Source organism: Cellulomonas sp. NS3 (assembly GCF_024757985.1).
Classification (GTDB): Bacteria; Actinomycetota; Actinomycetes; order Actinomycetales; family Cellulomonadaceae; genus Cellulomonas_A.
Genome location: NZ_CP103289.1, coordinates 2,733,993 through 2,790,397 on the forward strand (window position 1 = coordinate 2,733,993; position 56,405 = coordinate 2,790,397).

The window sequence follows — 56,405 nt, forward strand, 5'->3', positions numbered from 1 at the left end:
GGTGCGGGCCGGGCCGGGCGCTGCGTGGTGCCCGCTGCGTGCGGGCGACGGTCTCAGCTCGCGGAGCTGGTGACCTCGGCCGGGTCCTCGTCGCCGCTCTCCGCAGCGGGACGGCCGCCCTCGCTGCGTGCGTCGTTGCGGGTCTTGAGGAGGCTCGCGATGGTCGCGACCGCGAGCGTCGCGAGGATGACCGAGAGCGAGAGCCACGTCGGGATCTCCGGCGCCCAGTGGAACGGCTCGCCGCCGTTGACGAACCCGAGCTCGTTCGTGTGCATCGCGTGGAGCACGAGCTTCACGCCGATGAAGCCGAGGATGACCGAGAGCCCCTGCGACAGGTACACGAGGCGCTCGAGCAAGCCGCCGAGCAGGAAGTAGAGCTGGCGCAGGCCGAGGAGGGCGAACGCGTTCGTCGTGAAGACCAGGTACGGCTCCTGCGTGAGGCCGTAGATCGCGGGGATCGAGTCGAGCGCGAAGAGGATGTCGGTGCTGCCGATCGCCGCCATCACGAGGAGCATCGGCGTGACGAGCCGCTTCCCGTCCACCACGACCGTCAGGCGGTCGCCGTGGTACTTCTCCGTCGTCGGCAGGACGCGCTTGAGCATGCGGACCGCGAGGCCGTCCTTCTCGTCGGCGGCCTCGTGCTCGACGTCGCCGTCGTGCTTCTCACGGGCGAGCTTGATCGCCGTGTAGATCAGGAAGCCGCCGAAGACGTAGAAGACCCACGACCACTCCTCGATCGCCGCGGCGCCGAGCAGGATGAACACCGTCCGGAGCACGAGCGCGATCACGACGCCCACGAGCAGGACCTTCTGCTGGTACGCCCGCGGCACCGCGAACTTGGTCATGATGATGAGGAAGACGAAGAGGTTGTCGACCGACAGGCTCTTCTCGGTCACGTACCCGGCGAAGTACTCGCCGCCGAACGTCCAGCCGGACACCACGCCGACGCCGACCCCGAACACGATGGCGATCGCGACGTAGAAGATCGACCACGTCGCGGACTCGCGGAAGGTCGGCTCGTGCGGCTTGCGCACGTGGGCGAAGAAGTCGAAGAGGATCATGCCGACGACGAGGGCGGTCGTCGCGCCCCAGACCCACAGGGGAACAGACACAGGTACACCTCCGGTACACAGCGAGTACCGGAGGTCTCTCCCTGCCCTGACGCTCGGCGTCCGGACCGACGCGACCGGGCCGACTACGGAGTCGACCGTGATGACGAGCGCGTCGTGGCGGGATACTCCCCTCCAACGCGACCGAGCATAGGTCATGAACCGCGGGCGGCGCGCGCCCAGGACAAGGGGCCTACGTCACAGGCGCGGTGCGCCCGCTCCGTCGTCACCCCTCCGGAACCCTCGCGACAGAGGTCGGGTGCACGGCGACGACGGCGCCCGGAACCCGCTGGTGTCGCGCACCGCCCGGGGTCAGGCGGTCGCGGCCTGCATCTGCCGGAGCTCGCGCTTCAGCCCCGAGATCTCGTCGCGCAGCCGTCCGGCGAGCTCGAACTGCAGCTCCCCCGCCGCGGCGTGCATCTGGTCCGTCAGCTCCTGGATCAGGTCCGCGAGCTCGCTCGCCGCGGCGCCCGTGAGCTTCGTGCGCTCGGTGCGGGTCCCGGCCTTGGAGCCGAGCCCCGGGACGGGGGCCTTGCCGCGGCTCGACTGCCGGCCCGCGCCGCCGAGGAGCTCGGCGGTGTCCGCGTCCTCGCGCGCGAGCAGGTCGGTGATGTCGCCGATCTTCTTGCGCAGCGGGGTCGGGTCGATGCCGTGCTCGAGGTTGTAGGCGACCTGCTTGGCACGGCGGCGCGTCGTCTCGTCGATCGCGAGCGCCATGCCGTCGGTGATCCGGTCGGCGTACATGTGCACCTGGCCGGAGACGTTACGGGCCGCACGGCCGATCGTCTGGATCAACGAGGTCCCCGACCGCAGGAAGCCCTCCTTGTCGGCGTCGAGGATCGCGACGAGCGACACCTCGGGCAGGTCGAGGCCCTCGCGCAGCAGGTTGATGCCGACGAGCACGTCGAACTCGCCCATGCGCAGCTCGCGGAGCAGCTCGACGCGGCGCAGCGTGTCGACCTCCGAGTGCAGGTAGCGCACCCGGACGCCCTTCTCCAGGAGGTAGTCGGTCAGGTCCTCCGACATCTTCTTGGTCAGGGTCGTGACGAGCACGCGCTCGTTGCGGTCGGCGCGCTCGCGGATCTCGTGGAGCAGGTCGTCGATCTGGCCCTGGGTCGGCTTGACGACGATCTCCGGGTCGACGAGCCCCGTCGGGCGGATGATCTGCTCGACGACGCCGTCGGACATCGACAGCTCGTAGTTCCCCGGCGTCGCGGACAGGTAGACCGTCTGCCCGATGCGGTCGACGAACTCCTCCCAGCGCAGCGGCCGGTTGTCCATCGCGGACGGCAGGCGGAACCCGTGGTCGACGAGGTTCCGCTTGCGCGACATGTCGCCCTCGTACATCGCACCGATCTGCGGGACGGTCACGTGGGACTCGTCGATGACGAGCAGGAAGTCCTCGGGGAAGTAGTCGATGAGCGTGTGCGGCGCGGTGCCGGCCTCGCGGCCGTCGATGTGCCGGGAGTAGTTCTCGATGCCCGAGCACGAGCCGATCTGCCGCATCATCTCGATGTCGTAGGTCGTGCGCATGCGCAGCCGCTGCGCCTCGAGGAGCTTGTTCTGCCGCTCGAGGTCCGCGAGCCGCCACTCGAGCTCGGCCTCGATGCCGGCGATCGCGCGCTCCATGCGCTCGGGTCCCGCGACGTAGTGCGTCGCGGGGAAGAGGTGCACCTGCTGCTCCTCGCGGACGACGTCACCCGTGAGCGGGTGCAGCGTCTGGATCGCCTCGATCTCGTCGCCGAAGAACTCGATGCGGATCGCGAGCTCCTCGTACACCGGGATGATCTCGACCGTGTCCCCGCGGACGCGGAACGTGCCGCGCGTGAACGCCATGTCGTTGCGCGTGTACTGCATCCCGACGAACCGGCGCAGCATCTGGTCGCGGTCCACCTGGTCGCCCACGGAGAGCTGGACCATCCGGTCGACGTACTCCTGCGGCGTGCCCAGGCCGTAGATGCACGACACCGAGGCGACCACGACGACGTCGCGCCGCGTGAGCAGCGAGCTCGTGGCCGAGTGCCGCAGCCGCTCGACCTCGTCGTTGATCGACGAGTCCTTCTCGATGTACGTGTCCGTCTGCGCGATGTACGCCTCGGGCTGGTAGTAGTCGTAGTACGAGACGAAGTACTCGACCGCGTTGTTGGGCAGCAGCTCGCGGAACTCGGTCGCGAGCTGCGCCGCGAGCGTCTTGTTGGGCGCCATGACGAGCGTGGGGCGCTGGAGCTCCTCGATGAGCCACGCGGTCGTCGCGGACTTGCCGGTCCCCGTGGCGCCCAGCAGCGTCACGTCCTTCTCCCCCGCGCGCACCCGCTTGGCGAGGTCGGCGATGGCGGTGGGCTGGTCGCCCGACGGCGTGTACTCCGACACCACCTGGAACGGGGCGACGGTCCGCTGCAGATCGGTCACGGGGCGCATGTCTCTACGCTACGTGCCGCCACCCACACGCACCCTCGCCGGGGCCGCTCGTTCGCCGAGGGCGCGACGCGACGGCGGGCACCACCCGTCGGCGGCCGGCGCACCTCCGGCCCGGTGGTCCGGTCGCGCCGTGCAGCGTCCCCGCCGTCGGCCACCGTCCGCGCGCCGGCCCGGCCCCGCCGCACGCGTCAGCCGAGCGACCCTGCCGTCACCCGCACGTCGGTCGTCGTCACGAGCGCGGCCCGCAGCACCGCGAGCAGCCCGCGCGTGGCCACGTCGACCCCGAGGGCGGGCTCCCCCGCGCCGACCTGCTCCGGCAGCCGCGGCACGTGCACGAACCCGCTGCGCACGCCGTCCCGACCGTGCAGCAGGTGCTGCAGCGCGTAGAACGTCGCGTTGCACACGTACGTCCCCGCCGTCCCCGACACCTCGGCGGGCGCGCCGGCCTCGCGTGCGGCCGCCCAGCACGCCTTGACGGGCAGCGTCGAGAAGAACGCGGCAGGCGCCCCGGCGATCACGGGCGCGTCGACGGGTGCCGAGCCGTCGGCGTCGGGGATCCGCGCGTCGATCACGTTGACCGCGACGCGCTCCATCCCCACGGCCGCCCGCCCGCCGGCCTCCCCGGTGCACACCACGACGTCCGGGGCGAGCTCCGCGACCGCTGTGCGCAGCTCCTGGCGCGCCCGTCGGAACGACACCGGCAGCACCCGGACCGCGAGCGTCGCCGGGCCGTCCCACGCCGCCTCGACCCGCCGCCCGGCTTCCAGCGACGCGTTGACGGCCTGCCCGTCGAACGGCTCGAACGCCGTGAGGAGGACCGTGGTCACCGCACCTCCGCGGCGAGCTCCTCGGCCCGCTCGGCGGCGAGCCGGCCCCAGAGCGCGTCGACCTGGGCGCGCAGGTCTGCGTCCGTCCCGGTGCCGTCCAGGACGACGTCGGCGGCGGCGGCGCGTGTCTCGTCGGTCGTCTGCGCGGCGATGCGGCGCTCGGCCTCGTCGCGGTCCAGCCCCCGGCCCTCGACGAGCCGCTCGAGGCGCTGCTCCACCGGCGCGTGCACCACGACGAGCACGTGGAACTCGTCGCCGCGTCCGGTCTCGACGAGCAGCGGGATGTCGTGCACCACGACCGCGCCGGCGTCCGCGGTCGCGGCCGCCGCCTCGCGCTCGGCGGCGAGCCGGCGCACGACGGGGTGGATGATCGCGTTGAGCCGCTCGAGCGCGGCGGGGTCCGTGAACACGAGCCCGGCAAGCGCAGCACGGTCGAGCGCACCGTCCGCGTCGATCACGCCGGGGCCGAACGCGTCCGCGACCTCCTCGAGGCCCACCGAGCCGGGCTCGACCGCCTCGCGCGCGAGCTGGTCGTAGTCGATGACGACCGCCCCGAGCTCGGCGAGGCGACCCGCCGCCACCGACTTTCCTGCTGCGATCCCGCCGGTCAGTCCGATGCGTTGCATCCGACCATCCTGCCCGACGCGGAGGCGGACGCACGACGGGCCGGCCACCCGAAGGTGACCGGCCCGTCGTGGTGAGCCCCCGGAAGGGCTCGGTGGATCAGTTGCCCGTGAGCTTCTCGCGCAGAGCGGCGAGCGCCTCGTCGGACGCGAGCGTGCCGCCGATCTCCTCGACCGGGGCCGACGAGTAGGTGGACGCCGTCGCGCCGCCGGTGCTGCCACCGTCGCCGTTCGCTGCCTCCGCGTCGGCCTTGCTGGCCTCGGCGACCTGCTTGCGGTGCGCCTCCCAGCGCTCGTGGGCCTGCGCGTACTGCGCCTCCCACACCTCGCGCTGCGCCTCGAAGCCCTCGAGCCACTCGTTCGTGGTCGGGTCGAAGCCCTCGGGGTACTTGTAGTTGCCCTGCTCGTCGTACTCCGCCGCCATGCCGTACAGCGCGGGGTCGAAGTCGTCGCTGTTCGGGTCGACGCCCTCGTTCGCCTGCTTGAGCGACAGCGAGATACGGCGACGCTCGAGGTCGATGTCGATGACCTTGACGAAGACGTCGTCGCCGACCTGGACGACCTGCTCCGGGATCTCGACGTGGCGCACGGCCAGCTCCGAGATGTGCACGAGGCCCTCGATGCCGTCCTCGACGCGCACGAACGCACCGAACGGGACGAGCTTCGTGACCTTGCCGGGGACGACCTGACCGATGGCGTGCGTGCGGGCGAAGGCCTGCCACGGGTCCTCCTGCGTCGCCTTCAGCGACAGGGAGACGCGCTCGCGGTCGAAGTCGACGTCGAGAACCTCGACGGTGACCTCCTGGCCCACCTCGACGACCTCGGAGGGGTGGTCGATGTGCTTCCACGACAGCTCGGAGACGTGCACGAGCCCGTCGACGCCGCCGAGGTCCACGAACGCACCGAAGTTGACGATCGAGGAGACGACACCGGGGCGGACCTGGCCCTTCTGCAGCGTCTGCAGGAAGGTCGAGCGCACCTCGGACTGCGTCTGCTCGAGCCAGGCGCGGCGCGAGAGGACGACGTTGTTGCGGTTCTTGTCGAGCTCGATGATCTTGGCCTCGATCTCCTTGCCGACGTACGGCTGGAGGTCACGGACCCGACGCATCTCCACGAGCGAGGCGGGGAGGAACCCGCGCAGGCCGATGTCGAGGATGAGGCCACCCTTGACGACCTCGATGACGGTGCCGGTGACGACGCCGTCCTCCTCCTTGATCTTCTCGATCGTGCCCCACGCGCGCTCGTACTGCGCACGCTTCTTGGACAGGATCAGCCGACCTTCCTTGTCCTCCTTCTGGAGGACCAGGGCCTCGACCTCGTCGCCGACCTTGACGACCTCACCGGGGTCCACGTCGTGCTTGATGGACAGCTCACGGGAGGGGATGACGCCCTCGGTCTTGTAGCCGATGTCCAGGAGCACCTCGTCGCGGTCGACCTTGACGATGGTGCCCTCGACGATGTCGCCATCGTTGAAGTACTTGATGGTGGCGTCGATCGCGGCGAGGAAGTCCTCGGCCGAGCCGATGTCGTTGATCGCGACCTGCGGCGTGGCGGGCTTCGCGGGGGTGGAAATGCTCATGTAGGGATGGGCTCCGTTGCGGACAGGATGTAGGACGGACAGGGATGCTGCATGGTGTGCGGTGCCGACCGTCCCGAAAGGGGTTCACGGGCGGGATCCCTCCGGGACCCTCACGAGCAGACCGTCGCCAAGGCGCGCGGCACCGCCGTCTACCTTATCGGTCCCGCGTGGAGCGGGTCAAAGGCAGACGTGCCGATCTCAGGCCAGGGCGCGCGCCACCTGCAACAGCTCCGCGGGCACCTGCTTGACCTTGCCGGCGATCTCCGCGAGCGGCACGAGCACGACGTCCTCGCCTCGCAGCGCCGTCATCATGCCCGTCTCGCCCCGGCTGATCGCGTCGATGGCCGCGGTGCCGAACCGGCTGCCGAGGATGCGGTCGTTGTGCGTCGGGATGCCACCCCGCTGGACGTGCCCGAGCACCGTCACGCGCGTGTCGAACCCGGTGCGCTCCTCGATCTCGACCTTGATGCGCTCGCTGATCGCGCCCGCGACGATCTCACCGAACTTCCCGACCGGCGCCTCGTAGGACATCGCGCTGCCCTGGAGCGGAACGGCGCCCTCGGCGACCACGATGATCGAGAAGCTCGCGTGTGCGCGGTGGCGGTGCTTGAGGAACTTCACGATCTTCTCGATGTCGAACGGCTCCTCGGGAGCGAGGACGAGCTCCGCCCCCGACGCGATCCCGGCGGTCGCGGCGATCCAGCCGGCGTGGCGGCCCATGACCTCGACGAGCATCACGCGGTTGTGGCTCTCCGCGGTCGTGTGCACGCGGTCGAGTGCCTCGGTCGCGATGCCGACCGCGGTGTCGAACCCGATCGAGCGGTCGGTCCCCCACACGTCGTTGTCGATCGTCTTGGGGATCGCGACGATCCGGACGCCGGCCTCGGCGACCTTGCTCGCCGCGTGCAGCGTCCCGTCGCCGCCGATGCAGATCAGCGCCTCGATCCGCTCCGCCTCGAGGGTCGCGAGGACGCCGTCCATCCCGCCGTCCTTGGCGTGGGGGTGGTAGCGCGCGGTGCCGAGCAGTGTCCCGCCCTGCGTCAGCAGGTTGCGGATGTGCTGGCGGCCGAGGGGGAAGACGTCGCCGTCGACCACGCCGCGCCAGCCGTTGCGGAAGCCGATTATCGAGTGGCCGTACTCGCCCTCGCCCTGCTTGACGACGGCGCGGATCGCCGCGTTCAGTCCGGGGACGTCGCCGCCGCCCGTGAGCAGTCCGACTCGCACTGGGAACTCCTTGATCGCAGGGGGTGGGGGCGAGGGCGCGTCCTCGAGCTCCTCGTCCGCCAGCGTAGCCAGTGCGCCCGCCCCGGGACCGAGCCTTCCGTCCCAGGTGAGGCGGCGGTTCGGGCGGGCGTCAGCCGACGAGGCCGAGCTCGAGGTCCCGGCCCGGGATCGCCTCGAGGAGCGTGCGCGTGTACTCGGTCTGCGGGTCGTCGAACACGTCGTCCGCCGATCCTTGCTCGACGATGCGCCCGCGCTCCATGACGCACACGTGGTCCGCGACCTGCCGCACGACCGCGAGGTCGTGGCTGATGAACAGGTAGCTCAGCCCGAGGCGCTGCTGCAGCTCCGCGAGCAGGCGCAGGATCTGCGACTGCACGATGACGTCGAGCGCCGAGACCGCCTCGTCGCACACCACCAGGTCCGGGTTGAGCGCGAGGGCCCGCGCGATCGCGACCCGCTGGCGCTGGCCGCCCGAGAGCTCGGCCGGGTAGCGCCGCAGGACGTCGGAGGGCAGCGCGACGTCGTCGAGCAGCTCCCGCACGCGCTGGCGCCGCTCGGTCGTCGAGCCGATGCCGTGCGCGCGCAGCGGCTCCTCGATGGTCCGGCCGATGGTGAACAGCGGGTCGAGCGAGGAGTACGGGTCCTGGAAGATCGGCTGCACCCGGCGGCGGAACGCGACCTCGGCCGTGCGGTCGGCGCCGCCGACGGCCTCGCCGTCGAAGCGGATCACGCCGGACGTCGGCTTCACGAGGTCGAGCATCATCTTCGCGACGGTCGACTTGCCCGAGCCCGACTCCCCCACGACGGCGACCGTGCGCCCGCGCGGGATCACGAAGCTCACGTCGTCGACCGCCGTGAAGCTCTCCGAGCGCGAGAACAGCCGGCGCCCGCGCAGCCCGTAGACCTTGGTGACGTGGTCGACCTCGATGATGTGGTCGGCCTTCCCCGGAGCGGCGGCGGCTGCCACCGGTCCCGCGTCCTCGTCGCCGCGCGACACCGCGAGCAGGTCCGAGGTGTCGTCGACGCCCGCCGCCTTGGCGAGCTGGATGCGGCGCGACGCGAGCGACGGCGCGGCCGCGAGCAGCCGGCGCGTGTACTCGTGCTGCGGGTCGCGCAGCAGCTCCGCCGCGGGCCCGGTCTCGACGACCTTGCCCCGGTACATCACGACGATGCGGTGCGCGCGCTCCGCGGCGAGCCCCAGGTCGTGCGTGATGAGCAGCACCGACGTGCCGAGCTGGTCCGTGAGCTGGGTCAGGCGGTCGAGGATCGTGCGCTGCACCGTGACGTCGAGGGCCGACGTCGGCTCGTCGGCGATGAGCAGGCGCGGACGGCACGCGAGGCCCATCGCGATGAGCGCGCGCTGGCGCATGCCGCCCGAGAACTCGTGCGGGTACTGCTCGGCGCGGCGTGCGGCGTCGGGCAGCCCGGCCTCCTCGAGCAGCTCGACGGTGCGCGCCCGGGCCGCGCGGCCCTTCGCGACCCCGTTGTCCTCGAGCGCCTCCGCGATCTGCGACCCGACGCGGCGCACCGGGTTCAGGTTCGACATCGGGTCCTGCGGCACCATGCCGATCTCGCTGCCGCGCAGCCGGGCGATCTCGCCGGGTCCCATGGCTGCGACGTCGCGCCCGTCGAACAGGATGCGGCCGCCGGTCACGGCGCCGTTCTGCGCGAGCAGCCCGATCACCGCCGCGGCGGTGGTCGACTTGCCCGAGCCGGACTCGCCGACGATCGCGACGGTCTCGCCCGCGCGCACGTCGAAGTTCACGCCCGAGACGGCGACCGAGCGACCCGAGTCGGTCGTGAAGGTGACCTCGAGGTCCTGGATGCTGAGCAGCGGCGCGGCCGCGGCCGCACCTGCGGGGGTGGGAACGGTCATGGTCGTCACCTCTTCCTCGAGCGGGGGTCGAGCGCCTCGCGCAGCGCCTCGCCGAACAGCGTGAAGCCGAGCGCGGTCACCGCGATGCAGGCGCCGGGCCACAGGGCCAGCCGTGGGGCGACCTCGAGCTCGTTCTGCGCGGCGGTGAGCATGCGGCCCCACTCGGCGGTCGTCGGCGCGCCGCCGCCGAGGCCGAGGAACGACAGCGCCGCCGCCTCGATGACCGCGGTCGCGAGCATGAGCGTCGCCTGCACGATCACGGGCGAGACGCTGTTGGGCAGCACGTGGTTCATGGTCACGGTGCGCCGGCTCAGCCCGAGCGAGCTCGCGGCGAGCACGTAGTCCTGCCCGCGCTGCGCGAGCATCGACCCGCGCAGGAGCCGGGCGAAGATCGGCACCTGCACGACGCCGATCGCGATGATGACGCTCGTCGACGTCTGCCCGATCACCGCGGCGATCGACACCGCGAGCAGCAGGCTCGGCACCGAGAGCATGAGGTCGACCGCGCGCATCGTGAACGCGTCGACCCAGCCACCGAACGCGCCGGCGACGAGGCCGAGCAGCATGCCGCCGAGCAGCCCGACGAGCGTCGAGAGCACGCCGACCAGCAGGGACGCGCGTGCGCCCCACACGAGCTGCGAGAACAGGTCGGCGCCGTACCGGTCGAGCCCGAGCGGGAACTCGTCGGACGGTCCGGGGATGAACGTCGGGCGCACCTCGGCGCGGCCGGGCAGCTCCCCCGCGCCGTAGTTCGCGATGAGCGGCGCGAACGCCGCGACGAGCACGAACGCCAGCACGATCGCCGCTCCGGCGATGGCCCCGGGGTTGCGCCGCAGCCGCCGGAACGCGACGCGCCACAGCGACGCGCCGACGTCGTCGGCGTCCGCACCGGCGCGCGGGTCGCCCGCCGACGGGGCCGTGGTCAGGTCCGCCTCGGTCATCGGGTCCTCATCCTCGGGTCGATCAGGCCGTAGGACACGTCCACGGCGAGGTTCGCGAGCGCGTACACCACCGCGATGATGAGCACGAAGCCCTGGAGCACCGCGTAGTCGAGGTTGAAGATCGCCTCGGCGAGGAAGCTGCCGATGCCCGGGTAGGCGAACACCGTCTCGGTGAGCACCGCCCCGGAGAGCAGCAGGCCGACCTGGAGGCCGATCGTCGTCGACACCGGGAGCATCGCGTTGCGCAGGATCACGCGGCTGCGCAGCCGCGTGCGCCGCAGGCCCTTGGCCCGCGCGGTGCGCACGTAGTCGGCGTTCTGCACCTCGATCACCGAGGCGCGCGTGATGCGGGCGATGATCGCGAGCGGGATCGACCCGAGCGCGACCGCCGGGAGCACGAGGTGCACGAAGGCGTCCCAGCTCGCGTCCCACTCGCGCGTGAGGAGCCCGTCGAGCACGTAGAAGCCGGTGGGGTGCGTGGCGACCATCGACGGGTCCTGCCGGCCCGCGGACGGGAACCAGCCGAGCTGGACGGCGAAGAGCCACTTGAGCAGGAACGCCAGGAAGAACACCGGGATCGTCACGCCGACGAGCGAGGCCACGACCGTCGCGTGGTCGGTGAGCCAGCCCTGGCGCCGCGCCGCGACGTACCCCAGCGGGATGCCGATGCCGATCGCGATGACGAGCGCCAGGACCGTCAGCTCGACGGTCGCCGGGAACCGGTTGAGGAACTCCTCGAGCACGGGCCGGTTGGTGCGCGTCGACGTGCCGAAGTTGCCCGTCGCGAGCTGGCCGACGTACTTGAGGTACTGCTGCAGGAGCGGTTGGTCGAAGCCGTAGAGGCGGTTGATGCGCTCGACGGCCTCGGGGGTGGCGCGCTCCCCCAGGAGGGCCGTTGCCGGGCCTCCTGGGAGAGCGCGGACCCACAGGAACAGCAGGACCGACAGTCCGAGCAGGGTGGGGACGAGGAGTGCGATCCTCTGCAGGACAAGTCGGATCATCGAGCCTGCACGCCCTCAGTCCTCGATGGTGATGACGTTGTAGACCTCGTCCTGGACCGGCGACGCCGGGTACCCCTGGATCTCGGGCTTGAACGCCAGCGACGGGACGGGGTGCGCGAGCGGGACGCCCGGCAGGAGGTCCATGATCTGGGCGTTGACCTCCTCGTAGGCGGCCTTCTGCTCCTCGGCGCTCGGCTGGTACCGCGCGTCGCCCAGGGCCTGGAACAGCTCCGGGTTGTCGAAGCCCCACTCGTTCGACTTCGCGCCGAAGAAGACGCCGACGAAGTTGTAGGTGTCGTTGTAGTCACCCGTCCAGCCGAGCAGGTGGATGCCGTGGTCGGGCGTGCCCTGCATGCGGTCGAGGTAGTCGGGGCTCCACGGCTCCGGGACCGGGTTCACGGTGATCCCGACGGCCTCGAGGTCGGCCGAGATCGCGGTGAAGACCTGCTCCGGCGTCGGCATGTACGGCCGCGACACGTTCGTCGGGTAGTTGAAGTCGATCGTGAGGTTCGACTTGCCGGCCTCGGCGAGCAGCGACTTGGCCTTCTCGGGGTCGTAGTCGTACGTCGCGACGTCCGGGTTCCAGCCCGCGACGCTCGGCGGCACGAAGTTGGTCGCGACCTCGGTGCCCTCGGGCAGCGTCTGCGCGACCAGCGACTCCTTGTTGATCGCGTGCGCGATCGCCTGGCGGACCTTGAGGTCCGCGAGGTCCGGGTTCGCCTGGTTCATCGCGAGGTACAGGATGTTGAACGGGTCGCGGTTGACGATCTGGAAGCCGGCCTCCTCCAGCGCGTCCACGTCGGCCGGGCCGACGAGGTCGTAGCCGTCGATGTCGCCGGCCTGCAGCGCCTGCCGGCGCGCGGTCGCGTCGGAGATCACGCTGAAGACGATGCGCTTGATCTGGCCCTGCTCGCCCCAGTAGTCCTCGTTGGCCGTGAGGACGACCTGCTCGCCCGGGCTCCACGAGTCGAAGACGTACGGGCCGGTGCCGGTCGGGTGCGCGGTCGCGTACTCGGGCAGCACGGGGGCGTCGCCCTCACCCGTCACGGCGTCGGCGTCGTACTCCTGCAGCGCCGTCGGCGACTGCATCGAGAACGACGGCAGCGACAGCGCCGAGACCAGCTCGGGCAGCGGGCTCCGGAGGTTGATGACGGCGGTCGTCTCGTCGGGAGCCTCGCAGCTCTCGTACTTCCCGGTGCCGTTGAGGCTCGGCGTGTCGCTCGTCGCGAACCCGCCGTTCACCTTCTGCCAGTAGTACGACAGGCTCTCGGACTGCAGGACGCCCGTGAAGTTGTTCCACCGCTCGAAGTTGAAGCAGACCGCCTCGGCGTTGAAGTCGGTGCCGTCGTGGAACTTCACACCCTCCTTGAGCTGGAAGGTGTACTGCAGGCCGTCCTCGCTCGTCTCCCAGGACTCCGCGAGCAGCGGGGCCGGGTCGGGCGTGCCCGGCTCGGTGCCCACGAGACCCTCGAAGATCTGGCGCCCGACGCGGAACGACTCGCCGTCGTTGGCGAAGGCCGGGTCGAGCGACGCGGGGTCGGCCGACGCTGCGAAGATGAAGGTGTCCCGCGCGCCGTCCGACGTCTCCTCGGCGGTGCCCCCGCCGTCGCGGTCACTCGCCGCACATCCGGTCAGAACGAGGCCCACGGCCACGCTCGACGCTGCGAACCTCAGGAAGGTCCTCACACGATCACCTCTCGTCGACGGTCCGCCGGGGCACACGTGCGCCCCGGCGGGAAGGCCCCGACCGTAGGTGCAGGTGGTCACGCGGATGTTACGCACCGGTATCCAACTAGGACCCACAGAAAGTACCTCAGCGAAGCATGAACTCCACACAGCCGGAGGATCCCCTCGCCGACGCCGGGTACCGGCACGTTCCCGACGAGGCCGGTGGGCGGGCCGGGCGCACGTGGTGGGACGCCAACGCCCCCGAGTACCTCGCCGAGCACGGGGACTTCCTCGGCACCGCCGATTTCTGCTGGTGCCCGGAGGGCGTCCGCGAGGCCGACGCCGGCCTGCTGGGCGACCTGACCGGCGCGCGCGTGCTCGAGGTCGGCGCCGGCGCGGCGCAGTGCTCCCGGTGGCTCGCCGCCCGCGGGGTCGAGGTCGTCGCGACCGACGTCGCGCACGGCATGCTCGCCGCGGGAGCGGCGTACGACCGACCGGGGCACCCCGCGGCGCCGCTCGTGCAGGCCGACGCGCGCGCGCTGCCGTTCGCCGACGGGAGCTTCGACGTGGCGTTCACGGCGTTCGGCGCGATCCCGTTCGTGCCCGACGCGGTGAGTGTGCACCGGGAGGCGGCGCGCGTGCTGCGCCCCGGCGGGCGCTGGGTGTTCTCGGTCACCCACCCGCTGCGCTGGGCGTTCCCCGACGACCCCTCCGAGCACGGCCTGACCGCCTCGCGCTCGTACTTCGACCGGCGGCCCTACGTCGAGACCGGCGCGTCGGGCTCGGTGCTCTACGCGGAGTACCACCGCACGCTCGGGGACCACGTCGCCGACCTCGTGGCTGCCGGGTTCGTGCTCGAGCGCCTCGTCGAGCCCGAGTGGCCCGAGGGGCACGACCGCACGTGGGGCGGCTGGGGTCCGGTGCGCGGGGCGCTGCTGCCCGGGACGGCGATCTTCGTGACGCACCGCTGACCCGGCCGCCGGCCCGGCCCCCTGATCCGGCGCCGGCACGGCGAGGTCGCGGCACGGGGTGTCCCCGCACCGCGACCTCGGAACCGTGCTGCGCCGGCGGACCGGCGCGGTGCCGCTAGTGCACCGTCGCCTTCTCGGCGCCCGCCCCGGTGAGCGAGCGGACCTCCATCTCGGCGAACTTCTCCCGGTCCGGACGCTCCTTGCTCACCAGCGTCCCCACGATGCCGAGCAGGAACCCGAGCGGGATCGAGACGATTCCCGGGTTGTCCAGCGGGAAGAGGTGGAAGTCGACGGACGTGTCCCGGATCATCGACAGGCTCGCCCCGGTCGCGGGGTCCACCTTCCCGGACACGACCGGGGAGAACGCGATGAGCACGATGCAGGAGATGAGTCCGCCGTACATGCTCCACAGCGCCCCGGTGGTGTTGAACCGCTTCCAGAACAGCGAGTAGATGATCGTCGGCAGGTTCGCGCTGGCCGCGACCGCGAACGCAAGCGCGACGAGGAACGCCACGTTCTGCCCGTTGGCGAAGATGCCGCCGACGATCGCCAGGATGCCGATCACGACGACGGTGATCCGGGCGACCTTGACCTCGCCGTCGGGGTTGACCTCGCCGTGCTTGATCACCGACGCGTAGATGTCGTGCGCGAACGACGCCGCCGCCGTGATCGTCAGGCCCGCGACGACCGCGAGGATCGTCGCGAAGGCGACCGCCGAGATGATGCCGAGCAGCACCACGCCGCCGAGCTCGAACGCGAGCATCGGCGCCGCCGAGTTCACGCCGCCCGGAGCCGCCTTGATGGCCTCGGGCCCGACGAGGGCACCCGCGCCGTACCCGAGCACGAGGGTGAACAGGTAGAAGACGCCGATGAGCCAGATCGCCCAGACGACCGAGCGACGCGCCTCCTTGGCGGTCGGGACCGTGTAGAAGCGCATGAGCACGTGCGGGAGGCCCGCGGTGCCGAGCACGAGCGCGAGCGCGAGCGAGAGGAAGTTGAGCTTGCTCATGCCCGAGGCGCCGTACTGCTTGCCCGGCTCGATGAGCGCCTCGCCGCCCTCGCCCGCGGTGTCGACCGCGCCCTGGAGCAGCGCCGAGAGGTCGAAGCCGAACTTCGCGAGCACCCAGATCGTCATGATCCCGGCGCCCGCGATGAGCAGGATCGCCTTGATGATCTGCACCCAGGTGGTGCCCTTCATGCCGCCCACCAGGACGTACAGGATCATCAGCGCACCGACCACGGCGATCACGAGCCCCTGGCCCGCGACACCCTCGATCCCGAGCAGGAGCGCCACCAGGCCGCCCGCGCCCGCCATCTGCGCGAGCAGGTAGAAGAAGACGACCGCGAGGGTCGCGAGCGCCGCCGCCATCCGGACCGGGCGCTGGCGCAGCCGGAACGACAGGACGTCGGCCATCGTGAACCGGCCGGTGTTGCGCAGCAGCTCGGCGACGAGCAGGAGCGCGACGAGCCACGCGACCAGGAAGCCGATCGAGTACAGGAACCCGTCGTAGCCGTTGATCGCGATCGCGCCGCAGATGCCGAGGAAGCTCGCGGCCGACAGGTAGTCGCCCGCGATCGCGGTGCCGTTCTGCGGGCCGGTGAACGACCGCCCCGCGGCGTAGTAGTCGGCGGCGGTGCTGTTGTTCTTCGACGCCCGGAACACGATCACGAGCGTCACGACGACGAACGCCCCGAAGATCGCGATGTTGAGGACGGGGTCCCCGATCTGCTCGGTCTCGGCGGCGAGCACCGCGGAGCCCAGGACCGCGCTCATACGATCTCCCCGTCCTCGATGTGGCGGCGGAGCCGCTCGGCGACGGCGTCCTGCCGCTTGTTGGCCCAGCTCGCGTAGATCATCGTGATCGCGAAGGTCGAGACGAACTGGCCGAGGCCGAACAGCAGGCCGACCGTGATGTTGCCCGCGACGCGGATGCTCATGAAGTCGTGCGCGTAGGCGGCGAGGAGCACGTACAGCAGGTACCAGGCGAGGAAGAACGCCGTCATCGGGAACACGAAGTTCCGGAAGCGCCGGCGCAGCTGCTGGAACTCCTGGGAGTTCTGCACGCGTTCGTAGTCGGTCTCGGGATGCTCTACCACGTCGGCCATACGTCCTCCGAGGGGGTTCGGGAGTGGCCTCGTCGCCACCCGGCGACTACTGTGGCGTAGTTCACACCGGATTGCCAGCGATGTGGATACCGTTTTCGACGGCTCCGACCAGGCCAACGGCGCGCCGCTCCCCGGGCCCGGGAGGCGACGCGCCGTGTGGTCAGCGGTCGTGCGAGGGCGTCAGTGACCCGCCTCGTGCCAGCTCGTCCCGATGCCGACCGAGACGTCGAGCGGCACCGAGAGCTCGGCCGCCGAGCCCATCTGCGCGCGCACGAGGGCCTCGACCTCCTCGCGCTCCCCGGGCGCCACCTCGAGCACGAGCTCGTCGTGCACCTGCAGGAGCAGCCGCGACCCGAGCCCGCGCGCCGTGAGCTCGCGCTCCACCCCGAGCATCGCGACCTTGATGAGGTCCGCGGCGCTGCCCTGGATCGGGGCGTTGAGCGCCATGCGCTCGGCCATCTCGCGTCGCTGGCGGTTGTCGCTGGTGAGGTCCGGCAGGTAGCGGCGCCGGCCCATGATCGTCGCGGTGTACCCCGTCGCGCGGGCCACGTCCACGACCCCGGTCAGGTACTCGCGCACGCCGCCGAACCGCGAGAAGTAGTCCTCCATGAGCTTCGCGGCCTCGCCGACCTCGATGTTCAGCTGCTTCGACAGGCCGAAGGACGACAGCCCGTACGCGAGCCCGTAGCTCATCGCCTTGATCTTCGAGCGCATCGCGGGCGTGACCTCGTCGGTCGGCACGGAGAAGACCCGTGAGCCCACGTAGGAGTGCAGGTCCTCGCCCGAGCGGAACGCCTCGATGAGGCCCTCGTCGCCCGACAGGTGCGCCATGATGCGCATCTCGATCTGCGAGTAGTCGGCCGTGAGCAGCGTGTCGTACCCGGGCCCGACGACGAACGCGCGCCGGATCTGGCGGCCCGCCTCCGTGCGGATGGGGATGTTCTGCAGGTTCGGGTCGGTCGAGGACAGCCGGCCGGTCGCGGCGATCGTCTGCTGGAACGTCGTGTGGATGCGCCCGTCGTCGGCCACCGAGCGCAGCAGCCCCTCGACGGTCTGGCGCAGGCGGATCGCGTCGCGGTGCGCGAGCAGGTGCTCGAGGAACGGGTGCTGCGTGCGCTCGAACAGGTCCTGGAGCGCCGCAGCGTCCGTGGTGTAGCCGGTCTTGTTCTTCTTGGTCTTCGGCATCTGCAGCTGGTCGAAGAGCACCTCCTGGAGCTGCTTCGGGGAGCCCAGGTTCACCTCGCGGTCGATGACCGCGTACGCCTCGGCCGCCGCGTCCTTGACCGCGGCGTCGAACTCCGCCTCGAGCCCGGACAGGTAGCCGGTGTCGGCGGCGATGCCGCGGCGCTCCATGCGCACGAGCACGTCCTCGAGCGGGAGCTCGAGCTCGGCGAGCAGCGCGGCCGCACCCCGGTCGGCCAGCTCCCCGTGCAGCACCTCGGCGAGCTCGACGACCGCGGCCGCCTGCCCGGCCGACCTCTGGTTCTCGTCGGAGCCGTCGAGCTCGAGGTCGAACGCGCCCTGCGTGCCGGAGTCCGGGGACTCGGCGGCCGACAGCTCGCGCTTCAGGTAGCGCACGACGAGCGACGCGAGGTCGTACGCACGCTGGTCGGGGTGGCACAGGTACGCGGCGAGCTCCGTGTCGAACACGACCCCCGCGAGGTCGAAGCCGCGGCCGACGAGCGCGTGCCACGCGTTCTTCGCGGCGTGCACGGCCTTCTCGGCGTTCGGCTCCGCGAGCCACGCCGCGAGCGTCGCCTCGTCCGCCGGGTCCAGGGACGCCAGGTCGAGCGCGACGGCCGACGAGCCGGCGTCGGCGATCGCGACGCCCCACGCGTCCCCGCCCGACGGCCGCGCGCTCCCCCGGACGTCGAGGCCGAGCGTCCGGCCCGCGCGCTCGGCGAGCCACGCGGCGAGGCCCCCGGGCTCCAGCCGGTCGAGCGGCACCGCGTCGCCGGGCTCGACCGCCGGCGCAGCCTCGGGCAGGGACGCGAACAGCCGCTCGCGCAGCGCCGTGAACTGCAGCGAGTCGAACACCCGGTGCATCGCCTCGCGGTCCCACGGCTGCACCGCGAGGTCCTCGGGCCGCAGCGGGAGCTCGAGGTCCGTGAGCAGGTGGTTGAGCCGGCGGTTGACGATCACCTGGTCGAGGTGCGCGCGCAGGCTCTCCCCCGCCTTGCCGCCGATCTGGTCGACCGACGCGATGATCCCGTCCAGACCGCCGTACGCCGTGATCCACTTCGCGGCCGTCTTGGGGCCGACGCCGGGCACGCCCGGGAGGTTGTCGCTCGTCTCCCCCACGAGCGCGGCCAGGTCGGAGTACCGCTCCGGCCCGACGCCGTACTTCGCGAGGACCGCCTCGGGCGTCATGCGCGTGAGCTCGGACACACCGCGGATCGGGTAGAGCACCGTGACGGAGTCGTTGACGAGCTGGAACGAATCGCGGTCGCCCGAGCAGAGCAGGACTTCGATGCCGGCGGCGCGGGCCTGCGTGGCGAGCGTCGCCAGCACGTCGTCGGCCTCGTAGTTCTCCTTCTCGATCACGGGGACCCGCATCGTCGCGAGGATCTCCTTGATCAGCGGCACCTGACCCTGGAAGGGCTGCGGCGTCTCGTCGCGCGTGCCCTTGTACGCCGGGTACTGCTCGGTGCGGAACGTCGTGCGGCCCACGTCGAACGCGACGGCGAGGTGCGTCGGCGCCTCGTCCGCCAGGATCTTGGCGAGCATCGACGTGAAGCCGTAGACCGCGTTGGTCGTCTGGCCGCTCGTGGTCGAGAAGTTCTCGGCCGGCAGGGCGAAGAACGCGCGGAACGCCATCGAGTGCCCGTCGATGAGCAGCAGGCGCGGGGCGCCCGGCGCGGGGGCGAACGGGGGCGTGGAGGCGGCGAGGGCGCCGGCTGGCGATGCGTCGGTCACGGGTGCCAACCTATCGGGCATGACTGACGCCGGCCGCGAGCCGCAGCACCCCCCGACCTACCCGGGCACCCTGATCGAGCGCATGGGCATCGTGATCCAAGAGGTCGGACCGGACCGCGTCGTCGGCACGATGCCGGTCGAGGGCAACACCCAGCCGCAGGGGCTGCTGCACGGCGGGGCCTCGGCCGTGCTCGCCGAGACGCTCGGGTCGGTCGCGGCGAACGCGCACGCGGGCGAGGGCCGGATCGCGGTCGGGATCGAGCTCAGCGCGACGCACCACCGCTCCGCGCGCAGCGGGCTCGTGACGGGCACCGCGACCGCGGTGCACCTCGGGTCGACCCTCGCGACCTACGAGGTCGTCGTCGAGGACCCCGAGTCGCGCCGCGTCTGCACCGCGCGGCTGACCTGCATGCTCATCGCGGACCGCCGCGGCTGATCGGCGCCGGCCGCCGGGGGCACGAAGCGCACCTCGGCCGTCTCGGACCGGGCGGCGGCCCGGACCTGGCGGCGCCGCGCGATGAGGTCCTCCAGCCCGCGCGCCGCCCCGCGACGCACGACGGGCGCCCCCGCGGAGTCCCCCGCGAGCCGGCGCTGCAACGAGCTCGTGCTCACCACCCGGTACGCCGCCGCGGGCGCGAAGCCCAGCCGGGCGAAGAACCGGAGCATCCCGCGCGCACCCGGCAGCGGGGCCGCGTACACCTCGCTCGCGCCCGCCTCGGCGGCGAGCTCGAGCGCGCCCGACAGCAGCGCGTGGCCCAGGCCACGGCGGCGCGCCTCGGGCGCCACGTAGAGGGCCTCGAGCGTCAGGCTCGCCTCGTCGGTGAACGGGCTCGGGCCGACGAGGCGCCCGAGCAGCAGGCCGCTCGTGCGGCCGTCGAGCGCGCCCACCAGGACCTGCCCGCCCGGCGTCGCGAGCAGCGTGCCGATCTGCTGGCGGAGCCGCTCGCGGTCGTTGCTGCACAGCTGCGCGCCCACGGTCGACTCCGCGCGCGCGACGAGGCACAGGTCCACGATCTCGGGGAGGTCGCCCGGCTCTGCGGGGCGGACCTGGACACCAGGGCGCACGGGCGTCGGCCTCCTCACGGTGCTGGCGGGGTCGCGGGTGGGGGTTCCGGCGACCAGGGCGACGATGCCCCTCGATCATGGCAAAGCCTGCCGCGTCTGCCTAGTCCGGTTGGACGCCCGACCGGATGACGTCTGCGCGAACGTCCGAAAGGTCACACCGGATGGGGAAAGATGGTCGAATGGCGCTCGCACCACCGCGCGTCGTGTCACATGGCGGACACAAACCCCACCTAAGGTCCTGCCCACTTGGAGGACCGCGCCACCCGGCAACGTCGCCGGGAGAGATGCTCGCCCGACCCCTGATGCCAGAACACCACGGATGGAGGTCCCAGGTGCGCCGAGTCGCGACCACGGGCCGTTCCCAGCTCCGCGTGCGCCGCAGTCTCGCGCTCGCCATGCTCACCCTGCTCCTCACCTCGTTCGCCGTCCTGACGTCGTCAGGTCCCGCGACGGCCGCCGCCGCGCAGTGCGTCGCGGACCCGGCGACCGCGTGCGTCGGCGGCACGATCCGCACCGCGGCCGGCGAGCCCGCTGTCGGCGTGCAGCTCAGCGTCGACGGCCCCGGCGGCACCGTGGAGGCCGAGACCGGCGCCGACGGCCGCTGGTCCGCCGCCGTCACCACAGCCGGCGACTACACCGTCACCCTCGACGAGTCGACCCTCCCCACGGGCGAGCAGCTGCGCGACCCCGCGGGCAACCCCCGCACGGTCGTCGTCCGGCTGGGCTCGTCCGCGGGAGCCCTCTTCCCGCTCGGCGGAGCCGCCGCCGGCGGGACGGGCGGCGGGGACGAGGAGCCCGACCCCGGCGCGAGCGCCGCCCCCGGCACGAACGCCCCGTCCGGCGGCACCGCGGGCGGGATCACGGGCCAGCGCGTGCTCCAGCAGGCGGTCAGCGGGCTCGTCTTCGGGTTGCTGCTGGCGCTCGCGTCCGTCGGCCTGTCGCTGATCTACGGCACGACCGGGCTCAGCAACTTCGCCCACGGCGAGCAGGTGACGCTGGGGGCGCTCCTCGCCTACTTCGGCGTCCAGGTGCTCGGCCAGCCGCTCGTCGTCGCGGGCCTGTTCGCGGTCGCGGTCGGCGCGGCGTCCGGGTGGGCCCAGGACGCGGGGATCTGGCACAAGCTGCGGCAGCGCCGGCTCGGCGCGACGCAGCAGATGATCGTCACGATCGGCCTGTCGATGGTGCTGCAGTACGCCTTCCAGTACTTCGTGGGAGGTGGCCCGCTGCGCATCGTCCGGGAGAACCCGGTGCCGGTGCGGATCGGCCCGCTGCTGCTCAACCAGCAGTCGATCTTCTCGGCGCTCATCGCGATCGTGGCGATCGCGGCTGTCGGGTACTTCCTGCTCGGGACCCGCACGGGTCGGGCGACGCGCGCCGTCTCCGACAACCCCGCGCTCGCCGCGGCGTCGGGCATCTCGGTCGAGCGCATCGTGCGCATCGTCTGGACGCTCGGGGCCGGCCTGGCCGCGCTCGGCGGCGTGCTCCTGGGTCTCTACTTCAACGCGACCGCGTGGAACATGGGCGGGGCGATCCTGCTCCTCATGTTCGCCGCCGTGACGCTCGGCGGGCTCGGCACCGCGTTCGGCGCCCTCGTCGGCTCGGTCGTCATCGGGCTCGTCGTCGAGATGTCGACGCTCGTGATCCCGTCGGACATGCGCTACGCCGGGGCGCTCGTGATCCTCATCCTCGTCCTTCTCGTCCGACCCCAGGGCATCCTGGGCCGGGCTGAGCGCATCGGCTGACGGAGGCCTCCCCCATGGACTGGACCAGAATCCTGACCAACGTCGCGGGCGAGATCATCGCCCCGACCACGGCCGCCTACGCGCTCGCCGCGATCGGCCTCAACGTGCACTTCGGCATGACCGGGCTGCTGAACTTCGGCCAGGCCGGCTTCATGCTCATCGGCGCCTACGGCTTCGCGATCGCCTCGATGGCCGGCTGGCCGGTGTGGGCCTCCGTGCTCGTCGCCATGGCGTGCGCGGTCGTCTTCGCCCTCATCCTCGGCATCCCGACGCTCAAGCTCCGCGGCGACTACCTGTCGATCGTCACGATCGCCGCCGCGGAGATCGTCCGCCTCGTCGGGCGCTCGACGTCCCTCACGTGGCTCACGGGCGGCAACGCCGGCCTCGCCGGCGACAGCTTCAAGGGCTCGTTCCAGGAGCTGTCACCGCTGCCCGACGGCAACTTCGGCATCGGGCCGTGGGAGTACTCCAACAACCTGTCCAACAGCTGGTGGATCCGCATCGTGGGGTGGGCGCTCGTGGCGCTCGCGTGCCTGGCGATCTGGCTCTGGATGCGCAGCCCGTGGGGCCGCGTGCTCAAGGGCATCCGCGAGGACGAGGACGCCGTGCGCTCGCTCGGCAAGAACGTGTACTCGTACAAGATGCAGGCGCTCATCCTCGGCGGCACGTTCGGGGCCGTCGCCGGGATCGTCTACGCGCTGCCACGAGCGGTCCAACCGGACTCGATGGGACGCCCCATGACGTTCTACGTCTGGACGATCCTGCTGCTGGGCGGCGCCGCGACGGTCTTCGGACCCGTCCTCGGGTCGATCCTCCTCTGGACCACCCTCATGCTCATCAAGACGGTGCTGCGCGACGTCGTCCCCACGACCGTCATGCGCTCGGAGCAGATCGAGATGCTCGGCTGGGTCCTCGTCGGGCTCACGCTCATGCTGCTCGTGATCTTCCGACCACAAGGCATCCTCGGAGACCGCAAGGAGCTGGCGATCGATGTCCGCTGAGACCCCCACCCCCACCGTGCCCGCGGCGCCCGCCGCGAGCCGCAAGGCGCAGGTCGCGCGCGACCTCGCCGACGTCCCGCACACTCCGGGCGCACCGAAGCCCGACGCGATCCTGGTCGCGGAGAACGTGACCCGGACCTTCGGCGGCATGGCCGCCGTCGACGTCGACCACCTGCAGGTCCAGCGCGGCGCGATCACGGCGCTCATCGGACCCAACGGCGCCGGCAAGACGACCCTGTTCAACCTGCTCACGGGCTTCGACCGGCCGAACACCGGCACGTGGAGCTTCGAGGGCCGCTCGCTCGGGCGGGTGCCCGCGGGCAAGGTCGCGCGGGCCGGCATGGTGCGCACGTTCCAGCTCACCAAGGCGCTCTCGCGGATGACGGTCATCGAGAACATGCGCCTCGGGGCGACGCACCAGCCCGGGGAGAACCTCCTCACGGCGCTCGTCCCCCCGCTGTGGCGCAGCCGCGAGGCCGAGATCACCGCGCAGGCGGAGGAGCTGCTCGCGCGCTTCAAGCTGCTCGAGAAGAAGGACGACTTCGCCGGCTCGCTCTCGGGCGGCCAGCGCAAGCTCCTCGAGATGGCCCGGGCGCTCATGACGAAGCCGACGATGGTCATGCTCGACGAGCCCATGGCCGGCGTGAACCCGGCGCTCACGCAGTCGCTGCTCGGGCACATCCAGGCGCTGCGCGACGAGGGCACCACGGTGCTGTTCGTCGAGCACGACATGCACATGGTCCGCCACATCTCCGACTGGGTCGTGGTCATGGCCGAGGGGCGGATCGTCGCCGAGGGGCCGCCCGAGACCGTCATGCAGAACCAGGCCGTCGTCGACGCGTACCTGGGAGCCCACCACGACACCGACCTCGGGGACGACAGCCTGCTCACCGACGACGTCGCCGAGCAGCTCGAGGCCGAGGCCCTCGTCGAGAAGGAGCAGCGATGACCGCCCAGCCGAGCGCGACGAGCGCCGACCTGCACCGCGGGGCTCCCGCGGGCGAGCCGCTGCTGGCCGCCACCGACCTGATCGCCGGGTACCTGCCGGGCGTCGACATCCTCAACGGGTGCAACCTCGTGTGCCACCCCGGGGAGCTCGTCGGCATCATCGGCCCGAACGGCGCCGGGAAGTCCACGCTCCTCAAGGCCCTGTTCGGCCTCGTCACGATCCGCTCCGGCAGCGTGACGCTGAAGGGCGAGGACATCACCAACCACCGCGCCGACTCGCTCGTGCGACGCGGCGTCGGGTTCGTGCCGCAGAACAACAACGTGTTCCCCTCGCTGTCCATCGAGGAGAACCTCCAGATGGGCGTGTTCCAGGCGCCCAAGACCTTCAACGAGCGGTTCGACTTCATCGTCGACCTCTTCCCGACGCTCGGGGAGCGGCGCAAGCAGAGCGCCGGCTCGCTGTCCGGCGGCGAGCGGCAGATGGTCGCGATGGCACGCGCGCTCATGATGAACCCGTCGGTGCTGCTGCTCGACGAGCCGTCCGCGGGCCTGTCGCCCGTGCGCCAGGACGAGACGTTCCTGCGCACGCGGCGCATCAACAAGGCCGGCGTCTCCGTCGTCATCGTCGAGCAGAACGCTCGCCGCGCGCTGCAGATCTGCGACCGCGCGTACGTGCTCGACCAGGGCCGCAACGCCTACTCGGGCCCGGGCCGCCAGCTCATGAACGACCCCAAGGTCATCGAGCTGTACCTCGGGACGCTCGCGACGGACGTCGAGAGCGCCGCGAGCCACGCCGCGGACAGCCCCGCGGCGGTGTCGACGACGAAGCCGCTCGGCGGTGACCCGGCGCTCTGACGCCGGCGCGGGACGCGACGAAGGGCCGGGGTCGACGACCCCGGCCCTTCGTGCTGCCCAGCGGCCGTGGGCTCCCGAGGGTCAGAAGCCGTGGCGATGTGGGGGCACGACCCTCGCCGCGGTCCCCGTCGGCCCGGGCTCCGGGCCCTGCGGCCACGCCCCGGGGTGCGCCTCGCGGAGGCTCCTGGTGAGCGTGCCCAGCCCGCCCCGCGCGCTGTCCGGGGGGCGGTCCCCCGGGCCGACCGTCGCAGGCACGACCCGACCGACCGGCGCACCCCGGGCACAGCAACGGCCCGGTGGGTGTGTCACCCACCGGGCCGTTGCCCGTGCGTCGCGCCCGGTGACGCCCTCAGGACGCCACGAGGGTGGTCAGGTCAGAGCTCGCCGAACTCCGCCTTGATCCACGTGTACTTGTTGTCCTCGCCGTACTTGTAGATGCCGATGAAGGCCGAGGACGGGTCGTTGTCGTCGTTGAACGGCCCCGCACCCGAGACCGCCTTGTACGTGATCTCGTCGCCCGCCTCGAGCGCCTCGACGCCCTCCTCGAACGTGGCGACCTCGGTGCCACCGTTCGCGCCGGAGACCGCCGCGAGGTTGGCCTGGATGGTCTTGCCGTCCGTGCCACCGCCCTTGACGGCGGCGAGCGCCGCCAGGATGGTCGCGTCGTAGGACTCGGCCGCGTAGGAGAAGTCCTTCAGCTCGGGGTCGATCTCCTTGAGCCGGCCCTGGAACTCGTCGTCCGGGAACGCGCCGGGCAGCGTGCCCTGCACCCCGGTCAGCGTGCCGGGCTCGAGGTCGGCGCTGTAGTCCGACAGGTTGCCGTCGACGAAGTACACCTTCGACATGTCGAAGCCCTGGGCCTTGAGCTCGGGGACGATGAGCTGCGTCTGCGCGAACGCGATGATCGCGAGCGCGTCCGGCTTCGCGGCGAGCGCGTTGCTGACGATCGTCGAGTAGTTCTGCTCGGTGGGGTCGAACTCCTCGCCCGCGTTCCCGTAGACGAACGTGCCGCCCGCCTCCTCGACCGTGGCCTTGAGCACGTCACGCAGCGACGTGCCGTAGTCCTCGTTGAAGACGAGGGCGCCGACGTTCGTGTGCCCGTCGCCGAGGACGAGGTTGCCGAGCGCCGCACCCTGCATGAGGTCCGACGGCGCCGTGCGGAAGTAGAACGGGTCGCGGCCCGAGAGGTCGGTCGCCGTGTTCGCCGGCGAGATCATGACGACCTCGGCGTTCGTGACGTCGTCGACGACGTTGCGGGTGACCGCCGACGACGCGGCGCCGATGATGACCTGCGTGCCCTTGCCGAGGAGGTCCGTCACGGACTGCGTGGCGACCTCGGCGTGGTCCGAGTCGGAGGAGTCGGCGTGCTCGACGACGACGTCGTTGCCCAGGACACCGCCGGCCTCGTTGATCTCCTCGACCGCGAGGTTCACACCGGCGATCTCGGGCGGGCCGAGGAACGCGAGCGTCCCGGTCTGCGGGAGCAGGGTGCCGATCACGAGCGCGTCGGTGCTGCCGGCGGCGCTCGTCTCCGACGGCTCCTCCGACGTTCCCGAGTCGGACGTGCAGGCGGTCAGAGCGAGGGCGAGCGCGCCGGCAACAGCAAAGGCGCGGAGCCCGGTCGATCGAGTCATACGAGGTACCCCTTCGGTCACGGTCCTCTCGGCACGAGTGCCGAGGGTCGAACTGTGCGGGAAACGTACCCATCCTTTGTGTCCACGATGTGACTTGCACCGTCTCGGCTCATCTTGTTGCCGAGTTGTAACCAACGGCGACGGCGTGAAAAAGGCCCGGACCGGGTCGACCGGTCCGGGCCCTTCACTCGTTCGGGTCAGTCGCTGCCGCCGCCGACCTGCTCGATGACAGCGTCGGCGACCTCGCGCATGGTGAGGCGGCGGTCCATCGACGTCTTCTGGATCCAGCGGAACGACTCGGGCTCCGTGAGGCCCATCTTGGTCATGAGCAGGCCCTTCGCGCGGTCCACGCGCTTGCGCGTCTCGAACCGCTCGGCCAGGTCCGCGACCTCGGACTCGAGCGCCGTGATCTGCGCGTACCGGGAGATCGCGATCTCGACGGCCGGGAGCAGGTCCGCGGGCGAGAACGGCTTGACGACGTAGGCCATCGCGCCGGCGTCGCGCGCCCGCTCGACGAGCTCGGTCTGGGAGAACGCCGTGAGCAGCACGACCGGTGCGAGGTGCGCCTTGCCGATCCGCTCCGCCGCCGAGATGCCGTCGAGCACGGGCATCTTGACGTCCATGACGACGACGTCCGGCTTGAGCTCCGTGGCCAGCTCGACGGCGCGCTCGCCGTCGCCCGCCTCGCCCACGACGTCGAAGCCGGCCTCGCGGAGCGTCTCGACGACGTCCATGCGGATCAGCGCCTCGTCCTCCGCGACGACGGCCCGGCGTGCCGGACGCGCCGGCGCCTCGTCCTGCAGCTCGGGGGCCTGCGTCGGCTCCCCCGTGGCGGTCAGGTCGAGAGCGGTGGCCGACTCGTCGGTGGAGGGCATGCTCGGCTTCGCGTCCTTGGTGCTCACGGCGCACAGCCTAATGCCGGAACCGCAGGTTCGGGCACGACGGGCGCACGTCGGCCCGAGCGGGCCGCGGTACCCTGCTGCGCGGCCCCGATAGCCCAATCGGCAGAGGCGTTCGGCTCAAACCCGATCCAGTGTGGGTTCGAATCCCACTCGGGGCACTGCGTTTGCGCAGGTCAGACCCTGCGGACAAGGCTTCTGTCCCCATGGAAGGCCGATTCTGTCCCCACGAGGCGTGGGCTCGTCCTCGTGGCGAGTCTGGAGTCGAGACAACGCAGCGACGGCTCGACGGCGTACCGCGGTCGTCTGGCGGGACCCCACGACGGCCAAGAAGCAGTTCCTGACGTTCGACGACAAGCGCCAGGCCGAGCTCACCGTCAAGCTCCTGAACGCGAACGGCCAGCACCTGAGTCTCGCGATCGAGGTCGCGAAAGCAACACGGACCGACGGCCCCGCGGTGGACGACGTCGTCGACGAGCACATCGGCCTCCTGATGCGCGTCGGCGACGACACACGAGCCGGGTACCGGCTCCGCGCGCGTGATCACATCGGACCTCACATCGGGCAGATGCCCGTCGCGGCCCACCGTCGGTGACGGCCGGGCGTGCGCGAGTCGGGACACACCATGGCCGAGATCGCCGCCAAGACCGGCATCACCCGCGCCACCCTCTACCGCCACATGCCACCCCGACCCGCCACCCCCGTCACCGCCACCGGACAATCCGAACCGGAGCCGCGCCCGTGAGACTCGAATCCCGCGACGGTGCCGCCGTGGAGTTGCGGCTGCTCGGCTACCAGTTCGGTTCCACCCCGGGCACCCGCGGCGACTGGGACGCCAACTGGCTCCTCCTCGGCGGTCACGCGCGCACCCTCGACGGGCGCGCGTGGTCCTTTCGCGACCCCAGCCTGACCACCTGGGACGCCCGCGACCTCGCCGCCTGGCTCCGGGAGGTCATCGCCGGGCACGTGCAGCCCATCGACTCCACCGGCGCCGACGACGAGGACCTCCTCCTGCGCTTCACCGAGCCGGACCTTGCGTTCAGCCTCGCCCGACGCAGCGACGTCGACCTCACACTCCGGGTGCACCTGTCCCTCGAGAGCCGCCCACCCTGGCTCAACGACAAGGACACCGACCTGTACGAGTACGTCGTACCGATCACCTGCACCACCGACGAGCTCGCTGCGGCAACCGACCAGTGGATGACCGACCTCCGCGCCTTCCCCGCTCGGTGACCCCGCCCACCTCCAGGCGATGTCACACAACTCATTCAGCCCGTGCCCGTCGACAACTGACGTAAGTACGCGAGTTCCGAACACCCAGCCCTCGCACCGACGCGCTGAGCACCACGGACGCACTCAACCCATCGTTTGAGTACACGAGGTCGTCGCTCGTGCACGGCTCGGAGCGGCGGCCGCCACGTGCTTGCGTTGCCTGCGACACTGCTGACATGGATGACGTTGTTGAGCTGTGGCGCCCCACCGGACCGGAGGAACTTGCTCTGGTCGAGGCCTCCGGCTGGAGTGCCTGGCCACCGCGCCTGCCGGAGCAGCCGATCTTCTACCCCGTGCTGAACGAGGAGTACGCCACCAAGATTGCTCGGGAGTGGAACGTTCCTCAGAGCGGCGTGGGGTACGTGACCCGCTTTCAGGTCCGCAGGGAGTTCCTCGACCGCTACGAGGTTCAGCAGGCTGGTGGCCAGACGATCCTTGAGTACTGGATTCCCGCCGAAGATCTCGACGAGTTCAACGACAACCTCGTCGGCCCGATCGAGGTGACGGCGGAGTACCGCTGAGGCGAACGTCGCTGCGCCCGGACGGCGCCTGAAGCGCTCTCCGCCTGAGGCATGTACTCAAACGTTCGTTTAGGTACACCCTCAAGGCGCTGTGGGATCCGCATCCATCTCACGAGCGTGACCGCAGGCGCTTATCGCCGAGCGTTGAGGAACGCGTGCACGGCTTCTACAGTGCGCCGCTCGAGGCTCTCCTCGTCTTCGTCGTCGTAGTACTCGACCGTGTCGAACACGTCGTCGAGCTCGACGAAGACCTGACAGCTGCCGTCGCCGTCGTGACCGATGCTGCGGTGGGCCCAGTCGCAGAGATCCCGGGCGCTCAGTTCACCTCGTTCGAACCGACGAGCCATGACGGCCATCGCGCCCGCGTCAGGACTGACGGTCAGGACATTCGCCAGGCCCAGCTCCTGCAGCGTCTGCTCGATCATCGGCGCTAGGTCGAACCGTGAGCGGGCGGGTGACTCCCCAGCGAGTTCGCAGAGCGTCGGCGAGTCCAGCTCCGCCAGGAGGCACTCGACAGCCGCGTCGATGACCTCGGCAGTGTTCCCGTGGTGCAGACGCCAGAGGCTCACTGCGTCTGTGAACGTCGTCGTGGCCTCGCTGCGTGTCCGACCCAACATGGACCGAAACCTACCCAGGTTCGCCGATCGGCCAAGCCGCCCGCGGAGAGGCGGCGCGCGAGGTGCCGAGACCTGGGCGTCGAGTCACCGCGGCGGTCGAAGACCGCGCTCGAGCGGCTGAACCGCCGAGCCGCACGCGCGGCCTGGCTCACCCACCGACCGCTCCCGCCCGTAGGGCGCGTCCCCTGCACCAGGCCAGCGCGGCCTCTAGGGCCCATCGCGCTCGTCCACAGGAGTACATGTACTCAAACGATCGTTTAAGTGCACGTGCCTGCGAAGGCGCCTGACCTGCCTCGCGGGAGGTCAGGGTGACGCACAATCGCCGAGTGACCGACGACGCCCGGGCCATTCCCGGCATCAGCGAGGTACAGGCGCGCGCCCTCGCGGCCCACATCCACCACCAGACCTCGTTCCCCGTGGAGGTGGTGGAGCACTCCGCCGTCGAGTGGCTGGTCGAGCTGCCCTTGGGCCAGGGCAGCACCGCGTCCCGCTTCACGCTATGGGACGAGGAGGACTGGCCCTGGATCCGCGAGCTGATCGCTCGCGCCGGGTTCTCAGAGACGCCACCAAGCGCCTGACGCGTCGCGTGCGCCGTACCCAAACCTTCGTTTAAGTACAGGTCGCGAGACGGGTGTCAGCTCTCAGAAGAGGGCCGCAGTTGCGCTCGCCACACCGCGCAGCGGCGTGCCGGGTGGATGCGCGTCACCCCGTCGGAGGTTCGCCGGCGCGTCACTGACGCCTCGGGCTAGCGTCACCGCGGTGACGCCTCATCGAGGTCCTGACGGTGATCGCCGCCGCAGGCGGCGCAATCGGCCTAGGTCTCGTGAGCTCATGGGTGATCGATCGGTACAGGCGCAACTCAGATGGAAGAGGACGGTAGTGACGCTCGAGGAGCTACTCGCCGCACCGATGCCGGATGCGGCTTCACCCGCCTGGGCGGCATTCCTGCGGGAGTGGACCTCGGGGACACGCGCGGCCGCTCTGGATCGAGCGCGGGACGTCGTGCAGGGACTGACCGACAGCGGCGGAGCCGCGCGCGACGCCGCCGGCCACTGGTTGTGCGCCCAGGTGTTCGACAGCGAGGACGGCTGGAACGGTCAGTGGGGCGGCGGGCCATGGCCAGGCGAAGATACGTCACTGCGTCCGGTGCAGTTCGCTCTCACCTGCTTCCCTCTATCCACCGGCGTGTTGCTCCCGCACGTGCTCGAGCACGCCAAGGAACCCGCTCCATACCCACGCTGGCTCTTCCAGGTGCTGACCGGGGTCGTATGGCGACTCCCGCCGGACGTGCGTGCCCAGGCCGAGGCCACACTGGTCGCCGTGTGCGGGCCTGGCGCAACACCCCTCGACCTGCTGCACCGCGCGGCCGCGGCCGACGAGCGCGCAGCGAAGATGCTGCTCGACTGGACAGAGGACGAGTAGCCGCCCTGAGCGGGCGTTTCGAGTGCGCTCCGCAGCTCGCAGGGACGTCGAGACGCGTACATGTACTCAAACGTTCGTTCAGGCACAGCCAAGTCTGCCGAGCATCACCATGAGGCGTTGACGCGCGACGATTTGTTCTACATAGTCGAGCCTGTGAGTGAGCTGCTCGGAGGGTTGGAGGCGTCGGTGCTGCGAGCCGTGGCTGCACCGGGTGACGGACCGGCGTACGGGCTGTCGGTGCGTCGTGTCGTGAGCGAGGAGCGAGGCCGGGCGTACTCGGTGGGTGCGATCTACACCACGCTGGCTCGCCTGGAGACCAAAGGACTCGTGGCGTCGGTCGCAAGCGAGCCCCTCGCTGTCCGGGGTGGCCGCTCCCGGCGCGAGTACGTGGTCACAGCCCTTGGGCACCAGGCCATGGCTCGCGCCCGCACGGCGGCGGCCCGCACGTGGGGCTTCAGGTTCACCGAGGTCACCCCGTGAGGTATCTGACCGAGCTCACACTCGCCGGGCTGCTTCCTTCTCCGGAGGCTCGCAACGAGGTCCTCGGTGACCTCACCGAGGAAGAACAGCACCACCGCGAACACCGCGGCCGGCGGCGCGCCTCGGCCTGGTACTACACCGAGGCAACCCGCACCGCGGCCCAGCTGATCGCCCGCGGGATCGCGGCCCGCCCTCGCGACGTCGTGACCTCGCTCCTCGCAGGAGCACTCGTCATGCTCGCCATTCAAGGTCTCGGGACGGTCCTCGCAGTCGTCACCGTTCTGGGCTGGCCCTGGCCTGGGGGTCTCAGCTTGCGCCCCAACGGACTGATCGTGGTGGTGGCAACCGCGCCCGTCCTCGGCGCCGTCGCCGGTGGCGCCACATCCGCGCTCCTCGCCCGCTGCGCCCCGCTGGTCCCCGTCGCCTGGCTGGCGATGCTCGCGGCCCTGAGCAGTCCGCTGCTCGAGTCCGTGATGGAGGTGCTGGCCTCGGCCCCCGAGATCATCGGCTGGCCCGCGGCACTCCTCCCGTCCCCGGCCACGACGACACTCACACTCGCGATCACCGCGCCCGTCGCGATCCTGCTCGGCGGCCTGGGCGCCCACCTCTTCCTCGAAGCGCTATACCAGCCCGGACGCCTGTCCCCGCCGCGCAGTCGTCCGCGGACACGCAACCCCGGCGTGGGCTTCGGCATCATGGCGGCGCTGTTCCTCAGCCCTCTGCTGGCAGCAGTGATGAGTCCAAACTTCGGCGGCTGGACCGGCGGCGGGATGACCATGCTCTCCATCGCCCTCGCCGCCGCGACAACAAGCGCCTCGCTACTCGCGCACCACCGGCGATCGACCCTGCGTCAGCAACTCGATACGACCCGGTGAGCGCCCCGGCGCCCGCAGACCGCGTGAGACATGTGCCTAATCGATCGTTTAGGTGCACGTGGCCGGGCGCCCACCGGCCTGCTCGCGAATCGGTGGCCGCGACACCTCAAGTCGTCGCATCGAATGTCGATACGCACAGCACGCGTATCGACTATCGAGATGGAGCCGTCAGATGCGAGCAGTGGAAGCACCCGCAGCACCTACCCGACGCCCGGGCGTCGCGCTCCTCGTCGGCGCGGTGACCGTCCTCGGCCTGCTCGGGATCCTCGCCGGCATCACGGTCGCAGTCGGTGCCAGCACCGCGGCAGGCGGCTCGGGTGCAGCGGTCCTGGTCGTCAGCACAGCGCAGACCAACGTGCCCGACAGCGTCTCCGCCGTGGTCAACGGCACCGGCCTGCCCGGGCGCGCGCCGGTGACCATCGCCCGACAGGGCCCACTCATGCTGTCCGTCTACGACGACGTCGCGGCGCCCACGCGCATCCTCGCCCGTGCCGATGTCTGGGCAGGGCCGATCGCCGCCGGAACGGCAGCGCTGATCCTCGTCCCCGTCCTGCGGAGCACCGCATCGCGCGACCCCTTCGCTCCGCGCAACGCACCACGACTCGCCCTCGCCGCTGCCGTCACGCTCGTGGGATGGGCGACCGCCGAGCTGCTTCCGGTCGCCGCCGCGGGCACCGTGGTCACGGGCCTCGCCGACGAGGCGGGAACGTGGCAGCCGGTCCTCCGACCCGACTACTGGCCGCTCGGCTTCGTCATCGCCCTCGCCGTGCTGGCCTTCGCGACCTGGCACGGCCGCCAGCTCGCCGCAGACACCGACGGCCTCGTGTGACCGCGGAGCCCGATGACTCGACCGGTCACGAGGTCCGGTGCCACCTGGGCGCCCTGCTCGAGGCCCGAGGGATGACCCTGGTGGAGCTCGCACAACGGACCGGCGTCACCGTAGCCAACCTCTCCGTGCTGAAGAACGACCGAGCTCGCGCCGTCCGCTTCTCGACGCTCACGGCGATCTGCCACGCCCTCGACTGCCAACCCGGCGACCTGCTCACCGTGGCCGCACCAAGCGAGCGTTAGCCGCCTGCCGACACCCCCCATGAGTGACATGCACCTGAACCTTCGTTTAGGTACAGGGCCGTCGTGCTGGTCAGGCCGGGCCAGCGCGGGGACGTCCCGACTAGGTCGCGGGGGTGCTGTGAACGTTCGTGGTGGCGTGTGTGCGATGCGGGCGGCCGCGGCGCACGGCGTGCGAGCGTGCGGTCATGCGCAGAGCCATGACCCTCACCGTCGGCGCCATCGCGCTCGTCGCCGTCGTCGCCCTGCTCGTCACGGGGCATGGTGACGACGGCACACCTCGGGCGTCCCCCGAGGTGCGCCTTGCGGGCTTCGGACCCGCGCTGCCGGCGCCGCCCGTCTCGGGCGGCGCCGCGCCGGCGTGCGGACCGGCGGACTTGGACATCGCCGTCGAGGTCGTCGACCGCACCCTGGGCAACGGCTGGGCCCGCCTGCGGGCGGTGAACCGCGCCGCTCGGGCGTGCACGCTGGCGGGCACGCCGCCGCTGACCCTCGACCAAGATGGTCCCCTCCTCCTCGTCATCGACCACGGGTCCGACCTCCTGCCTGCAGTCGACGCACCGGCGGAGGTGCGCCTCGAGCCGCGCGCGTCGGCGGCGGCGCAGCTCGCCTGGCGTGGCTACGGGACGGCCGCGGACACCACGACCCCACAGACGGTCGGCGTCGGCATGGCGGACGGTTCCTTCGTCGTCGCAGTTCCCGGACTGCCGGGCTTCGAGGCGCCGTTCGACGTGGTCGACGGCGCGGCCATGACCGTGGGGCCGTGGCAGCCGCTCGGGTACGGCCCGCCGCGGGGGGACGAGCCGCCGCTGGAGGCGGGCAGGTGGGGCGACTGCCCCGCGGAGGACCTCGTCGCGTCCGTGGGCGGGCCGGAGTCGCCGGGGAGCGGCGCCGAGGAGTCGGAGCTCACCGGCCGGGTGTGGTTGACGCACGTCGGCCTGGGGCCGTGCGTCGTGCCGCACGAGTTCAGCCTCGCGCGCGCGAGCGGCGGCTCGGTGGCGGCGCGCCTCGACGACGTCCTGCCTGGGCGAGACGCCGCGCTGCGGCCCGGCGACGCGGTGAGCGCGCGGCTGCCGTGGTCAGACATCGAGCCTGTGCTCGCCGCGCCCGCGCAGTGGTCGGCGCGGGTCAATCACACGGGTGGTGAAATCCCGTTCGTCGGGGACGGGGGCCCCGGCGTCTGAGGCGTGCATGTACTCAAACGATCCTTTAGGTACACGTGCGAAACCCGGACTCCGGCCCGCGTCTGGCCGGCGGCGTGACGTTCTCCCACAATGACGAGCATGGAAGACGTCCGCGTGCACAGCGATCACCCGCGAGCGAGTGCGTGGGCCGACGCCTATCCCGATCTCAGCCCGTCACTCCCTCGCACCAGCATGCCCGTGGGTCGATTCGTCAGCTTCGAGTCGCTGAGCGGCCGCCGGCGCCGGCGTCGGGGCTGGCTCGACCAGTACGGGTACGACGCCTACGCGCAGGTGATGACCCGGGCGCTCGCCGGCGGCGCGGACAACCCGTGAGAGGCTCCAGGTCGGCCGCGCTCGTCGTGATGTTCGTCGGCATCCTGGGTGTCGGAGGCTGCCTGCCGGAAGTCGATGCCAGCGACCTCGAGCAGCGTGCACGGGATGATGCGGCGCGGCACGCGAGCAACCTCCTCTTCGAGATGACCGAGGAGTACGCGCTGATCTCGCAGGCACGCGACGCTCCGCTGCTCCGGATGCTCGACGACGCGATGGAGGCGAACGAGCACAGGCACTGGGCCGAGAAGAGATCCGGCACCCCGACCACCTCCGTCTGGGACGTCAGCTTCACCGCTGTCGCATCGGGGGGCGGGATGCTGCCCCCGCGGGCCAGGGTCCGGCTGTGCGCGGAGCTGTCGTTCGACCTCGGCCGCGAGACGGTCGTCGAGCTCGACAACAGCACGTGCCCGTCGGGGGCGCCCCGACCGTCGGGAGCCGTGGACGTCGAGCTGCCGATCGACGAGCCGTGATGCGCCGCCGCACCGTCCATGGGCTTGCCCCATACGGGAGGGCCGGTCAGGAGGTCCCGGAGCGCACCGGCCAGGCCGATGAGCTCGAGCCGACCTGAGCGACGCGCGCCACGACGACCTGCTGCGTGCGCCCGAGCCGTACATCGCGAGAGCGACGACGTCTCCACCCTCCGGCTGCAGACCAGGCCCGCTCTGTCGCTCGCATGGAGCGTCGGGGCGCCTTGACGCCGTCGCCGGGACCCATGTCTCATGTCTGCCGTACCTAAACCTTCGTTTGAGTACACCCACGCATGAGCGCGCTCGGCGTGGTCGGGGACGATGTTTCCCATGTCGAAGAACTCGAAGAAGCCGCGGAAGCCTCACACCGACGAGCAGTCCGTGGCGCCGCAGCTGGAGTTCACGTTCCGTCTGAGCGGACGAGGGTGGGCCGAGGCGACCCTCTCCGACGGCACGAACGCGACGAGCATGGGGCCGTCGTTCCTCAGCGACGCCCTCGGGGACCTGCTGAGGACCGTGAACCGAGTCCTCGCCGGCGCGCGGGAGGCGGAGTGCACCTGGACGGATGAACCGGGTTTCGACCGGTGGCACTTCGTGCGAGAGGAGGACCGTGTCGCCCTGCGCGTCTTCGCGGTCGATGACGACGCCGAGGGAGAGGCCGAGCTCGTCTTCCAGACGCGCCAGACCCTTCCCGCGCTCGGTGACGCCTTCCTGCGCGGGGCCCAGACCGTGCTCGACGACTACGGGCCCGAGCGGTACCGCAACACGTGGGTCGAGCACCCGTTCCCCACCGAGGAGCTGGAGCTGCTTCGGAGGAGACTCCAGCACCGCTGACCGCCGTACATGCACTCAAACGATCGTTGAGGTACACCTGGCCGATCAGCCGCGCACCTGAGCGTGTGCGGCCTACACCGGCGCCGCCCGTCCCGGGGTCGTAGCGCGGCCGGGGCTTGTGCCGCGAGGCGGCCGGGCCCACGATGGCGGGGCGCGTGAGGATTCGGGGGGATCCATGTCTGGTCAGGTGGGACGTCATCGTGCGTGGTGGGCCGGGGCCGTCGGGGTGGTGCTGGCCGTGACGGGAGCGTCGTCCGCCGACGCGGCCGAGGACCCGCCGCCGACGCTGTGCAGCGAGGTGCCGAACGCGTACTTCATGGAGGAGCGCCTCGAGGGCGACCTCGTCGTCGACGTCGAGTGCTACATGTTCCGCGGGAGGGTGTACGGCGACGTCACGGTGCTGCCGGGGGCGAGCTTCTCGGTCGGGCGAGGCGGCATCGACGGGAACGTCGAGGTGGCCGGGCACCTGAGCCTCGGGGACTCCGGGGTGTCCGGCGACGTCGTGCTGACGAGCCGGGAGACCGCGTCCCTCGAGGTCTGGGTCGGGGACGGCGGCGGCGGCACGATCGACGGGGACGTGACCGGGGAGGCGGCCGAGGTCTTCCTGGAGGCGGCGACGGTGTGGGGCGCCTACGACGTCGACGTGCGCGACGCGACCCGCATCCGCCGCTCGCAGCTGATCGGGCCGGCGGCCACGAGCGGCGGGCGGCTGATCGTGCACACCGCGACGTTCTACGGCGGTCTCACGAGCGCCGGGTCCGGGGACGTGATGATCTGCGGGGCGACCATCGCCGGCGACCTCCGGGTCAGCGGCCTGACCGACTTCGCGAGCATCGGCGCCGAGCCGCGCCGCGACCAGCGGTACTGCTCCGTGCTCGTCACCGGCTCGCTCGTGCTCGAGGACAACCAGCACAGCATCGACCTCGGGTATGTCTCGGTCGCGCGCGACCTGGTCTGCACCGGAAACACGGGGCCGCGCGGCATCACCGAGACGAACTGGTTCTCGGTGCGCGGCGAGCGCACGGGGCAGTGCGCCCGCTGAGCCGGCGCGCGGCGCGCGGGTCGGGGTGGTCGTCCGGGCAGCGCCCGAACCGGACCCTCAGGCGGGCGGGATGTTCTGGTTCAGCGGAAGACGTTGCCTTGGAAGTGCGACGAGCGGCACCGCGAGCAGCGGCGCGCACGCTGACGCCGGCTCTTCCGCCGCGACCGCTGAACCATGAGGCAACGGATCGGACCGGACCGGACCCGACCCCGCCGACCCCTGGGTAGAGAATCCGCTGGACACGCGTACATGTACTCAAACCTTCGTTTGAGCACACCCAGAGCGGACCGACGGTCAGCTGGATGAGGCGTCGGCGTAGAGCTCGGCGGCGAGGTGCATGAGCGCGGCGGCGTGCGGGGGGTCGCCGTCGCGCCACCAGGCGAGCCAGACGGGGACGGGTGGGGCGTCGCGCACCGGCCGGTAGACGATTCCGGGACGGGGATGCTGCCAGGTGGTGGCTTCGGAGGTGATGCCGATCGCCTGCCCGGCGGCGATCAGGGTGAGCCACTCGTCGACGTTGTGGGTGTCGCGGGTCTGGGCGGGCGCCGCGTCGGGGGGCCACAGGTCCTCCGTGGTCGTGCCGGTGCGGGCGTCGATGCCGACGGTGGTCCCGGCGAAGTCGCGCATGCGGACGCTGCGCCGGCGCGCCAGGGGGTGGTCCGTGGCCAGCGCGGCGTACCGGGCTTCGACGCCGACAAGGGCGGAGGCGAACCGGCGCTCGTCGAGCGGGCGACGCGTCACGGCGATATCGGCGGCACCTTCGAGCAGGCCTGCGGTGGCCGTGCCGGCCTGGACGAAGACCACCGTGGAGCCGGGGTGCTCGGCGGCCCACCGTCGCTGGAGCGGGGTGGTGTGCCGGCCGAGTGCGGCCCAGGCGTAGCCGACCCGCACCTCGGTCCCGGTCACAGTGGCGACCTGCGCGATCGCGTCCATCTCCTCGAGAACCCGGCGTGCATGAGTGGCCACGCGGGTGCCAGCCACGGTGGGTAGGGCACCACGGTTGGTGCGCTGCACAAGCCGCGCGCCCACCGATCGCTCAAGGTCCGCCACGGCGCGCGACACCGAGGCTTGCGAGGTGTTCAGGGCGATCGCCGCGTCGGTGAACGTGCCCTCGTCGACGACCGCAACCAGCGACCGCAGGTGTCGCACTTCCACAGCCATACGCACAGCGTATGGCACTGCGCACGTTGCATTTCACGCATCGCTGTCGGGTCATCAGGCTCGTCCTATGGGCCATTCCGAGAGCCAGATGATCCGCAGCGCAGCTCCGCATTCCCTGCGTGACGATGCTGGCGAGCGGACGACACCACGATGGCGTGCTGTCGTCACCGTGCTGGTCAGCGCGACGAGCAACCAGGTCGGTGCGGGACTGGGCGCGCAGGCGTTCGACGTCGTCGGGCCCGCTGGCGTCGTGGCTGCGCGGCAGGTCGTCGCCGCCGCTGTCCTGCTGCCGGTGGCGCGCCCAGCGGTGCGCCGGATGAGCTGGTCGCAGTGGTGGCCGACGCTGCTGCTCGCGCTCGTGTTCGCCACGATGAACCTGACCCTGTACACGGCCATCGAGCGGATCGGTCTGGCTCTGGCGATCACGCTGGAGTTCCTCGGGCCCTTGGCGGTGGCACTGGCCGCGTCCCGCACCCGGCTGGACTCGGTGACCGCAGCCGTCGCGGCGGCCGGGGTGTACGTGCTGGTGCTGCCCGGCCCCGCGAGCGACCTGCCGGGCGTGGCGCTCGGCCTCGCGGCGGGGGCGTGCTGGGCCGGCTACATCGTGCTGAACCGGGTCGTCGGGGCGCGGCTGCCCGGGCTGCAGGCGCCGGCACTGGCCAGCGGGTTGTGCGCGCTGGGATACCTGCCGGTCCTGGTAGTCCTGACCTTCGACGACCGATGGGACACCTCGACCGTGGCAAGCGTCGTGGCTGCAGGGCTGCTGTCCTCCGTGGTGCCGTACGCGGTGGACCTGGTGGCGCTGCGCACCGTCCCGCCCCGGCTGTTCGGGGTGCTGTCCAGCGCCCAGCCGGCACTGGCGGCTCTGGTGGGGCTGGTGCTGCTCGGTCAGGAACTGGCCGCGCATGAGCTGGTCGGCATCGGCATCGTCGTCATCACGAACGTCCTGGCCGTCACGGCCTCCCCCGCCCGACGGCTCAGGGCGCGGCGCGGCGGTACTCGCGGGGCGTCGTGCCGGTCTCGGCGCGGAACTGCCGGTTGAAGTTCGACAGGTTGGTGTACCCGACGGCGTAGCAGACCTCGACGACCGGCATGCTGGTCTCGGCCAGCAGCCGGCAGGCGTGCACGATCCGCAGGCGTCGCACCATGTCGGAGAAACCGCGCCCGGCCGCGCGCTGGAAGAACCGCGAGAACGTCGAGGGGCTCATGCCCACGAGCTCCGCGGCGTGGCTCATCCGCACGTCTGACGCGAGGTTCTCGGTGACGTACCGCAGCACGGTGTCCACCCGTTGCTGGACGCCGGGGTCAGCGGACCGCGCGAGTCGCGCGGTGGCCAGCGTGTGCCGTTGGTCTGCGGGCGCCCGCGCCAGCACGGCCACGAGGGCGAAGAGGTGGTGCAGGCGCTCTGCCCCGGTCGTGGTGCCCACCGCTTCGAGGTGGCCGGCGGCGTCCACGGCGGCAGGCCCGGTGTACTCCAGTCCGCGCGCGGCCGAGTCGAACAGGCGCACCGCCTCACCCGCCTCCGGCACCACCTCGGCGAGCTGACGCATCCGGTCGGGGTGGATCTGCAGCACCGCGTCGCGCTTCTCGATGACCTCCCCCGGCTCGAGGTCGCTGATCCAGTCGTGAGGTAGTCCCGAACCCACGACGACGAAGTGCCCGGGCCGGAACGCCGAGACGTGGTCACCGACGAGGGTCAGGCCCGTGCTGGCACGGATGAGGTGGAACTCGACCTCCGGGTGGGTGTGCCAGCGCGCGAGGGGGTGCGGGTAGTCGTGCTCGTGCCAGCGCACCATGCTGTCCGGGTCCGCCATGACGGCCTCCCGCACCGGCACCCGGCCCGCATCACGCGCGAGGAAGGACCCGCGGGAGCGCGGCGCGACCTTCGAGGTGGGCGTCATCGCGCCTCCGCCGGTTGGTGGGCCTGACGTGCACGGCAGCACTCCGTACCGGCGCGCACCGTGCAATTCAGTATCAGTTCACCGAGTTCTGCCGCGCTAGATACCGGTTCGTCCGGATCTGACGATTGAGGTCCTGCTCACACCGGGACGGCGCGGCACACGGTGGTGCCCGTCCCCCTCTTTCGAGGTGGCAACATGTTGCTCGGTCTTCCACGCAAGCTGATCTTCGGGTTCGTCGCCGTCGCGCTGTTCATGACCGGCGACGGCTTCGAGCTGACGTTCTTGTCCAAGTACCTCGTCGACCTGGGCTACTCCCAGGTCGACGCGGCTCTCGTGTTCACCGTCTACGGGTTCGTCGCCGCGATCTCGGCGTGGAGCTCAGGGGTCATCGCGGAGATGTTCGGGGCCCGGCGCGTCATGATCACCGGCGGGGTGATGTGGCTCGTCCTGCACGTGCTGTTCCTCACCTTCGGGATCGGGTCGGGCAGCCTGCCGCTGATCCTGACGATCTACGGCGCGCGGGCGCTGGCCTACCCGCTGTTCATCTACGCCTTCGTGGTCCTGATCGCCCAGTCCGTGGACCGCAGCAAGCTCGCCTCGGCGATGGGCTGGTACTGGGCCGCGTACTCGATGGGCATCGGCGTCCTGGGCACCTACCTCCCCAGCTGGCTCATCCCGCTGGTCGGGGAGCGCGCGACGCTGTGGCTCGCCCTGCCGTGGGTCGCCGCCGGCGTGGTGCTGTGCGTCGTGCTCGTCCCGCGTCAGGTCGGCGCCACCGCACTCGTCGAGAAGCTCGACGACCGCCGTGCGCGCCTGCGTGAGCTCGCCCGCGGAGCGACGATCCTCGGGGAGAACCGGCAGATCCTGCTCGCCGCGATGGTCCGGGTCATCTGCAACCTGACCCTGTTCGGCTTCCCCGTGATCATGCCGCTCTACCTCGCCAGCGAGGACGGCGGCGGGCGCGCCTGGTTCGAGGTGACGGACTGGATGCGGATCTGGGGCCTGATGTTCGCCGTCACCCTGTTCACGAACATCATGTGGGGCCGCATCGGAGACCGGTTCGGCTGGATGCGCCAGATGCGCTGGTACGGGTGCCTGGGCTGCGTCGTGGCGACCTTGTCCTTCTATTACATCCCCCAGTGGTTCGGCGCGAACCTGCCGCTGATGATGGGCGCCGCCGTCCTGCTCGGCATCGCGGTCTCCGCGTTCGTCCCGATGGGCGCGATCTTCCCGGCCCTGGCACCCGACCACCGCGGTGCCGCGATCTCCGCGCACAACCTCGCCGCCGGCGTCTCGACCTTCCTCGGCCCGGCGATCGCCACGGTGCTGCTCCCCTCCTTCGGCCCCGGCGGGGTGTGCTGGGCCTACGCCGGCCTGTACGTCGTCGGCGCCGTCCTGACGCTGTTCATCCACCCCCACCAGCCCGGCATCGTCGAGCGCCGCGTGACCCGGCGGTCCGCCGCCGCTGCTGCTGCGCACCCGGCGGCGGTGGCGGGATGACCACGACCCGAACCGAGGACCGCGCCGCGTACCTGGTCGTCGGCGAAGCGCTCGTCGACCAGGTCGTCCGCCCGGACGGGACACGGTCCAGCCACGCCGGAGGCAGCCCCGCGAACGTGGCGCTCGGGCTCGCACGCCTCGGGCGGCCCGTCACGCTGCTGACCGAGCTCGGGGCCGACGACCACGGGGACCTGATCCGTCGCGCACTCACGACCGCAGGAGTCCACGTCGAGGCCCGCACCACCGCATCACCGACCTCGAGCGCCCGAGCAGTGCTCGACGCCCACGGGTCAGCGATGTACGACTTCGACATCCGGTGGACGCTCGATCCCCGAATGGCCGGACCGGCCGCGTCCGTCACCCACGTGCACACCGGCTCGATCGCCACGGCCCTGCACCCGGGCGCCGCGCTCGTCGAGACCTTCATGCACGACGTGCGGGGCACCGCGACGACCAGCTTCGACCCGAGCATCCGCCCGGCCCTGTGCGGACCGCGGCGCGACGCCGTCGCCTCCGTCGAGCGCTTCGTCGCACTCAGCGACGTCGTCAAGGCCAGCAGCGAGGACATCGCCTGGCTCTACCCCCAACACCACACTCGACGCCGTCGCCGAACGCTGGCTCGACCTCGGCCCCGCCCTCGTCGTGGTGACCCGAGGCGCCCTCGGCGCCTACGTCCTCACCCGCCAGGGCCCGCTCGAGGTCACGCCAGTCCCCGTCGCGGTCGCCGACACGGTCGGAGCCGGCGACTCGTTCATGGCCGCGCTGCTCGACGGGCTGGCCCTCGCCGACCTCCTCGGCGCCGCGCACCGCGACGAGCTCCGCGCAGCCGACCGCACCCGCATCACCCGGGCACTCACCCGAGCGACGCGGGCCGCCGCACTCACGGTGTCACGACCCGGCGCCGACCTCCCGACCGCGACCGACCTGGCCGACTCCCCGCCGGCCCGCCCAGCCCGCACCCGCACATCCCGGCACAACACCACCGGCACGCCGCCCCGGCGCGCGGCCGACCTCACCGAGCGGAGCACCTCATGAGCCTCGTCCAGAACGCCCCCACCTCACCCACCACCTCCGGCACGATGCTCCGCGCCGTCGCCGAGCCGACCACCGGCGTGCGACTCGAGGCCGCCCAGATCCCGGCCCCGGGCCCCGGCGACGTCCTCGTCCGCAGCACCCTGGTCGGCATCTGCGGCTCCGACACCCACGCAGTCGCCGGCCACCACCCTTTCCTCACCGCCCCCTACGTCCCCGGCCACGAAGCCACCGGCGTCGTCGTCCAGGTCGGCGCGGGCGTCGACACCTCACGCGTCGGACAGCGGGTGCTGCTCAAGCCGAACGTCGCCTGCGGCACGTGCGTGAACTGCCGCGTCGACCGCAGCAACGCGTGCGAGACCCTCGCCTGGATCGGGTGCGACCCCTCACGCGAACGGTCCGGCGCCATGGCCGGCTACTTCCTCGCTCCCGACACCAACCTCTTCACCGTCCCCGACGGCGTCGACGACCAGGCCGCCGTCCTCGTGGAGTGCCTGGCCACACCCGTCCACGCCGCCCGCATCGCCGGCGACCTGACCGGCGCCCGCGTCGTCGTCCTCGGCGCCGGGACCATCGGCGTGCTGTGCGTCGTCGCCGCGCTCCGCGCCGGCGCCGCCACCGTTGTCGTCACCGACATGGACGCCGCCAAGCTCGACCGCGCCGTACGCATCGGCGCAACCGGCGGCGCACTGGCATCCGCACCGGACGTCAACGCACAGGTCTCCGACGCCCTCGGCGGCCCCGCCGACGTCGTCTTCGACTGCGTCGCGAACGAGCGCTCCATCGCCCAGGCCGTCGAGCTCCTGCGCCGTGCCGGCACCCTGCTGCTCGTCGGAGTCCCGCCGCGCCCCGGGACCGTGAACCTGCCGATCGTCCAGGACTGGGAGCTGCGCATCCAGGGCTGCGCCGCCTACACCGAAGCCGACGTCCACGCTTCGATCGCCATCGCCGCCGACGGCGGACTGCCCGTCGACGAGATCATCTCTACGACCTACAGCCTCCACGACGTCGCCGTCGCCTTCGAACGAGCCGCCGCCGACAGCTCCGGCAAGGTGCTCGTCGCCCCCTGATCGGCCCAGGGTGCTCGTTGTCCCGTGGCCGCACACCCGACCACGAGCACCCCGCGCTGCGGGGCCGAGCAGTCCTATGGCACGGCCCGCGCGTCGACAACCAGATCCGCAACGGCCTCATCCACCGAACCCGCCAACGCGTCGGCGCACAAGACCTCCCGCCCGTCGACGCCAACGGCCACTACCGCCTCGGCCCCGACGTGACATCCGACTGCGGCGAGTTTCAGCGCCTGGCGGAACAAGGTCTCGCGACAGACACAGACGGCGTCCAAGCGCCACTCGGGACCCACGAGCTCGTGCGGGATCGCCCGCTCTGCGGGACCGATGGCAGCGAGTCAGCTGGGCTGAACACGACGCGCAGACGATGGTTGCCGCCATCGTCGACATCGCGCACGTCCTGTCGACAGGGCTCGTCGCCACCGGCGACTTCCGGGGCGCTATCCTCACTGCTACACATGGCTTGCTCGCGGAATCCTGCTCCGAAACGCTGTACGTGGACGCGATCCGCGCCGCACGTGCCTCGGGAGCCGCAGACGAAGCGGAGCGCCTGTCTGATCAGCTGCGCGCCACTCTGGAAGCGCTCGATCCCGAGTACGCGTCGTGATGGAGGGGTCGCCTCTTGCGCCCTCGTCGCAAGAACCGTTCCTCGAACTCGCTGTCCGGCGCGTGCTCTGCGCGCGCGAAGCTCTAGCTCGACGAGGCCGCCTGGCACCAGCAACGCGCACGGGACCCCGATGCCCGCTGCGCCGCCAGCCTCGCCCTGCCGCTGCGCACCTCTGGCGGGGCCGCTGGGTGCCTCGCGATCTACTCCGCGGACCCCCACGCCTTCGAGGACCTCGCGACCGTGCTCGCCGCTGCTGGCACGCCCGGCGAGATGCCGGTTCCGAACCAGGATCTGCCCAGGCGCGCCCTCGACGACGCCTACCGCGGCCCTGCAGCCCTCACCGAGCTCGACGACACCGAGCTCGCCGCGGGCTTCCTCATGGGCACCCTGCGCGTCAGCCCCGACGAGGCGCGACAGGTCCTCCGCATGGGCGCCCTACGCCGCGGCGTCACCCTCGCCAGAACCGTCCTCAACCCCTTCCACCCGCTCACGGTCCGCACCGTGTGCTCCACGGCCCCACTCAGTACATGTGCTCAACGTTCGTTCAAGGACACCGAGCAGACCCGTCGATCGCCTCGCGCGATCGGAGCGCACGCGCGTCCGTAGAGTGGCCGGACGGCCCCTGACGGAAGGCGACGCATGACACGCCCGACCCCGTACCAGCGCGTCAGCTCCCGCGTCCGTGCTCTGCCGCGCCTGCTCGAGCGGGCACCGCGAGCCGTCCTGGTCGTGGCGGGGCTCGCCGTCACGGTCCTGGGCGTCCTGCTCGTCACGCGGCCGCTGAGCTCGCTCGCAGTCCTCGGGGTCTACATCGGCGTCAGCGCCGTCATCTCGGGGGTCGGCGACCTCGTCGGGCGCACCCCTGAGGACGGCCGACGATCGCTGGTCACCGGCGTCCTGTGGGTCGTCGCAGGCGTCGTCGTGCTGGTCTGGTTCCGGCAGAGCCTCACTGTCTTGGGACCCGCCGTCGCGGTCCTTCTGCTCGTCACCGGCGTGTCGAGGCTCCTCGACCTGCTCCGGGGCGTGACCCCGGACCGCGCCGTCGCGGCGCTGTTCGGGCTGTCCGAGATCGCGTTCGCCGCCGCCGCGCTCCTGTGGCCCGACGCGACCCTCGTCGTCGTCGCGCTGCTGTTCGGCATGCGCAGCGTCGTGCTCGGGGTGTCGCTGCTCTGGCGCGCTTCGGGTGCGCGCTCCGCGCGAGGCCCGGAGGACGGCGTCGAGCCGCCGGTCCGACCCGGCCGGTCGACGTCGTCCCGCACGCCGGCCCGGACGGTGACGCGGTGGGTCGCCGCGGTCCTGCTCCTGCTCGTCGCGGGCGGGACGCTCGGGGTGAGCCACGCCTTCCGCCAGGGCGTCCCCGTGCTCGACGGGTTCTACGACGCGCCGCCCACGGTCCCTGCCGAGCCGGGGCGGCTCCTGCGCAGCGAGCCTTACGACGGCGACCTGCCGGCCGGGCTCGTCGCGTACCGGATCCTGTACACGACGACCGCCGATGACGGCGTCCCGGGCCTCGCGAGCGCGGTCCTGGCCGTGCCGTCGGACCCGCCGGAGCAGCCCGTGCCGCTCGTGGCGTGGGCGCACGGCACGGTGGGCATCGCACGCGCGTGCGCACCGAGCCTCGGCCGCAACGCCGTCTCGACCCAGGGGATGCCCAGCATGGACGCGCTCGCCCGCAACGGGTGGGCCATGGTGGCGACCGACTACATCGGCCAGGGCACCGAGGGCAGCTTCCCCTACCTCGTCGGACAAGGGGAGGGCAGGTCCGTCCTCGACTCGGTGCGGGCCGCGCACGAGCTCGACGTCGATGGCCTGCGGCTGGCCGACCAGACGGTGATCTGGGGGCACTCCCAGGGCGGGCACGCCGCGCTGTGGGCCGGTCAGCTCGTACCCGAGTACGCCCCTGAGCTGGACGTCGTCGGCACCGCTGCGCTGTCGCCCGCGAGCGACCCGGTCGCGCTCGCCGTCTCCGTCACCGGGCACCCGGGGGTGCCCGGTGCCAGCCTCGGCATCTCGTTCGTCGCCGCGGCATACGCCCGCACGTACCCCGACATCACTCTGGACGACGCCGTCAACCCCTCGGCGCGCCCCTTCGTGGACGAGGCGGCGGCGCGGTGCACCAGCGAGCCGGGAACGCTCGTCACGGCGCTCACCGGCGTCGCGATCTCCCGCGACCCGATCCTGCGACGCGACCCGACCACCGGCGTGCTCGGGCGGCGGCTCAGCGAGAACGTGCCGCTCGGGCCGTGGCCGGCGCCCGTGCTCGTCGCCCACGGGCAGAGCGACGAGGTCATCGATCCCGCGATCCAGGACAACTACGTCGCCATGCTGTGCGAGCGCGGCGTCCCCGTGGCGTTCCGGCCCTACGCCGGCCGCACGCACATGAGCGTCCTGGAGCCGGACTCCCCGTTGACCGCCGAGCTCGAGCGCTGGACCCTCGACCGCCTCGCCGGACGGGCGCAGGAGAGCACGTGCCCGCCGTCCGGGGACGGCTGACCGGGCAGCACCGCCCTGCCCCCGGGATGTCGGGGTGGCACGCGGAGGAGATCCCGACGAAGCAGCCGCCGGTCCCGGCTGACGTTGCACCAGAGAGCGACGCGCCCGAGCCCGCCAGTACCGACATGTCCTTCCTCGATACCAGTACAGGGCCTGATCCTCGGCCTGGGGACTCAGTGCTGGACTCGCCCGTCACCGCCGGCGCGGTCTCGTTGCGCGACGCCGCGGAGCTTTGGGCAGCCGACCAGACGTCGTTGCTCGCCGAGACCGAGCGCGTCTCGCTGCGCTCGAGCCGATCGGCGGCGATCGCTGAGTGACCGGGGCGACGATGAGCTGCTGGGCGCGCTCGAGCCGTGCACCACCGCTGCCCGCGAGACTCCGGCGCGGCGGCCAGCGCGCGCGCACGCCTGACGCTCGACGCGGGGGCCGGCCGCACCGTACCCGTTGACCCTCCATACCTGGCTTCGTCTGTCTAGGGTCACGGGGGTGAGCGTCACTACCAGCTTCCTCGTTCAGGCCTTGATCGCCTTCGTCGGCGTGCTGGTGGTTGCCGGCCTGCTCGCGTGGTCCCTCAAGCAGGATCCACGCTCGCTTCGCAACGGCTTCCTGCTGATCGTTCTGCTGCACTACGTGCTGGGCTTCCTCGTGTTCGTGGTGTCCAGCACGCGTGCCCTGGAGACTGCTGCCGAAGTTGTGTCCTTGATCGTGCGCTGCGTCATCGGCCTCGGGCTGCTGCTGCTCCCGCTGCTGCTCATCGCTGACGGGGTGCTGATGCTGCGCCGGGAGCGCCGGTCGCTGGGGAACGCGCTTTCGCTGCTGACCGGCCTGGCGCTGTTGCTCCTGCCCGCCGTCCTCGTCGTGCTGGTGCGCCACGAGAACCCGGTGACCGGCGGACTGGCTGTGGGCCTACTGACGGCCGAGGCCTGTGCCGGGCTTCTGTTCCTCGTGTTCGTGGTGCACACCGCGCTGTACGCGCGCCTGGCCCGGCGCGCCCCGGCGCGCGCGATCGTCGTGCTGGGCGCCGGCCTGGTGAACGGAGCCGTCTCACCGCTGCTCGCGGCCCGCTTGCGCAGCGCCCTCAATGCGGCCGAAGCACGTGCTCGATCAGGGGAACGGCCTCTCTTCGTGCCCAGCGGCGGGCGTGGCGGGGACGAGCCTGTCGCCGAGGGGGACGCCATGGCTGAGTGGCTGCGCCAGCATGGTGTTGACACTGAGGACATCCTCGTCGAGGACCGCGCTCGCACCACGCGGGAGAACCTGCGCTACAGCGTCGAGCTGTTGCAGGAGAACGGCCACGAAGGGCCGTACGTCATCGTGACCAACAACTACCACGCCCCTCGTGCTGCGATGCTCGCGCGCCGCCTGGGCATCGATGCTCAAGCGATCGGTGCACCGACGGCGCGATATTTCTGGCCCAGCGCGTACCTGCGAGAGTTCGTGGCCGTGATGCTCGAGCACCGACAGCTTCTCACGTGGGCCGGTCTGCTCGTGGTCAGCACGTCGGTCCTGGTCGGATGGTCTTTGCGTGCTGGGGCGGCAGTTCCCGGCTGACCTCGCCGCTGGCCGTGGGCGTGCGGCGCGGCGCTTTGGCGCAGACCGCTCGGTGACGTTGGATGAGACGGGGGTGCGGCGATGGACGTGTGGGTGTGGCCGGCGTACTTCGGTGTGCTCGTCGGGGTGCTCACGTTCGCGCTGCTGCTGGTACCGATCCTGGCGTACCAGTACCGGCGCTACGGGCAGTTCAGCGTTCGTCGGGTCGTGGGCGCGGCCGCAGTGGGCGTGTACGGCACCGCCTTGTTCGCTTACACGCTGCTGCCGTTACCGGCCAGCCGCGGGGACTGGTGCGCAACTGCCGCCGCGGGATCGCAGTGGCGTCCCCTTCACTTCGTCGCCGACATAGCCCAGGCCGGAGCCGGGCCATCGGGGTTGCTGACCAGTCGGGTGACGTTGCAGGTGCTCTTCAACGTCATCCTGTTCGTCCCCTGGGGCCTGATGGTCAGGGGGTTCTGGGGTCGGTCGCTCACCGTGGCGACCGCATCGGGCCTGCTCGTCTCGGCACTGATCGAAGGCACCCAGCTGAGCGGTGTGTGGGGCATCTACCAGTGCGCCTACCGCGTGGCGGACGTAGACGACCTGCTCGCCAACACCCTTGGCGCCCTGCTCGGGGCGGCGCTGGCGCGGTGGGTGCTGTGGTGGGTGCCCTCTCCGCACTCCTTCGACGCCACCCGTCAGCTGCCGCGACCGGTCACGAGCGCACGGCGCTGGCTGGGCATGGCGCTAGACCTGACGACCTTCCATGTCCTCGGCTACACCCTGCTGATCGGATACCGGATGGTGGTCCTGGCCGCGACGGGTCATCTGCCTTCCCGGTCCACGCTTGCCGGGGCGGCGCTCTACACACTGCTGCCGGCGCTGTGCGTGTTCCTCCTGCCCGCATGGGCAGGAGGCAATGGAGCGTCCCTGGGGCAGCGGGCGGTACGGCTGGTTCCGCTCTGGGCGCACGCTCCCTCCCCGGGCCGGCGCCTCGCCCGAGCGGCGGCCATCGCCGGCCCCTACGCGCTGGCGTTGTTCTGCGCGCGCTGGCAGGCCGGGACAGCCCTGGGGGACGCGGCGCAGCTCCTGGCCAACGCTCTCCTGCTGGCCGCCTTCATCGCGGTGCCCCTCACCCAGCAGCGTGGACTCTCCGCGGTGCTCACGGGTGCTCACTTCGACGACGAACGTGCACAGAGCGCCGCACCAGCGCATCTCTTAGCGGAAGGACGACCGACGCGCGAGGCGTGAGGACGTGATGAGACCCGCGCAGCGCCGTTCCGCACCAGGTAGCACGAACGCGTCGTGCGGCGCCTTCACACCCCCTGATCTGCACGCCCTGCGCGAGGCAGTGCGCCTGGAGATCGACGCTTGCACCCTCCGCGGACACGGAGCTGCGCCTCGACGGCATAGGCAAGAACCAGGTGCCAGTCGCTTCCGAGCTCGCGACCGACGCCATTCGCCACGGACTGCCACCCACGATCGTCGAGCTGCACCAGCACGGGGACCACTTCCTGCTCACCGTGGCCGACCACGACCCGAGCAGCGAGCCACTCATCGCCAGCGACCGGCCGCCAGGCGGAAGGGGTTCGGACTGCAGATCGCCAAGCGCCTGTCCGTCGAAGTCGTCTGGTGCCGCCCACATCCGACAAAGGTCATCCGGGCCGAGCTCGTCGCCAGCCACCACCTACCTGCCCAGATGCACCTAAACGATCGTGACGTTTCCGCGCCCACATCACGGATGCAGCAGCAAGCGCTGGGGGAAGCCCCCGCGTCTCGAGGTGACCGTCCGCGTCAGGCCGACAGGTGCGGAGCGGCCACGACGTCCTCGAGGCTGAGCACCTTCATCAGGAACATGACGGGAGGCGAGGCTATGACGGTGAGGGGAACCTCCCGGTACAGGCCGGAGAGGAAGGCCGCGCCGGTGGAGTCCATGAACGTCACGGCGCTCGCGTCAACGATGACCGGCACCCGGCGCTGCACTGCGGTGTGCGCGGCCTCGGCGAGGTCGTCGTCGAGCTCGCAGTCGATCTCTCCGGTCAACGTGATGTGCAGCGCAACCCCGCGCATCTCCCGCCGGATCGCCCCAGCAGTGCCGTCAGGCCCGGCGACGCCCTCACTGCGGTTCACGTCCCTCCCGCCTCTCACCTCGTACTGTCGGGCAGATCGTGCCATGCCGAGGTACCTGCCCGCAGCACCACTGACGACCACGTGTGCTCGAGGAGCAGCTTTCCTCCGCGGGTTCCGTCGGGCCTGGCATGCGGGTGTCTCCACTACCTACTGCAACGGCTTCGCCGTGCATGTCCCTGTCCTCGTCCGGGCGCACGCAGGCGAAACTGCTCCTTGAGACCCGCGGCCGCGCAACTGCGTGCGCGAGGTCGCTGGTGCTAGACCGAGGACACGTGATTCCTTCGTGGACAATGGCGCGGCGTTGCTCGTTGCCCAGGAAGCACCTGGGGCGTGGACAGCGAGAGGACCAGCGGTCTGCCGAGCGCAGCCGGGACGGTGCAGGTCGCGCCGTGCCTCGACGCGGTGCGGGTGACACTGGCGGGCGAAGTCGACCGTCAGCTCGTCGACGACCTGGACGCCGCCGTCGCCGTCATCCGTGCGCTCGGGCTCCCCGTGATGGTCGACGCTCGCGCGGTGACATTCATGGACTCCGCCGGCGCGGCGTTCCTGTCGCGCCTATACCTGCGCGGCGCCGTCACCGTCGCAGCCTCCCGCCCGGTGCAGTTCCTGATCCAGGTCCGGGCATGGAGGAGATGCTCTCCCCGGAGTCGGGGGAATCCTAGGACCCCACCCGCGGCCCAGGACGTCGATCCGGGCCGGCCTCGTCGCCGGAGCCGGGCCGGGCCGGGACCAGCCGTCTTGCCCGGTCCACGCGTGCGTCGCTGACACGTCGCCCGTGCTGGCCCTCGTCGTTGCGCTGCTACGAGAGCCGGCACCAAGGTGCATGGGACGAAGCACGAGGGCCGCAGCGCGGGCCGTCGCACGAGGCGTGCTGAGCGGGTCCTCGTTGGGGTGAAGTGCCGGGTTCAGACACCAGCAGCTGCTGCGGTCGGCGGCGGGTCGGGCGACGCTGACGAGGTGCGTGGCGCACTCAGGGTAGGGCGACGGTGAACCAGACGCTCTTGCCATGCGCTTGAGGGCGCCAGCCCCATTCAGTAGTGAGGCGTTCCAGGAGCTGGATGCCACGCCCGCCGGGCACATGGGGCGGGCGGTGCTTGAGCGTCGGCGGGGTCGGGTTGTCGTCGCTGACGGCGATGGTCAGGGTGTCGTCGTGGCACTGCACGTCGATGTCGATGGGCCCCGTGTTCTGGCCGTACTTCACCGCGTTCGTCACGACCTCGCTGGTCAGGAGTTCGACGAGCTGGACGGTGGAGTCATCGGCGCCGTACGTACGCGCGATACGCCTCGTCCACCGTCGACCGAGCCGAGCCGCCTCACGCTTCGCTGCAACCTGCATGGATCCTCGCTGTCATGGGTACGGAGGGTCCACTGTGCCCGAGCCCTCGCGCGGACGCAGGGTGATTGAAGGCTCGCCTATCCTAGGTGAGCGGTACGCCGCCTGCTGCGGGCGCCTCCCCAGCACGCAAGGAAGCGTCACGGGGCGGTGCGTCGCGTGATCGAGGCACGCACCCGCCGTCTGCGGTGATGCCCCGAGCCTGACGCCGAATCACCGCGTGGTGCGTGTGCCGGTCAGTTCAGGCGTCCCTGACAGGTTGGTCGTGTCCGTGGGCGAGGCGGAGGGTGAACCAGACGGTCTTGCCCGTCGTGGCCGGGTCGATGCCCAGGCGGTGGCGAGGGTGTGGACCCCGTGCAGGCCGCGTCCGGACGGGTCGTTCCGGGTGGGACTGGCGCAGGATCGGCAGCTGCGGGTTCTGGTCGCTGACCGCGACGGTGAACGCTCCGCCTGAGTAGCTGGCGCGTACTTGCACGTATCCGCAGGCGCGTCCATGGAGCACGGCCTTGGTGACGAGCTCGCTCGTGAGCACCTCGATGGTGAAGCTCGCGTCCAGGGACGCCCCGAAGCGGAGCGCATTGATCACCACGTGCTGGCGCGCGTACGTCACGAAGCGCGGGTCGGCCTGCGCGCCGACGTCCGAGCCGTAGCCACCAGCGCCGGGCTGCGGTGCCGGATGCACCGGCGCCGTGAGTCCGCGGTCGAGTGCCAGGCGCAGCGAACCCGCGCAGGCGCGCATCGGTGCGTCCCCGCAGCACAGGCCGAGGTCCGCCGCTTCCGGGTCGTGGGCGCCGGAGCGGCCGGTTCACGGGCACCGCGGCTGGGGGACGCAGCTCAGCAGGTCGCAGGCCGCCCAGTGCCGTGCGAGCTGGTGGACCGTGGTGCCGGTCTGGTCCTGTCGCGTTGCCGGGGCGTCGATCGCCAGGACGAAACGGACGACCTGAGCACCCGGCTCGTTCGCGATGTCCCACGACTCGGCCAGATAAATCATCAAGAGCTGTTCTCGGTCGGACGGGCAGTCGGACGGCAGCACCGCCTGGTCGTCCGAGTGCCGGGTCTGGTGACGGACGGACACGGTCAGTCGACGTCCCAGCGCGTCGGCCACGACGTGGATCGGCCCGCCCGCCGCTCCGTGGACGACGGCGTCGAACACCGCCTCGCTGGTGAGGAGCGCGGCGACCCGGCTCTGCTGCGCTGACGCCCCGCACCGCGTGCTCCGCGACCCGACGTCGGGCCTGTGTGACGAACGACAGCTCTGCGCGCGCGACAAGCTCCATGTCGTGTGGCCCCCCCCGAGCCTGCCCGCAGCGTTCACACCGTCGGCACCCTCAGTCTCACCCGGGAAAGGGCCGGGCGCCTGGTGGCGGCTCGGTAGGCCCCGCAAGCGCCCGTCCGCACCGCAGACTGAGGGCGCAGGCTTGCGACGCCCGCAGGGAGGTCGGTCCTCGTCTCTGCTCGGCGCGTGCGAGTCAGCCCTCGGCTGCCGGCTTGGGATCGGCAGGTGGGTCGGGAGCGAGGACATCGTCCATCGCGAGCACTTTGAGCAGGAACCTCACCTGCGGTGATGCCCGGACCACGATCGGGACGAGGGTGCAGCACCGGGACAGGAACCAGGCCCCGGTGGAGTCCATGAACGTCACGGCGGTGGCGTCGACCATGACCGGCAGCGCGAGGTCGCGCACCGTCTGAGCGGCTGCGTCCAGGGCGTCACCCAGCTCGCCGTCGATCTCTCCGGTGAGCGTCACGAGGACCGCATCAGCGGTGGGGACGACCCGGACGAACCCGATGGGGCCGTCCGGGTCGGGCGGGTGCGCACCCGGGGACATGTCGTGCCGCCTCTCGTGGCCGAAGCAACAGCGCTGATCCTGCCACGGGACGAGGTGACCAGGGCGCGGCCGGGGTCATGACCTCGGCTCAGGCTGTGAACTGTTGGGTCACCTCGTCAGTTGGCGTGCTCGCGCCGGTCCGCTGGACCTCCGTGGGTCATCGGTTCGGACTGGCAGCGGAAGCGACCTGCGGCGGGTGCAGTGGGTCGGGGTCGATCGCGGCCAGGTAGAGCGTGCGGGCCGGGGTGTGCCGGATCTGGTCGATCAGGACGTGGCAATCGAGCTCGGTGCCGTCGGCTCGCAGCACGGGCAGGGCGAGCGGGGAGCCGAGGACGTGGCTCTGGCCGGTGGTCAGGTGCCGGGTGAAGCCGGCCACGTGCGCGTCGCGGAGCCGTTCGGGGATCAGCACGACGATGCGCCGGCCGACGAGCTCGTCAGGGCTCCAACCCAGTGTCGATGCGAGGGGACCGCTCACGGCGACGATGCGGTTGGTGTCGTCTGCGGCGACCAGCCTGCGCGACGAGCGGCGCACGTCGGCGAGGACCCCCTCGAACTGGATCGCCGCGTCGGGGTCAGTCGCGGAGCGCCTGTGCTCGTCGAAGCGGCCCCGCCACGGCGCCGGGGCGACACCACCGAGCTGGGCGATGATCTGCCCACACGCCCAGTCCCGCACGGCCACGATCTCCGGGAGTCCCGGACGAACCAAAGCACGCCCTTGCCGGGCGAACGCCTCGACCACGTCGAGCGCCTCCTGCAGCGCGGCAACGTCCGCGGACATCCCCTCGGCCACGTCCAGCACGATGTCTCGCGCCTCGTACGAGGAAGTCGACCCCGCCAGGCACCCGTGCGGTGATGCCCCGACGGGAGGGGGTTCATTCGAGGCCTGCGCGGCAAGGACCGCCGACGAGATTCTCCGTCGGGCGCGGTCAGCGGCCGCGAGATCCACGCCGTGCACGGGGTGGCGCACGTGCACGAAGGCGAGCTCGCGCAGCAACGCGTCGTGGTGCTCCAACGCCGCCAGCCACAACCCCACCGGCATCCCCAGCAGCTGCACCGTTCCGCCCGTCCCACGGTCGCCAGCACTGCTCACTCCAACCGCGCTCTCGGGTTCCCACTGCGCGGTGTGCTGCGCAGGACCGATACCGGCGGCTCCGACGGTGAACCACACGGTCTTGCCGTGTTCGTCGACGTCGCTGACGCCATGGGTGTCCGTCACCAACGCGACGAGCCCGAGCCCGCGCCCGGTCGTCGACTCCACGCCGTAGTGCCGTTGCACCGGCAGCGCAGGGTTGAAGTCACGGACCTCGACACGCACGTCACCGGGCCCGATCCGCACGGTGAGGACCAGATCAGTGTGGGCGTGCAGGACGGCGTTCGTCACCAGCTCGGTGCACGCGAGCTCGGCCGCGTCCAGGCACTCGACCCGCCCGGCGGCGGTCAGGACCTCGCGCACCAGGGCCCGCGCGCGCCGGGCGCTGCGCATCTCCCCGGACAGGTGCAGCCTGTGTCCCGACTGCACGTCAGCTGGAGGAGTCGGCACCGCCCCACCCCCACGCACAGACCAGGTGCTGCGGCTGCCGATCTGGCGATCGCCGCCGGCGCCGGGAGCCCTCCATGACGTCACGCACTCCCGCACGCTAACGCGCACCACGGGTGCGCGACGTCCGATCGGCCAAAGACCACCCACCGCTCCGCACGCCGCCCTGCTCGATCCGCAGGTGCCGCCGACGCTCGTCACACCCGGCTTGCGGGGGCGAGGTTCGATCTGGATGCTGGCGCGAGGGGGTGCACATGAGCCCGGACGTGGCGGTGCGCGGCGAGCAGGCGGACCTGCTGCTGGTCGTGCTGCTGCTGCTGACCGCCTTCATCCAGGTCCTGGTCATGGCGATGCCGGCACCGGGCGCGTTCCATGCCGTCGAGGCCGTCTCGCTCCTGTCGCGGTGCGCTGCTGCCGGGTGGTTGCTGGCGACCCGGGGACGTGAACGTCACCCCCGCACGTACGCAGTGATCATCGGTGTCGATGTGCTGATGTTCGTCGTCAGCTTCGCGCTCATCCAGGGCGTGGCGAACGCTGGCATCCCGCTCGCTCTGATGAGCCGGGTCCCGTTCGTCTTCGCCGTGCTGCCCCGGCGACAGGTCCAGGTGCTGACCAGTCTCATCCTCGTCGGCTGCGACGGGGTGCTGCTCTGGCAGGCGGCCCACGGCAACCTGATCACGATCGGGCTCGCCGTACTGTTCACCGCCGTCGTCCTGGTCACCGGGATCACCGTGCGGGTGCTGACCTCCTCCTTCGCCGCCAGCGCCCGC

The 56,405-nt window shown here is 71.4% G+C and carries 57 protein-coding genes, 1 tRNA gene and 1 pseudogene (1 of these 59 only partly in view); 34 read left to right on the forward strand and 25 right to left on the reverse strand.

Annotation, left to right across the window (positions count from 1 at the left end):
• Positions 1-53: 53 nt before the first annotated feature.
• The 10 genes from NXY84_RS12510 to NXY84_RS12555 form a co-directional block, all read right to left on the reverse strand.
• The gene (locus NXY84_RS12510; protein WP_258723416.1) at positions 54-1,112 is read right to left on the reverse strand and encodes a TerC family protein; all 1,059 of its coding nucleotides are present in this window, start codon (positions 1,110-1,112) and stop codon (positions 54-56) included.
• Between the two features lie 309 nt (positions 1,113-1,421).
• A complete protein-coding gene (gene uvrB, locus NXY84_RS12515; RefSeq protein ID WP_258723417.1) occupies positions 1,422-3,527 on the reverse strand; it encodes an excinuclease ABC subunit UvrB in 2,106 nt (701 codons plus the stop codon).
• Between the two features lie 188 nt (positions 3,528-3,715).
• The gene (gene pcp, locus NXY84_RS12520; protein WP_258723418.1) at positions 3,716-4,354 is read right to left on the reverse strand and encodes a pyroglutamyl-peptidase I; all 639 of its coding nucleotides are present in this window, start codon (positions 4,352-4,354) and stop codon (positions 3,716-3,718) included.
• Positions 4,351-4,980, reverse strand: a complete 630-nt coding sequence (gene coaE, locus NXY84_RS12525; protein ID WP_258723419.1) for a dephospho-CoA kinase — start codon at positions 4,978-4,980, stop codon at positions 4,351-4,353. The genes pcp and coaE overlap by 4 nt, the downstream gene beginning before the upstream one ends.
• Before the next feature lie 97 nt (positions 4,981-5,077).
• Positions 5,078-6,556, reverse strand: coding sequence for a 30S ribosomal protein S1 (gene rpsA, locus NXY84_RS12530; protein ID WP_258723420.1), 1,479 nt, complete (start codon positions 6,554-6,556; stop codon positions 5,078-5,080).
• A 198-nt stretch (positions 6,557-6,754) separates the two neighbouring features.
• Entirely contained in the window at positions 6,755-7,780 is a 1,026-nt protein-coding gene (locus NXY84_RS12535; protein ID WP_258723421.1) for a 6-phosphofructokinase, read from the reverse strand.
• Between the two features lie 130 nt (positions 7,781-7,910).
• Entirely contained in the window at positions 7,911-9,656 is a 1,746-nt protein-coding gene (locus tag NXY84_RS12540; RefSeq protein ID WP_258723422.1) for an ABC transporter ATP-binding protein, read from the reverse strand.
• A gap of 5 nt (positions 9,657-9,661) precedes the next feature.
• Positions 9,662-10,597: an ABC transporter permease gene (locus NXY84_RS12545; protein ID WP_258723423.1), complete on the reverse strand. Its 936-nt coding sequence runs from the start codon at positions 10,595-10,597 to the stop codon at positions 9,662-9,664.
• Positions 10,594-11,598, reverse strand: a complete 1,005-nt coding sequence (locus NXY84_RS12550) for an ABC transporter permease (protein WP_258723424.1) — start codon at positions 11,596-11,598, stop codon at positions 10,594-10,596. Before NXY84_RS12550 ends, NXY84_RS12545 begins: the two co-directional genes overlap by 4 nt.
• 15 nt (positions 11,599-11,613) lie before the next feature.
• Positions 11,614-13,284 (reverse strand): ABC transporter substrate-binding protein, encoded by a 1,671-nt coding sequence (locus tag NXY84_RS12555; protein WP_258723425.1) that lies wholly within the window; start codon positions 13,282-13,284, stop codon positions 11,614-11,616.
• Between the two features lie 137 nt (positions 13,285-13,421).
• Between NXY84_RS12555 and NXY84_RS12560 the strand changes: the two genes are divergently transcribed.
• The gene (locus tag NXY84_RS12560) at positions 13,422-14,237 is read left to right on the forward strand and encodes a class I SAM-dependent methyltransferase (RefSeq protein ID WP_258723426.1); all 816 of its coding nucleotides are present in this window, start codon (positions 13,422-13,424) and stop codon (positions 14,235-14,237) included.
• Positions 14,238-14,352: 115 nt separating this feature from the next.
• Here the strand turns inward: NXY84_RS12560 and NXY84_RS12565 are convergent, their stop codons facing one another.
• From NXY84_RS12565 to polA, 3 genes are all read right to left on the reverse strand, one after another.
• Complete coding sequence (locus NXY84_RS12565) at positions 14,353-16,011, reverse strand: solute symporter family protein (RefSeq protein ID WP_258723427.1); 1,659 nt, start codon at positions 16,009-16,011, stop codon at positions 14,353-14,355.
• Positions 16,008-16,343, reverse strand: a complete 336-nt coding sequence (locus tag NXY84_RS12570; RefSeq protein ID WP_034624234.1) for a DUF485 domain-containing protein — start codon at positions 16,341-16,343, stop codon at positions 16,008-16,010. Before NXY84_RS12570 ends, NXY84_RS12565 begins: the two co-directional genes overlap by 4 nt.
• A 180-nt stretch (positions 16,344-16,523) precedes the next feature.
• Entirely contained in the window at positions 16,524-19,280 is a 2,757-nt protein-coding gene (gene polA, locus NXY84_RS12575) for a DNA polymerase I (protein ID WP_258723428.1), read from the reverse strand.
• Here polA and NXY84_RS12580 point away from each other — a divergent pair.
• Positions 19,279-19,695: a PaaI family thioesterase gene (locus tag NXY84_RS12580; protein WP_258723429.1), complete on the forward strand. Its 417-nt coding sequence runs from the start codon at positions 19,279-19,281 to the stop codon at positions 19,693-19,695. The genes polA and NXY84_RS12580 overlap by 2 nt on opposite strands.
• Here NXY84_RS12580 and NXY84_RS12585 read toward each other — a convergent pair.
• On the reverse strand, positions 19,608-20,324 hold the full coding sequence (locus tag NXY84_RS12585) for a GNAT family N-acetyltransferase (protein WP_258723430.1): 717 nt from the start codon (positions 20,322-20,324) through the stop codon (positions 19,608-19,610). The two genes, NXY84_RS12580 and NXY84_RS12585, sit on opposite strands and share 88 nt — an antisense overlap.
• Before the next feature lie 332 nt (positions 20,325-20,656).
• Between NXY84_RS12585 and NXY84_RS12590 the strand changes: the two genes are divergently transcribed.
• The 4 genes from NXY84_RS12590 to NXY84_RS12605 are packed head-to-tail and all read left to right on the forward strand — an operon-like array spanning position 20,657 to position 24,870.
• Positions 20,657-22,066, forward strand: a complete 1,410-nt coding sequence (locus NXY84_RS12590; protein ID WP_309484992.1) for an ABC transporter permease subunit — start codon at positions 20,657-20,659, stop codon at positions 22,064-22,066.
• A 14-nt stretch (positions 22,067-22,080) separates the two neighbouring features.
• Positions 22,081-23,067: a branched-chain amino acid ABC transporter permease gene (locus NXY84_RS12595; protein ID WP_258723431.1), complete on the forward strand. Its 987-nt coding sequence runs from the start codon at positions 22,081-22,083 to the stop codon at positions 23,065-23,067.
• Entirely contained in the window at positions 23,057-24,016 is a 960-nt protein-coding gene (locus NXY84_RS12600; protein ID WP_258723432.1) for an ABC transporter ATP-binding protein, read from the forward strand. Before NXY84_RS12595 ends, NXY84_RS12600 begins: the two co-directional genes overlap by 11 nt.
• Complete coding sequence (locus NXY84_RS12605) at positions 24,013-24,870, forward strand: ABC transporter ATP-binding protein (protein ID WP_258723433.1); 858 nt, start codon at positions 24,013-24,015, stop codon at positions 24,868-24,870. The genes NXY84_RS12600 and NXY84_RS12605 overlap by 4 nt, the downstream gene beginning before the upstream one ends.
• A 374-nt stretch (positions 24,871-25,244) precedes the next feature.
• On the opposite strand, the gene NXY84_RS12610 is transcribed toward NXY84_RS12605, so the two are convergent.
• Together NXY84_RS12610 and NXY84_RS12615 are read right to left on the reverse strand one after the other, a co-directional pair.
• Positions 25,245-26,504: an ABC transporter substrate-binding protein gene (locus tag NXY84_RS12610; protein ID WP_258723434.1), complete on the reverse strand. Its 1,260-nt coding sequence runs from the start codon at positions 26,502-26,504 to the stop codon at positions 25,245-25,247.
• A gap of 197 nt (positions 26,505-26,701) precedes the next feature.
• On the reverse strand, positions 26,702-27,379 hold the full coding sequence (locus NXY84_RS12615; RefSeq protein WP_258727206.1) for an ANTAR domain-containing response regulator: 678 nt from the start codon (positions 27,377-27,379) through the stop codon (positions 26,702-26,704).
• 111 nt (positions 27,380-27,490) lie between these two features.
• Between NXY84_RS12615 and NXY84_RS12620 the strand changes: the two genes are divergently transcribed.
• The 5 genes from NXY84_RS12620 (at position 27,491) to NXY84_RS12640 (ending at position 29,196) form a co-directional block, all read left to right on the forward strand.
• Positions 27,491-27,564, forward strand: a tRNA-Leu gene (locus NXY84_RS12620).
• A 74-nt stretch (positions 27,565-27,638) separates the two neighbouring features.
• On the forward strand, positions 27,639-27,998 hold the full coding sequence (locus tag NXY84_RS12625) for a hypothetical protein (RefSeq protein WP_258723435.1): 360 nt from the start codon (positions 27,639-27,641) through the stop codon (positions 27,996-27,998).
• Positions 27,999-28,028: 30 nt separating this feature from the next.
• On the forward strand, positions 28,029-28,148 hold the full coding sequence (locus NXY84_RS12630; RefSeq protein WP_258723437.1) for a TetR/AcrR family transcriptional regulator: 120 nt from the start codon (positions 28,029-28,031) through the stop codon (positions 28,146-28,148).
• Complete coding sequence (locus tag NXY84_RS12635) at positions 28,145-28,636, forward strand: WapI family immunity protein (protein WP_425322221.1); 492 nt, start codon at positions 28,145-28,147, stop codon at positions 28,634-28,636. The genes NXY84_RS12630 and NXY84_RS12635 overlap by 4 nt, the downstream gene beginning before the upstream one ends.
• A 215-nt stretch (positions 28,637-28,851) precedes the next feature.
• A complete protein-coding gene (locus tag NXY84_RS12640; RefSeq protein ID WP_258723439.1) occupies positions 28,852-29,196 on the forward strand; it encodes a hypothetical protein in 345 nt (114 codons plus the stop codon).
• A 131-nt stretch (positions 29,197-29,327) separates the two neighbouring features.
• On the opposite strand, the gene NXY84_RS12645 is transcribed toward NXY84_RS12640, so the two are convergent.
• Positions 29,328-29,621 carry a hypothetical protein gene (locus NXY84_RS12645; protein WP_258723440.1) on the reverse strand — a complete coding sequence of 98 codons (294 nt, stop codon included), beginning with the start codon at positions 29,619-29,621 and terminating at the stop codon, positions 29,328-29,330.
• Between the two features lie 518 nt (positions 29,622-30,139).
• Between NXY84_RS12645 and NXY84_RS12650 the strand changes: the two genes are divergently transcribed.
• The 11 genes from NXY84_RS12650 (at position 30,140) to NXY84_RS12700 (ending at position 37,518) form a co-directional block, all read left to right on the forward strand.
• Positions 30,140-30,391, forward strand: coding sequence for a hypothetical protein (locus NXY84_RS12650; RefSeq protein WP_258723441.1), 252 nt, complete (start codon positions 30,140-30,142; stop codon positions 30,389-30,391).
• Between the two features lie 301 nt (positions 30,392-30,692).
• Positions 30,693-31,235 carry a hypothetical protein gene (locus tag NXY84_RS12655; RefSeq protein WP_258723442.1) on the forward strand — a complete coding sequence of 181 codons (543 nt, stop codon included), beginning with the start codon at positions 30,693-30,695 and terminating at the stop codon, positions 31,233-31,235.
• 153 nt (positions 31,236-31,388) lie between these two features.
• Positions 31,389-31,715: a PadR family transcriptional regulator gene (locus NXY84_RS12660; protein WP_258723443.1), complete on the forward strand. Its 327-nt coding sequence runs from the start codon at positions 31,389-31,391 to the stop codon at positions 31,713-31,715.
• A complete protein-coding gene (locus NXY84_RS12665; protein WP_258723444.1) occupies positions 31,712-32,590 on the forward strand; it encodes a hypothetical protein in 879 nt (292 codons plus the stop codon). Before NXY84_RS12660 ends, NXY84_RS12665 begins: the two co-directional genes overlap by 4 nt.
• A gap of 172 nt (positions 32,591-32,762) precedes the next feature.
• The gene (locus tag NXY84_RS12670) at positions 32,763-33,419 is read left to right on the forward strand and encodes a hypothetical protein (RefSeq protein WP_258723445.1); all 657 of its coding nucleotides are present in this window, start codon (positions 32,763-32,765) and stop codon (positions 33,417-33,419) included.
• Positions 33,416-33,661: a helix-turn-helix domain-containing protein gene (locus tag NXY84_RS12675; RefSeq protein ID WP_258723446.1), complete on the forward strand. Its 246-nt coding sequence runs from the start codon at positions 33,416-33,418 to the stop codon at positions 33,659-33,661. Before NXY84_RS12670 ends, NXY84_RS12675 begins: the two co-directional genes overlap by 4 nt.
• Positions 33,662-33,846: 185 nt before the next feature.
• Complete coding sequence (locus NXY84_RS12680; protein WP_258723447.1) at positions 33,847-34,842, forward strand: DUF4232 domain-containing protein; 996 nt, start codon at positions 33,847-33,849, stop codon at positions 34,840-34,842.
• Between the two features lie 198 nt (positions 34,843-35,040).
• On the forward strand, positions 35,041-35,175 hold the full coding sequence (locus tag NXY84_RS12685; protein WP_258723448.1) for a hypothetical protein: 135 nt from the start codon (positions 35,041-35,043) through the stop codon (positions 35,173-35,175).
• Positions 35,172-35,645, forward strand: coding sequence for a hypothetical protein (locus NXY84_RS12690; protein WP_258723449.1), 474 nt, complete (start codon positions 35,172-35,174; stop codon positions 35,643-35,645). The genes NXY84_RS12685 and NXY84_RS12690 overlap by 4 nt, the downstream gene beginning before the upstream one ends.
• Before the next feature lie 327 nt (positions 35,646-35,972).
• Positions 35,973-36,476: a hypothetical protein gene (locus NXY84_RS12695; protein WP_258723450.1), complete on the forward strand. Its 504-nt coding sequence runs from the start codon at positions 35,973-35,975 to the stop codon at positions 36,474-36,476.
• A gap of 238 nt (positions 36,477-36,714) precedes the next feature.
• Positions 36,715-37,518 (forward strand): hypothetical protein, encoded by an 804-nt coding sequence (locus tag NXY84_RS12700; RefSeq protein ID WP_258723451.1) that lies wholly within the window; start codon positions 36,715-36,717, stop codon positions 37,516-37,518.
• Between the two features lie 294 nt (positions 37,519-37,812).
• Here NXY84_RS12700 and NXY84_RS12705 read toward each other — a convergent pair whose 3' ends face one another.
• Positions 37,813-38,679, reverse strand: a complete 867-nt coding sequence (locus tag NXY84_RS12705; RefSeq protein WP_258723452.1) for a LysR family transcriptional regulator — start codon at positions 38,677-38,679, stop codon at positions 37,813-37,815.
• Between the two features lie 67 nt (positions 38,680-38,746).
• Here NXY84_RS12705 and NXY84_RS12710 point away from each other — a divergent pair, with 67 nt between their 5' ends.
• Entirely contained in the window at positions 38,747-39,721 is a 975-nt protein-coding gene (locus NXY84_RS12710; protein ID WP_258723453.1) for an EamA family transporter, read from the forward strand.
• Here the strand turns inward: NXY84_RS12710 and NXY84_RS12715 are convergent.
• On the reverse strand, positions 39,657-40,580 hold the full coding sequence (locus NXY84_RS12715) for an AraC family transcriptional regulator (protein ID WP_258723454.1): 924 nt from the start codon (positions 40,578-40,580) through the stop codon (positions 39,657-39,659). The genes NXY84_RS12710 and NXY84_RS12715 overlap by 65 nt on opposite strands.
• A gap of 195 nt (positions 40,581-40,775) precedes the next feature.
• On the opposite strand from NXY84_RS12715, the gene NXY84_RS12720 reads away from it, so the two are divergent.
• From NXY84_RS12720 to NXY84_RS12765, 10 genes and pseudogenes are all read left to right on the forward strand, one after another.
• Positions 40,776-42,080: an MFS transporter gene (locus NXY84_RS12720; protein WP_258723455.1), complete on the forward strand. Its 1,305-nt coding sequence runs from the start codon at positions 40,776-40,778 to the stop codon at positions 42,078-42,080.
• Positions 42,077-42,613: pseudogene (locus NXY84_RS12725) on the forward strand (PfkB family carbohydrate kinase); the annotation flags it as partial. The gene NXY84_RS12720 and the pseudogene NXY84_RS12725, both read left to right, overlap by 4 nt.
• A 112-nt stretch (positions 42,614-42,725) precedes the next feature.
• Positions 42,726-43,115: a PfkB family carbohydrate kinase gene (locus tag NXY84_RS12730; protein WP_258727207.1), complete on the forward strand. Its 390-nt coding sequence runs from the start codon at positions 42,726-42,728 to the stop codon at positions 43,113-43,115.
• Positions 43,112-44,182, forward strand: a complete 1,071-nt coding sequence (locus NXY84_RS12735) for a zinc-dependent alcohol dehydrogenase (RefSeq protein ID WP_258727208.1) — start codon at positions 43,112-43,114, stop codon at positions 44,180-44,182. Before NXY84_RS12730 ends, NXY84_RS12735 begins: the two co-directional genes overlap by 4 nt.
• Before the next feature lie 364 nt (positions 44,183-44,546).
• Positions 44,547-44,786, forward strand: coding sequence for a hypothetical protein (locus NXY84_RS12740; protein ID WP_258723456.1), 240 nt, complete (start codon positions 44,547-44,549; stop codon positions 44,784-44,786).
• A gap of 270 nt (positions 44,787-45,056) precedes the next feature.
• Positions 45,057-45,392 (forward strand): ANTAR domain-containing protein, encoded by a 336-nt coding sequence (locus tag NXY84_RS12745; RefSeq protein WP_258723457.1) that lies wholly within the window; start codon positions 45,057-45,059, stop codon positions 45,390-45,392.
• Positions 45,393-45,425: 33 nt separating this feature from the next.
• Complete coding sequence (locus NXY84_RS12750) at positions 45,426-47,279, forward strand: lipase family protein (RefSeq protein WP_258723458.1); 1,854 nt, start codon at positions 45,426-45,428, stop codon at positions 47,277-47,279.
• A gap of 176 nt (positions 47,280-47,455) precedes the next feature.
• Positions 47,456-47,596: a hypothetical protein gene (locus NXY84_RS12755; RefSeq protein ID WP_258723459.1), complete on the forward strand. Its 141-nt coding sequence runs from the start codon at positions 47,456-47,458 to the stop codon at positions 47,594-47,596.
• Between the two features lie 169 nt (positions 47,597-47,765).
• Positions 47,766-48,830, forward strand: a complete 1,065-nt coding sequence (locus NXY84_RS12760) for a YdcF family protein (protein WP_258723460.1) — start codon at positions 47,766-47,768, stop codon at positions 48,828-48,830.
• An 81-nt stretch (positions 48,831-48,911) separates the two neighbouring features.
• On the forward strand, positions 48,912-50,060 hold the full coding sequence (locus NXY84_RS12765; protein ID WP_258723461.1) for a VanZ family protein: 1,149 nt from the start codon (positions 48,912-48,914) through the stop codon (positions 50,058-50,060).
• Positions 50,061-50,603: 543 nt separating this feature from the next.
• On the opposite strand, the gene NXY84_RS12770 is transcribed toward NXY84_RS12765, so the two are convergent.
• The 6 genes from NXY84_RS12770 to NXY84_RS12795 form a co-directional block, all read right to left on the reverse strand.
• Positions 50,604-50,984 carry an STAS domain-containing protein gene (locus tag NXY84_RS12770; RefSeq protein WP_258723462.1) on the reverse strand — a complete coding sequence of 127 codons (381 nt, stop codon included), beginning with the start codon at positions 50,982-50,984 and terminating at the stop codon, positions 50,604-50,606.
• A 925-nt stretch (positions 50,985-51,909) separates the two neighbouring features.
• Positions 51,910-52,275, reverse strand: a complete 366-nt coding sequence (locus tag NXY84_RS12775) for an ATP-binding protein (RefSeq protein WP_258723463.1) — start codon at positions 52,273-52,275, stop codon at positions 51,910-51,912.
• A 238-nt stretch (positions 52,276-52,513) separates the two neighbouring features.
• A complete protein-coding gene (locus tag NXY84_RS12780) occupies positions 52,514-53,011 on the reverse strand; it encodes an ATP-binding protein (RefSeq protein WP_258723464.1) in 498 nt (165 codons plus the stop codon).
• Between the two features lie 66 nt (positions 53,012-53,077).
• Positions 53,078-53,425, reverse strand: coding sequence for a hypothetical protein (locus tag NXY84_RS12785; RefSeq protein ID WP_258723465.1), 348 nt, complete (start codon positions 53,423-53,425; stop codon positions 53,078-53,080).
• A gap of 316 nt (positions 53,426-53,741) precedes the next feature.
• Positions 53,742-54,098 (reverse strand): STAS domain-containing protein, encoded by a 357-nt coding sequence (locus NXY84_RS12790; protein ID WP_258723466.1) that lies wholly within the window; start codon positions 54,096-54,098, stop codon positions 53,742-53,744.
• A gap of 157 nt (positions 54,099-54,255) precedes the next feature.
• Positions 54,256-55,638: a PAS domain S-box protein gene (locus NXY84_RS12795; RefSeq protein ID WP_258723467.1), complete on the reverse strand. Its 1,383-nt coding sequence runs from the start codon at positions 55,636-55,638 to the stop codon at positions 54,256-54,258.
• 251 nt (positions 55,639-55,889) lie between these two features.
• On the opposite strand from NXY84_RS12795, the gene NXY84_RS12800 reads away from it, so the two are divergent.
• Positions 55,890-56,405, forward strand: partial view of a GGDEF domain-containing protein gene (locus tag NXY84_RS12800; protein ID WP_258723468.1) — the start only. It continues 579 nt past the right edge of the window; only the first 516 of its 1,095 coding nucleotides appear in the window; the start codon lies at positions 55,890-55,892; the stop codon falls past the right edge of the window.

Coding starts and splice junctions, on each gene's coding strand:
- uvrB (WP_258723417.1), bottom strand. CDS start 3,527: ATGCGCCCCGTGACCGATCTGCAGCGGACCGTCGCCCCGTTCCAGGTG.
- coaE (WP_258723419.1), bottom strand. CDS start 4,980: ATGCAACGCATCGGACTGACCGGCGGGATCGCAGCAGGAAAGTCGGTG.
- rpsA (WP_258723420.1), bottom strand. CDS start 6,556: ATGAGCATTTCCACCCCCGCGAAGCCCGCCACGCCGCAGGTCGCGATC.
- NXY84_RS12540 (WP_258723422.1), bottom strand. CDS start 9,656: ATGACCGTTCCCACCCCCGCAGGTGCGGCCGCGGCCGCGCCGCTGCTC.
- NXY84_RS12545 (WP_258723423.1), bottom strand. CDS start 10,597: ATGACCGAGGCGGACCTGACCACGGCCCCGTCGGCGGGCGACCCGCGC.
- NXY84_RS12550 (WP_258723424.1), bottom strand. CDS start 11,598: ATGATCCGACTTGTCCTGCAGAGGATCGCACTCCTCGTCCCCACCCTG.
- NXY84_RS12560 (WP_258723426.1), top strand. CDS start 13,422: ATGAACTCCACACAGCCGGAGGATCCCCTCGCCGACGCCGGGTACCGG.
- NXY84_RS12565 (WP_258723427.1), bottom strand. CDS start 16,011: ATGAGCGCGGTCCTGGGCTCCGCGGTGCTCGCCGCCGAGACCGAGCAG.
- NXY84_RS12570 (WP_034624234.1), bottom strand. CDS start 16,343: ATGGCCGACGTGGTAGAGCATCCCGAGACCGACTACGAACGCGTGCAG.
- NXY84_RS12580 (WP_258723429.1), top strand. CDS start 19,279: ATGACTGACGCCGGCCGCGAGCCGCAGCACCCCCCGACCTACCCGGGC.
- polA (WP_258723428.1), bottom strand. CDS start 19,280: ATGCCCGATAGGTTGGCACCCGTGACCGACGCATCGCCAGCCGGCGCC.
- NXY84_RS12595 (WP_258723431.1), top strand. CDS start 22,081: ATGGACTGGACCAGAATCCTGACCAACGTCGCGGGCGAGATCATCGCC.
- NXY84_RS12600 (WP_258723432.1), top strand. CDS start 23,057: ATGTCCGCTGAGACCCCCACCCCCACCGTGCCCGCGGCGCCCGCCGCG.
- NXY84_RS12605 (WP_258723433.1), top strand. CDS start 24,013: ATGACCGCCCAGCCGAGCGCGACGAGCGCCGACCTGCACCGCGGGGCT.
- NXY84_RS12610 (WP_258723434.1), bottom strand. CDS start 26,504: ATGACTCGATCGACCGGGCTCCGCGCCTTTGCTGTTGCCGGCGCGCTC.
- NXY84_RS12615 (WP_258727206.1), bottom strand. CDS start 27,379: ATGCCCTCCACCGACGAGTCGGCCACCGCTCTCGACCTGACCGCCACG.
- NXY84_RS12630 (WP_258723437.1), top strand. CDS start 28,029: ATGGCCGAGATCGCCGCCAAGACCGGCATCACCCGCGCCACCCTCTAC.
- NXY84_RS12640 (WP_258723439.1), top strand. CDS start 28,852: ATGGATGACGTTGTTGAGCTGTGGCGCCCCACCGGACCGGAGGAACTT.
- NXY84_RS12645 (WP_258723440.1), bottom strand. CDS start 29,621: ATGATCGAGCAGACGCTGCAGGAGCTGGGCCTGGCGAATGTCCTGACC.
- NXY84_RS12670 (WP_258723445.1), top strand. CDS start 32,763: ATGCGAGCAGTGGAAGCACCCGCAGCACCTACCCGACGCCCGGGCGTC.
- NXY84_RS12680 (WP_258723447.1), top strand. CDS start 33,847: ATGCGCAGAGCCATGACCCTCACCGTCGGCGCCATCGCGCTCGTCGCC.
- NXY84_RS12695 (WP_258723450.1), top strand. CDS start 35,973: ATGTCGAAGAACTCGAAGAAGCCGCGGAAGCCTCACACCGACGAGCAG.
- NXY84_RS12705 (WP_258723452.1), bottom strand. CDS start 38,679: ATGGCTGTGGAAGTGCGACACCTGCGGTCGCTGGTTGCGGTCGTCGAC.
- NXY84_RS12710 (WP_258723453.1), top strand. CDS start 38,747: ATGGGCCATTCCGAGAGCCAGATGATCCGCAGCGCAGCTCCGCATTCC.
- NXY84_RS12715 (WP_258723454.1), bottom strand. CDS start 40,580: ATGACGCCCACCTCGAAGGTCGCGCCGCGCTCCCGCGGGTCCTTCCTC.
- NXY84_RS12720 (WP_258723455.1), top strand. CDS start 40,776: ATGTTGCTCGGTCTTCCACGCAAGCTGATCTTCGGGTTCGTCGCCGTC.
- NXY84_RS12735 (WP_258727208.1), top strand. CDS start 43,112: ATGAGCCTCGTCCAGAACGCCCCCACCTCACCCACCACCTCCGGCACG.
- NXY84_RS12740 (WP_258723456.1), top strand. CDS start 44,547: ATGGTTGCCGCCATCGTCGACATCGCGCACGTCCTGTCGACAGGGCTC.
- NXY84_RS12745 (WP_258723457.1), top strand. CDS start 45,057: ATGCCGGTTCCGAACCAGGATCTGCCCAGGCGCGCCCTCGACGACGCC.
- NXY84_RS12750 (WP_258723458.1), top strand. CDS start 45,426: ATGACACGCCCGACCCCGTACCAGCGCGTCAGCTCCCGCGTCCGTGCT.
- NXY84_RS12765 (WP_258723461.1), top strand. CDS start 48,912: ATGGACGTGTGGGTGTGGCCGGCGTACTTCGGTGTGCTCGTCGGGGTG.
- NXY84_RS12770 (WP_258723462.1), bottom strand. CDS start 50,984: ATGGCACGATCTGCCCGACAGTACGAGGTGAGAGGCGGGAGGGACGTG.
- NXY84_RS12775 (WP_258723463.1), bottom strand. CDS start 52,275: ATGCAGGTTGCAGCGAAGCGTGAGGCGGCTCGGCTCGGTCGACGGTGG.
- NXY84_RS12780 (WP_258723464.1), bottom strand. CDS start 53,011: ATGCGCGCCTGCGCGGGTTCGCTGCGCCTGGCACTCGACCGCGGACTC.
- NXY84_RS12790 (WP_258723466.1), bottom strand. CDS start 54,098: ATGTCCCCGGGTGCGCACCCGCCCGACCCGGACGGCCCCATCGGGTTC.